This is a genomic window from Bacteroidales bacterium (assembly GCA_035353855.1).
Classification (GTDB): Bacteria; Bacteroidota; Bacteroidia; order Bacteroidales; family CG2-30-32-10; genus DAOQAK01.
The window spans coordinates 1-52,412 of record DAOQAK010000027.1 but is presented as its reverse complement, the minus strand read 5'-3'; the positions used below and the strand labels follow the sequence as shown (position 1 = coordinate 52,412).

Here is a 52,412-nt window from a genome sequence, read left to right as displayed (position 1 = left end):
TTATGTGTAAAAAAAATATTCCGAAATGTTTGTTTATATCTTAGAATTCGGGATTGCACGTTTGACAGGAAAGAAATAAATTTGACAAATTAATGCACATGGACACGAGCAGGTTGACAGCGGCTTGCAAGCAGCCACGAAAACGTTGAGCTTTATTTCATTAAAAAATAAATTATAATAACAGTCCTTTAGGAAAATTTTAAAGAATATATGCCATTAGGCATAACCGCTTGGTAAAAACATAAAACTTAAATGATAATGTGTGCCGTAGGTACACAACAATAATAACGCTGAATGGGTAGTACCTATGGTACATTAAAGTATTTTCGGTTCTTTTTCACCAAGCTGCTGTCCCTACGGGACAGAGAATAAAATCAAGCTATTTCAGTAAATTATATATTTGCGTGGTATCCGTTATTTCTCAAACATCTTATTTCAAATAAAATCAAAATCAATCACCCCGCATTACAAATTTTCATAAGCATTTCCTTATTTAAAAAACTGGTATAATATTATTTTTATAATCCCGCTTTTCTTTTTCTTTTCATGCGCAAATCAATCGCAGGATAAAAACCAAAAGCCGGAAAGCGACTCTAAAACAGAAGAAGTACAAAATAAAAACCTTCTGGCAAAAGGAAACATTATTGATATTGGTCTTGCTAAAATTCAAATTACCGATATTTCTGTTTCCAGCGAAACGCCCGTCAATAAAGTAAAACCTAAAAAGAATGAAAATCATTTTTTATTGTTAAACCTTAAGGTTAACGAAATTCAAAAAGAAAAAGATTTAAAAACTGTTTCATTCAAACTTACTGACGATAAAGGAACAACTTATACTTCACCCGGAGCATGGGGTAAAATTGATATAGGTGGCGGACTGTCCGACTTTGAAGCAACTGACGGCGCAACTATGAGTATTTCTAAAAAATATGAAGAAGTGAAAATATTTTTCGAAATACCAAAATCACTTTCAACAAATAATTTATCGTTAAGTTATGAAGATAAAAAATAATGTACTATCAGTTATACTAAATAAAAGTAATATTTTCATTTTGCTTTTATTTTTTATTTTTCAAAATAATTCACACAAACTTTTCGGGCAATCATCCGAAGAATGTACCGTGGGCGTGGCATCAGGAAGCGCTACAAAAGATGGGCGTCCGCTGCTATGGAAGACAAGAGATAACAGTTCTTCTCCCGATAACGAAGTAAAATATAACACGTCATTCAAATACAAATTTATTTATGTTGCCGATGCAGGAACATCAACGCTATCATGGATGGGAGTAAATGAACATGGTTTTGCAATTATCAATTCAGCATCAACTGATTTGGTTAGCAACCTTACCGGTCCCGGAAATGGAACACTGATGCGCGATGTATTAGGTGCTTGTAAAACCATTGATGAATTTCAGCATTATCTTGATTCAACAAATATAACAGGGCGCTCAACGCAAGCAAACTTCGGGGTTATTGATTCCACGGGTGCTGCAGCATTCTTCGAAACAGGCGGAAATGTTTATTACAAATTCGACACCGACAGTACAGCAAACGGATTCATTATTCGCACCAATTTTTCTGTCAATGGCGGAGGCAATTACGGAATAGAAAGATACAACCGTTCAAATGTTCTGATAAATAATTTTTTCAATGGTGATAGTTTGAATTACAAAAGCATTATCCGTTACCAGATGCGCGATTTCTCTGACAATAACAGTAACCCTGTCAGTATTCCATTTGCAGGCAACTGGTCAATTGGAATTCCTTATGGATATATTTATTGCGAAAAAAGTATTTGTCGCACATCATCCGTTTCAACTTCTGTAATTCACGGAGTATTACCATCAGAAAAACCAGTCTTAACCACAATGTGGACTATACTTGGTCAACCTGCTTCTACTGTAGCACTCCCCTACTGGCCTGTAGGCTACACACCTGCCGAGGCCGATGGCTCAACAACATCTGCATTATGCGATAAAGCCAATGAAATTCGCACTACGCTTTTCGATTATTCGTCCAATGATAATTATATCGACACTTATAAATTACGCGACAGTGTTGGCGGTGGATTATGGCATTGCATCTTTCCTTTGGAAGATAATATATTTTCAGAAACTGAAAACTTTTTAGACAGTCTGCGATTGCTTAGTTCTCTACCTGTAAACTTAATGCTTAATAAAGAATCAGCATTAGCTTCATACGCATTAAATGAACTGAATAATTGTTTCAGCTCATTATCTGCTGTAAATAATATTCGTAATGATATTGCTTCTATTCAGCTCTACCCTAATCCTGCAAAAGATTTTATTTTCATCGATATAAAAAATTCCGCTGAAATAAAAAATTATTCTGTGCGAATCATCAATAACATTGGGAGTTTGGTGTATGAAAATAAATTCTCACAAGCTGAAATAAAAATCAACACTGATCATTTTGGCAAAACCGGAATGTATTTGATACAGGTTTATGATGAGAAATCGGACTTGCTAAAAGCATCGAAAATACTGATAATTGAATAATCTTACTTCATTCATTCACTATTAATTTTTTTGTGAATATTTGATTTTTCGCTTCAACACGAATAAAATAAATCCCTTCATCAGTAATGGTAAAATCAAATTTTGTTTTTCGATTCGTTTTTAGTGAATAAACTTCTTGTCCAACTGCATTTATGATGCTAATATTTTCAGTCGCCTCAGGAACAATAATAACAACATTTCCTGCTGAAGGATTAGGGTAAATTTTAATATCAGAATTATTAACAGGTTCCAGAATATCAGTAATTACAGGTATTATAGAAATTTTAGCAATAGTTAAAATATTATTTGCAGAATTATTTGTCAATCCGGCAGTAATTAAAATTGAATCCGTTTCGAAAGCTATTGAATTACAATAATCAAAAGCAGAATCCCGATAATTCAACACCCAGGGCTCGCTGCCGGTGCTGTCAACCCAATCAATTGTGTAATCATAACCTGTTCCTTCGTTAAAATGCTTTATTGCACCAGCAATAACATAATTATCATCAGGAGCTCTGTATAATGACCATGCAAATGCACTTGAACCTCCCAGCAAATTCTGATAGTTCCAAATTACAGTACCTGCAGGATTAATTTTTCGGATATATGATTTATAGCTGCATGATAGTCCTGTATAATAAGCAATGATATAATTATTATCATTCATTTCAAGAACACTTGCAACCTGATTATAACCTGTTATTGTATATGTATGAGTCCATAATGAATCACCTGAAGCATCTGTCTTGATAATCAACATTGATTCGACCGATTTTGCATCATCAGAATATGTATTGGCACCAATTACAAAACCACCGTCTTTAGTAAGACTTATTGAATTTGACCTGGCATATTGCATACCCAGATAAATTTTCGACCATAAAACATCTCCTGATTTATTCATCTTCACAAGATGAATTGTATCGCTTTGCGAATATGTCAGTACAAAACCACTATCGCTTGTCTGTATAAAATTCTGATTGTTTCGGCTATAGTCGCATTTAAATTTTTTCCGCCACAAAGTATCACCTGTAGCATTCATTTTAATAAAATAATAATCCTGTGTTGTATCTGAAGGTCCATATATAACAAGATTTCCGTCAAATGTATTTTCAACCTGATTTATATTTCTCATGAATTGATAAGCTTTGCTCCACATTTCATTTCCCGCCGTATCAGTTTTCATTATGAACCCTTTATAGTCAAGCTGACCGCAGGATATATAATTATGGTCATTAGAAACAATTATACAATTGAAAGCACCTTCGGAAGTAGTGTAATATTTTTTTACCCATTTAAAACTTTGTGAAAATGCAGAGAATGTAAACAATATAAAAACAGTGAATAACGTAATTTTCGTTTTCATAATACCAGGGGTGTGTTTGTAAAATGTACACCTCTAAATTATGAAGAATATTGATATAAATGAAGAATCGCTTTAAATATTTTTCGTAAAATAAAAAACCCTTTGAGTACATATTCAAAGGGTTTTCACTGATTCAGGTGATCTCGGGGCGATTCGAACGCCCGACCCACAGCTTAGAAGGCTGTTGCTCTATCCAGCTGAGCTACGAGACCAATAATGTATTAATGAACATTTTTAAGAGTGCAAAAATAGTATTTTTTTTATTCACTACGAAGAAAAATAAGGATGAGTAATATTATTCTTTAAGAAGATGACAGACTTACATGGAATAATTACTTGTCAATGAAAATATAAAACACAAATTTTCGTATTCTTAATTAATATTTTGGAATGAATTTTCAATTTGTATTAAATCTTATTTTACCCTATCATAATTTTGATATTTTATTTTTCTTTTTAACTTTTCGAATATTGAAAACAGACTGTTATTAATATTGTATTTTATATAAAAATAATATTATTCAATTGAAAAATTTATATATTTGTAAAATATTAGTAACACTACACTTAAAAAGTGTAACACCTTGCGTAATTTCAACATTGATATGTATTTTTATAATCATTATAAAATGTAAATTTTATGGTATCAAAAACAACTAAATCAATCGCCTCAAGAATACCTCTTGATTTATATTTTCAACTCCAGAAAGAAGCGGAAGAACTTAACCTGAATATGAAGGATTATTTATTACGGTTAATTGAAAAAAGAAATCAAAAACAAGAAATGAAACCAACCCAAATCAACCCGGAAACAAATAATGAAAAATCAATTTTTCCGGTTAAACCGGCAAAAAAGAAATTACCAAAAGTTTCACAAGCTGAAGACGAAATAATATTCCCATTATTCTGAATCAATCTGAACCATTTTTATATTTTTATAAATTTAATCGGAATAGTAAATTCATTTGATCTTTAATACAGCCTCAAATAAAAGTTAATTATGCCAAAGATTGATTTTCCTGTAAATCCAATTCGTGAAAAAGTATATTCACGCGATGAATTATTCTCCACATTTAATATTAATGATGTTGACAGTTATATTACCACACTTGATTTTAAAGCTTATTCTGATTTTAAAGTTTCAGGCGGCTCCTTTCCATCTTCCTATTATGTAGGAATGATGCGCTCCTTGCATGATTTCTCGATATGGAATGATATCCAGGAAATAATGCAAAGAGAAAAAATAATTGGAATAATGGGTGGGCATGAGATGGAAAGAACACAGTATGGCATATATGCTAAAATTGCAAAGTTAGCTTATCAACTTACAAATAAGGGATTCCTGATAACAAGCGGTGGCGGTTCCGGCGCAATGGAAGCCACACATTTGGGAGCATACTTTTCCCGTTACAGTGAAGATGTTTTGGACGAAGCACTTAAATATATGTCAGCAAGACCAAAACTCCCTGAAAATTATTCAAAAATAATCGACGATAATGGGGTTTTAGATAAAAATATTGCTGATAAGTTACACGATTGGATAAAACCTGCATTTGAGTTGTTACAGAAATATCCTATTGGAGGAGAAAGTTTAGCCGTGCCTACATGGTTATATGGTCATGAACCTCCCTGTCCTTTTGCATCTCATATAGCTAAATATTACCAAAACAGCATAAGAGAAGATGGGCTACTGGCAATTGCCAAATACGGTGTAATATACTGCGAAGGGAAAGCCGGTACCATACAAGAAATATTTCAGGATGCCAATCAGAATTATTATAAAACTGTAGACTGGTTTAGTCCTATGGTGTTCCTTGATAAGGATTACTGGACAAAAAAGTTCCCGGTTAAAAACATTCTTGATAAATTGATCGCGAAAGATGATAATTCGAAATATATAAAATACACTGATGATATAAATGAAGTCGTTGATTTTTTATGCAAATTCAAACCTGTTTATAAAAAATAATATACTATTCATTTTAATTCATTTAAAATTCCATTAAAATAAAATTAAATATACTGAAATTTTCAAGCAGAAAAAGCCTGCCTGCAAGGTTAAGTTATTCAACTTAAAATTAATCTGTATGACCAATATTAAATCATTTATCAATATCATTCCATTAATTTTTTTATTAAACAGATCATTGTTCAATAATATTTTTTGATATTGATTTCCCTTTCATCACATATATTTCTTGTTCATGTTTTCTTAATGTGAAACTAATACAGTCTTAATGTCAGAGGTCTTACTATACCATATTTTTGATTGAACATACTTTCAATTTAAAATCTGTTACCATAAACTTAATTCATGTAAGGAGGTAAATATGGACAATTTTCTTATCAAATACTTGTCAGAAAGGCTTCAGGAAAAGGAAGAGTCTCCTGAATCACTGAATCCGGTCATTACCATCTCAAGAGAATTTGGATGTTGGGGTAATCGAATCGCCGAAATATTATGTCAAAAATTACTTGAAAGGAGTAAGGTTTCAGGATTAAATCAACCGTGGAAATGGATAACCCGGGAAATAATGGAAAAATCGGCATTGGATTTAAAAGTATCGCCTGAATATATTTCTGATATTTTTAATGCAAAACAAAAAGGAACACTAGCGGATATTATATTGTCATTTGGCAGTCAATATTTAAGTAATGAAAAGATTAAAGCTACCATAACAAATGTAGTTAAATCATATTGTAAGGATGGATATGTGATCATGGTTGGAAGAGCCAGCAATATTATTCTGAAAGATTACCCCAAAGCGCTTCATGTAAAACTTTTTGCTCCGTTTGAATGGCGAGCTGAATGTTACAGGGAACGGCAAAATTTAACAGTAACTCAATCGAGAATACAGGTTAAAGAAATGGAAAAGCGCAGAGCTGAATTTTTACAATTTTTCAGAGGCAGCCTTCATGAAGATGAAATTTTTGATTTATGTTTTAACCGTAAAACTATTAATGAAAATGAAATTGTTGATACGATCATCAGCATATTAGAATCGAAAAAATATATCTGATAGCGCTGCTGTATTGAGTTTATTGCCCCAATGTTTTCTTGATTTTAAAATTTTATATGATGAAGTATACTGACAGGATAAATAATTCAGTTGCCATTTCATCCAATATAGGGGAAATAGTGTCGGTACACGGAAGCGTAGTAGATATAAGGTTTGAAGTTAATATCCCACCAATTTATTCTATAATTTATACAGCCGAAAATGATAAAGTTGTGATGGAAGTTTTATCACAGCTCGATAACAATATTGTCCGATGTATGGCATTAACACCCACACAGGGCTTAACCCGTGGTATGATGGCAAGAAGTACCGATGAGCCTTTGAAAGTGCCTGTTGGAAAAGAAACGCTTGGCCGCGTGTTTAACGTGTTTGGCGAAACTATCGATCATAAACTTCCTTTAAGTGAAAATGTTGAAAAGCGCAGTATTCATCAACCTCCTCCTTCATTATCCAACCGCTCAACTAAATCACAGATTTTCGAAACAGGTATAAAAGCCATCGATGTTCTGGTACCTATTGAACGTGGCGGAAAGGCCGGCCTTTTTGGTGGAGCCGGTGTTGGCAAAACAGTTTTACTTACCGAGATGATACATAATGTTATTGAACATCAGAAAGGAGTGAGTATGTTTTGTGGTATTGGCGAACGATGCCGCGAAGGACATGAGATTTATCACGACATGAAAGATTCCGGTGTTCTTTCCAAAACCATCATGATGTTCGGTCAAATGAATGAGCCGCCGGGAGCACGTTTCCGTGTTGGGCATGCAGCGCTTACGATGGCTGAATATTTCAGGGATGATGAACATCGCGATGTGCTTTTGCTTATTGATAATATTTTCAGGTTTATCCAGGCAGGCATGGAAGTATCAGGATTAATGGGACAAATGCCATCACGCATGGGGTATCAGCCAACACTGGGAACAGATTTATCAAAACTGGAAGAACGCATCTCTAATACCGATGTTGCTGCCATTACTTCAATTCAGGCGGTGTTCGTGCCGGCTGATGATATGACCGACCCTTCGGCTGTTCATACTTTTTCGCATCAATCGGCTTCTATTGTTCTTTCTCGAAAGCGGGCAAGCGAAGGTTTGTTTCCTGCCATTGATTTGTTGCAGTCGAATTCAAAAATGGCAACAGCCGCTATTATTGGCGAAAGGCATTATTCAACTGCACAGAATATCCGGCAATGCCTGGCAAAATATGAAGAGATAAAGGACATCATATCGATGCTCGGGATAGAACAGCTATCAACCGACGACCGCAAACTGGTGAACAGGGCCAGGCGTTTGGAACGTTTCCTTACACAACCTTTTTATACAACCGAACAGTTTAGCGGAATGAAAGGAAAAGATGTAAGCCTTGATGATGCAATTACAGGTTGCGAGCGCATTCTGAATGATGAGTTTTCGGAACTTCCGGAAAGCGCATTCTATATGGTAGGCTCTATAGATGAAGTGTTGGAAAAAATAAAAAAAACATAAAATAAAAAATGAGATAAAACCGATAGTGTTATTGAACCATAAAATACCGACTGTCAGGCAGAGTTTATCGAAGCCATATTTCGACAGGCTCAATATGACATCGACAGGCTCAATATGACAAATGAAATCATAAAGTATGGAACCATCATTAATGAAATTAAAGATATTGTTGCCTTATAAAGTGTTTTCTGAAAACACGCAGGTCAGACGTATTGTTGCAGAAACAAAGAATGGCTCTTATGGATTTTTACCACAACGACTTGATTGTGTAGCTGCTTTGGTTCCGGGCATCTTCGAATACGAAACAGAAACACAGGGTGTGGTTTACATTGCTATTGATGAAGGAATATTGATCAAAACAGGAAATGATGTGCTGGTGTCGGTTCGCAATGCGATTGGTGGAACGGATCTTGGGAAACTACATGAGTTGGTGGAAAAAGAATTTTTGTACGTGGACGAGAAAGAAAAAAATATAAATAAAGTCATGGAGAAAATGAGCAATAGTTTAATTAATAGCCTTAAAAAGTTTTTAAAAGAATAAAATGAAAGCAGTGGATATAAAAGGTAGAGATGAGTTAAGCCAGAAGATTGCCAAGAAAGAAAAGCAAAAACTAAAATCGCTGCGTCAGGAGAAACGGAGTGTGTGGCTGGGTTTTGGATTATTCGGGATAGTGGGCTGGTCGGTTGTTGTTCCTACTTTGCTGGGTGTTGCATCAGGAGTATGGCTTGATAAAAATTATCCGCAGACATTCTCATGGACAATATCCCTGCTGTTCGTGGGCCTGGTGTTAGGATGTCTGCTGGCATGGCACTGGGTTGATAAAGAAAACAAAAAAATGCATAAAAATAATGGAAATGGTAAATGAAGATTTATATATGGTAGCTGCACTATTTGCAGGTATTATAATTGGCGCAATATTTTTTGGTGGCTTATGGCTTACCATAAAAAAAGGTGTAACATCAAAAAACCCGTTACTATGGGTGCTGGGAAGTTTTATTTTAAGAACAGGAATCGCCCTTGTTGGGTTTTATTATATATCGGAAGGAAACTGGAAAAAATTACTCATTTGTTTGTTCGGTTTTATTCTCGCACGATTACTGAGTAAACGATTTTTATCTAATAATGTAAACAAAAAAGTGGAGGTAAAAGATGAGGCTTAGCCCCGACGATACTATTTTCTGGCAGCAAGGCATCTTCTGCATTAACGGTACTATTGTTTGGACATGGGCAATTATGTTGGTATTGGTAAGTATTTCCATACTCATCACACGAAAACTTCGTACAGATATTCATATTTCGCGTTGGCAATGTATACTTGAAATGCTGGTAAAAGGCATTAATAAACAAATTGAAGAAATAGGGTTAAAAGAACCTGTAAAATATATAGGATTCCTGGGCACCTTGTTTTTATTCATTGGTACGTCTAACCTGTGTATCATTTTTCCGGGTTATGAACCTCCCACGGGCTCTCTGTCAACAACAGCGGCACTCTCGTTAAGTGTGTTTTTTGCCGTACCCTTTTTCGGTATTTGCCGATGTGGTTTATTGGGTTATCTCAAATCTTATTTACATCCCAATTTCATTATGCTGCCTTTTCATATCATCAGTGAATTTTCACGTACCATAGCTTTAGCAGTAAGACTTTTCGGGAATATCATGAGTGGCAGTATGATCGTGGCCATACTTTTAAGTATAGTGCCTTTTATATTTCCAATGGTCATAAGTATACTCGGTTTGCTTACGGGAATGGTTCAGGCATATATCTTCAGCATTCTGGCAACAGTATACATTGCTTCGGGAATCACTGTCGAAAGCAAAAAGAAAATAAAACAAAATAAAAAAATAAATAATAAGGAGGAATAAACTATGGACAGCAGTACTATAATTAGCGCAGCTACTATTATTACAGCAGGGCTGACAACAGGTATAGGATGCATGATGCCGGCATTGGCCGAAGGACGGGCCATTGCAAGTGCGTTGCAGTCACTGGCACAACAACCCGATGCTTCGTCCAAAATAACAAGCACGTTATTCATCGGACTGGCAATGATCGAATCATGTGCAATTTATTGTTTCGTGGTTTCGATGATATTAATTTTTGCGAATCCTTTCTGGAATCATTTTATTGCTCATTAAAAAAAGAAAAAAATGCTTATCAATTGGTTCACGGTTTTTGCTCAGGTCATCAACTTTTTAATTTTGGTTTGGTTGCTGAAACGCTTCCTGTATAAGCCAATATTAAAAGCTATTGCTGAAAGAGAAAATCAAATCACAGCTAAACTTAAAGATGCCGAAGCAAAAAAATCAGAAGCAGAAAATGAACGTGATGAATTCCTGAAAAAGAACAGGGAGTTTGCGCAACAACGTAACGACCAATGGAATCAGGCGGTTGATGAAATAAAAACAAAAAAACAACTTCTGCTCGAAGAAGCATTAAAAGAATCGGAGGCTTTAAGAGAAAAACTGAAAACTACGTTTAAAGAAGAACAGAAAAATTTAAGTCTTGCAATAATGCGGAAAACACAGGCAGAAGTTTTTTCTATAGCCGGGAAAATATTGAAAGAACTTGCTGACGACACGCTCGAGCAAAGAATAGTAAGTGTTTTCATCAAACGTTTGAATGATTTAGTTGATGAAGAAAAGAAAAAATTATCGTCAGCATTTTCAACATCAAAGCATGCGGTTATGGTAAGCAGCACCTTCCATTTGATTCCGTCGCAACAAAAAGAAATTGAAAAAACATTAAAAGAAATGTTGGGCAATTCCATTGAGCTTACATTTAAAACCAATCCTGAAATGATCAGTGGTATTGAATTACATGCCGATGGTTATAAGTTGTCGTGGAGTATTTCGGAGTATCTTTCTTCTATTGAAAAGAATATTTCAGAAACCATTTATTCCAAACTACAGGTATATAAAAAAGAGAACAATAAAGAAGACAAAGGATAAAAAGATAAAGAAAAAATATGGCTGAAGATTTTTTACATAGCTTTATTAACAGTGCTTTTGATGAGTTGAGTCAGAGCAGGGAACGTTATGTTCAAAAATTTGCAGCAAAAGAAGGGGGTACCGTATTAAGTGTAACTACCGGAATTGTCAGGGTTTCCGGCCTTCCCGGGGTTGGTTATGAAGAAATTTTAAAATTTCCCGGAAACACATATGGCATAGCATTCAATATTGATGCTGATGAAATAGGTGTTATCCTCCTGGGCGAAAATACAGCGATACATGCAGGAGACGAAGTGGAACGAACAGGTCGTGTAATGGATGTTCCTGTTGGCGATGGATTGATAGGTCGTGTTGTAAATCCATTAGGTGAACCACTCGATGGAAAAGAATTGGTTTCATTCACTGAACGTTTACCTATCGAACGTCCTGCTCCTGAGATCATGAATCGTGCACCGGTGAAGGTTCCTCTGCAAACCGGTTTAAAAGTTATTGATGCCATGATTGCCATTGGCCGTGGTCAGCGCGAACTGATATTAGGCGACCGCCAGACAGGCAAGACCGCCATTGCTATAGATACAATATTAAATCAAAAAGGGAAAAATGTGATTTGTGTTTATTGCGCCATTGGTCAGCGGTCATCTTCTGTTGCGAAAGTAATTGCACGACTTGCCGAGAATGGTGCCATGGAATACACTATTGTTGTTGTAACCGAAGGAAATAATTCTCCCGGTTTAAAATACATAGCTCCATATGCGGCAACCAGCATGGCCGAATATTTTATGGAGCAGGGACGTGATGTGTTGATAGTTTATGATGACCTCACCAATCACGCACGCGCTTATCGTGAGCTTTCGCTTTTATTAAGAAGACCACCGGGACGCGAAGCATTTCCGGGTGATATTTTTTATATCCATTCAAGATTATTGGAACGGGCAACACATCTGAACGATGAACTGAAAGGCGGTTCACTTACTGCCTTGCCTATCATTGAAACAGAAGCCCAGATTATTTCCGCGTATATACCTACAAATCTTATTTCAATTACCGATGGACAATTGTATGTTTCGCCAAAGCTTTTCGATTTGGGCGTATTGCCTGCAATTGATGTAGGCAAATCGGTTTCACGTGTTGGTGGCAAAGCGCAATTACCGGTATATCGTTCGGTTGCCGGAAGCCTTAAGCTGGAATATGCACAGTTTGAAGAATTGGAAACATTCGCAAGATTCGGAACACGATTGGATGAAAACACCAGCAGAATAATTGAACATGGTAAACGAATTCGTGCATGCCTGATACAGGCCGAATCAGACCCTATGTCAGTTCCGGAACAAATCATATTATTGCTTGCATTAAAGCACCGTTTGTTTGATGATGTTCCTTTAGAGAAGATGCGAAATGCGGAAGAAGCGGTTCGGGAATCAGTAAAAGAAATACCATCGGAAATTATCGAACGCTTGTTCTCCAATGATAAATTCAGCAGTGAAGATGAGCAAGTCATTTTGAAAATCGCAGAGAACAAACTCCGTTCGGAGCATTTCATTCTGTAGAAAAAAGATAACAGCGATGAGTGATACGATAGAAAGCTTACGCAGGAAAATTGAAAGTGCCGGCAAAATAGGAGCGGTTGTAAAAACCATGAAAGCAATTGCAGCTTCCAATATCAATCAGTTCGAAATGGCTGTTCATTCTCTTGGCGACTATTACCGAACCATTACTTTAGGCTTTATCGCTTATTTCAGCCAGATGAGAATAAATATCATAAACGCAAAACAAAATAAAAACAGGAATAAAACTATTAGAGTGTTGGTCGTTGGTTCCGACATTGGCCTGGTTGGACAATTTAATGAAAAGCTTGTTGATTTTGTAATGCAATCATTGAATGATATAAAAGGAAAAAAAGAAATTTGGTGTGTTGGTGAACGTATTCAATCACGATTGAATGATAACGGTTTGAATACAACAAAACTTTTTACTGTACCGGGTTCTGTGAACTACATCACTCCGCTTGTAGGCGATATTTTAATTCAGAATGAAAAGGATTATTTTAAAAATGATGAGAATAATGAATTTTATATTTTTCATAATTCTCCGAAACATGGAAGGGGTTATGAACAGATAAGTCAGCGTCTGTTACCCTTTGATGACAAATGGCTTAAAGAAATAGAAGAACACAAATGGCCAACAAATAACATTCCGCAGGTTGCAGGCGAAATACAATCAACGTTATCGGCATTGATCAGGGAATATCTTTTTGTATCATTGTTCAGGGTTTGTGCGGAATCATTGGCAGCCGAAAATGCAAGCCGACTGGAAGCCATGCAACGTGCCGAAAAAAACATTGACGAATTACTTGAAGACCTTAAGTGTAAATTCAACCGCATGCGTCAGGATTCTATTGATGAAGAAATATTTGATGTGATAGCCGGTTTTGAAGCATTGAAAAAAGATAACCAGAAATAAATATATATAAAACCCGGTAAACTACGAACTGCATTTTACGTGAAGATAGTATTCTTCAATATATTCACTTCATCTTATCATCTTTTATGAACAGATAAAGTGTTCATTCTATTTTAATTTCATTTTAACCATCTCTTAATTAGTTCACTGTTTTTATAAACTATTTTTATGTAAGGAGGAAAAATGAAAACAGCTTTTAAAAATATTGATGAAGTTGTTTTTGAAGGAAGAAACAAAAGCTATGGCGCTTTCTTCTTAAGGGCGAATAATAATAAATTTGTATCGATTGCATTAAGCATTGCTGTTATTGCAATATCCGCAGCAACGATTATTCCTTTTCTCCTTTTTAAAGAAGCTAGTTCTAATAATGTTGAAAAAAGTGTAGGTGCTGAATTCGCAAATATGGAAGCTCCAAAAACTGATGAGGAAGCACCGCCACCACCACCTCCTCCACCTCCACCCGAAGTTATGGAGCAAAAAGTGAAATTTACTGCCCCAATCATTACAGCTGATACGGTAGAAGATACGGGACTTTTAAACCAGGATGAACTGAACCAGCAATCAACAAATACCAGCATTGATATTAATCCCGTTGAAACAAATGAGATAGTTGTTGAAGAAGTGGAGAACAAAGTTATTGAACAAGCACCGCCTCCTCCATTTACATTTGTTGAAGTCATGCCAAGGTTCGAAGGTGGCGATGAAGCAATGTATGCATATATATATTCAAATATCGTATACCCTCAGATCGCTAAAGAAACAGGCATTTCAGGTACTGTTGTTGTTACTTTTGTTGTTGAAAAAGATGGGTCAATTACAGAAGTTACTTTATTGAAAGATATTGGCGGTGGTTGCGGTGATGAAGCCATAAGGTTAATAAAAGCTATGCCTAAGTGGATACCCGGCAAACAAAATGGCATACCTGTTCGTGTTCAGTTTTGTTTACCAATCAAGTTTGAACTTTTATAATTGACAGACACCTCTATGTTGCAATATTTATTTTGAAAAGATTTTTAAGCATGAGCATTCGGGATAAATATTTATGTATGATTTCATTTTTCCAATTGTTTCAATGCTTTTCATCAAAAACACTGTATTGATTTCCATAGTATTGATTTCCTGGAGTTTTAAAAATATTAAAGGTGAAGTGATAACTTATTCAATATTATTATAAATTAATACAAACCCGATTCTATATGGTTCATATAAAACAAAAACCCTTGTAAATACAAGGGTTTTGAAGGAAAATTTGTCGGGGTGGCAGGATTCGAACCTGCGACCTCCTGCTCCCAAAGCAGGCGCGATGAACCGGGCTACGCTACACCCCGAAATTTTTAATAAGAACTTTATTATACTCTAAAATGATGAATTATACATTTAGAGTGTGCAAAAATATAAAAAAAAGATTAGCAAAAGACAAAAAGTTTATTTTTTTTCATAAAGAATCTTTATATTTGCAAACCAAAATTCGGCAATTCAATAGAATTCACCAGGATATAAATATATTACGGAGAGGTGAGTGAGTGGCTGAAACTAGCAGTTTGCTAAACTGCCGTACTCGAAAGGGTACCGGGGGTTCGAATCCCCCCTTCTCCGCAAATCAATAAAAACAGCTCCGTCAGGAGCTTTTTTTATTTTCGGAAAGAGCAGCAAAATTCATTTTGATGCAATTGAAGAAAATAAAAAAATAATACGAACGTAGTGAGTATGTTTTTATTAATTTTTAGCATCCCCCACAGGGATCATGAGCGCAGCGAATAATCCCGTTTCTTGTTTTCCGCCACTGGCGGAGTTTTTTGTTGATGGCAACTGGTTTGGTTGAGAATATAAGGTTAGTGGAGTTTATTTCTAATAACTATTCTCCTTTTACTTAACAAGCCGCTCAGCACAACAAACATTGACTCATTTATGTAAAATTGATGATTGAAAACATAAAATGTAAAAATTGATTTTAAAAAATAAAATTCACTTCGCTGATATTTGTAGTCAGAAATAGTCATTGATGGTTATTCACCGACGGATTGTTTTTTGTTGATAAGAGTTGTATTAATTTTTTTATCGGTCAATATTGAATAAAAAATATCCAAATCATGAATGAATAATTACCTTAATGCAATTTTAATGTCTCATTAATCCCTTTTTAATTGCAGCTTTTTATTACAACAATATATTTGTATATAAATCATTATAATAAAATTATATAAGAAACATAAGTAATAAAAAAAAGAAAAGCATAAATATGTTTGAATACTATAACTATTTAAAATGTCTACTGATTTTTTCAAAGAAAAAAAATTTAACAATGTTATAATATTTATTGTTGAAGACAATGAGGTATATGCAAAATCATTGAAAACATTTATACAAAACCGTTTTTCTGACATAAAAGAGATAAAAGTTTTTCGTATAGGCGAAATGTGTTTGTTGGAATTGCATCGTAACCCGATGATTGTTATTATGGATTATTTTCTGAACTCAAAATATGAAGAAGCATATAACGGACTCGAAATAATAAAAAGAATAAAATCATTAAAACCACAAACACATATTATCGTATTGAGTATTCAGAAAAATATTGATGTTATTTTAGAATCGATTAAACAATATGATTGCATATATATACAAAAAGACAAGGAGGCTTTTGCGAAAATAGAACAAGCTATAAAAGACATTTTCAAAAATAAAACTGAGAAATGGAATTAAATTTAATAATTATCGATTCAATAAAACTATATCATTATAACGATTTTAAAAACATACAATCATGAAAAAGAAGAAAACACATGTTATATTTTTGGTTGAGGACGACCAGGTATTTTCGAAAACTTTAGAACTTCATCTTAAAGAACATCTAAAGCATAAAATTGAAATCCTTACTTTTTCAAGTGGTGAAGACTGCCTTAAAGATTTACATCTTGGGCCTATAGTCATTGTTCTTGATTATTATTTAAACAGCAAGAATCCCAAAGCAGCAAATGGCATGGATATCCTGAAAAAAATCAAAAATATCGATCCCATAACCGAAGTAATTGTATTAACCCGCGAGGATAATATGAATATCGCCCTAGAAATAATGAATAACGGGGCATTTAATTATATTATAAAAAATGATATTGTATTTAAACGCTTCCAAAATATTATAAATACTGTAATACATCAAAAAAAGGTTGATGATATTTTTAAAGATTTTGAAGAAGAAAAAGAACTGAGTACAGAATAATTACAGCATACATTATTCATTGAATACATATAAAAATAACGAATAAAATATTAATATTTTATTCGTTATTTTTTATTCATTTCTAAAAAAACTTTTAATGTAGCATCTTCAGAAGGATCAACCTGTGTACCTGCTTTATATTCGGTTTTTGAAACAGGATGAGTAATAACTATATTAATATATTCTTCCAACCCACTATCAGGATTCACACGTTTAATTGCATTTATCTTAGCTGTTTGCCATACCGATTTAAAAGTTTTTGCATCTTCAAGAGGCATTTCCAGCGAATAGCTTTTATTACTTATTGTAACCCGGTATTGCTTTAAGTCGGCATTATATGCGCTTAACGCATCAATTTTAAGCATCGCAAATGAATAGGATTGCCTGGCAAGTTCCGATTTTTTATTTTCTTCATCTTTAATGCAATCGTCTTTAACATGTGCTTTCCGCTCAATAAATTGTTTCAAACGGTCGTTGTATTGTTCAGTAGTTTCAAATTCATCTTTGGCTTTTAAAAGGTAAGCATATGATGCCAGTTTCTCTTTAATGCACTTTTCATACTTTATTACTGTAATGTCCCATATTCTTACTGAACCATCATCTGATGCACTAATCATATATGCTCCGTCTTTGCTGAAGGTAACAGATTTTATTCCTTTAGCATGTCCTTTTAAAGTTTGAATCAATTTTCCTGTTGTATTATTCATTAAACGGATTTTGTTGCTTTCACCGGCTAAAACAAGATAGTTTCCATCAGGACTATAACACACTGAATTTACAGCATTCGTATCATTCCAGATGGTTTTTATAAGTTTTGCAGTAGATACATCCCATAATTTTACAGAAAAATCTTCACTGCCGCTGGCAATTGTTTTCCCATCAACGCTGAAAGCAATACTATTCACTGCATTCATATGTCCTGTCAATGTATTTTGCAACACGCCCGTTTCAACATCCCAAATTTTAACAGAATTATCCCAGCTGCCGCTTGCTAATAATTTCCCCGATGGCGAAAAACAAATGGATGTTACTTCACTGGTGTGACCTGTAATGGATTTTAATTTTTCTCCTGATATTACATCATATATTTTAATGGTATTATCTCCGCTACATGAAGCCAGCATCTTTGAATCGGGACTAAATGCAACAGCATTCACCCTTTCAAAATTTTCGCTTATTAATTTATATATTTGTTTTGTATAAGCATCCCAGATAATAATTTTCCCATCCCATCCGCAACTGGCGATATACTTTCCATCGGGACTGTATGCGACAAAAAGAACGGTTCCTGTATGCCCTGTCAGTGTGTCGCTACAAGAATAGGAAATTGCATCCCATATCTTTACTTTCATATTCCAGCCCGATGTTACAAATCTTTTCCCATCGGGACTAAATACAGCATGAGTAACTTTCAGCGAATCGGCATTTACAGTTTTAATACACTCCTGGGCACTCGCATTAAGTGCATGCAGAAAAAAAAGAAAAATAAAAACACGCAAATGTTTTATCATAAAGTTGGATATTATTTGTAAGATGTCAAATTTATAAATATTTTAATAGTACAGATCTTATCATATGGCATTTATATAAACATAACCGCTGATGTTATAAACAATCAAATACCGAGGGAATATCAGTAACATTAATTTTGCTTACTTTTGTTCCCACAATTACAACATGGCAAACCAGGTAAACATAAAAAACAAAAAAGCATCATTTGAATTTTTCCTGTTGGAAAAATTCAGTGCAGGAATTGTATTGACCGGTACCGAAATAAAATCAGTCCGCGAAAGCAAGGCTAGCATTGCCGAAGCATATTGCCTGTTTGTAAACGAAGAACTTTTTGCAAGGAACATGCATATCACGGAATACACATATGGCACTTACAATAACCATGAACCTCGACGTGACCGCAAACTTTTACTTACAAAAAGAGAATTAAAAAAAATCAAGAACCGTTTAAAAGAACAAGGGACAACGGTTATACCTACTTTACTTTTCATAAACGATAAAGGTCTAGCAAAACTTGAAATAGCGCTAGCCAAGGGAAAAAAATTATATGATAAACGCGAAACCCTTAAAGGAAAAGATATGCAACGGGAAATAGACAGAGGAAGATAAAAAATTCTGGATTAAAAAATCCCGGCAGCAAAACTTTACGTATCCGAAAGTGTATCTTTTGATTCATCATTATCATCAGGGGTATCCTGTTCAAGTTCCCATGAATATTTTTTTTGCGGAGGTCCTGAATCCCTGAAATAAACTGCGAATAATCCTCCAACTGCTAAACCCCAGAAATGAGCTTCAAATGATATATTTTGTCCCGGAAAAAATTCCGGAAATATTCCCCATACCATGCTGCCATACATAAAAACAATAACCAATGCAATAGCTGCCAGCCGTGAATCCCTGCGAATCATACCGCTAAAAAAAAGAAATGCGGCCAGACCATATACTACTCCGCTTGCACCAATATGATATGCTTCGCGCCCTGATAGCCATACGCATAATCCGGTCATAAAATAAATAAGAAAAAATACTTTTGCCGCAATACCTTTATAAAAATAAAACAAGGTCAACGAAAGCAAAAAAAAAGGAACGGAGTTAGATATTAAATGGGAAAAATTCTCATGAATAAATGGAGATGTTATTATTCCTATAAGCCCTGAAAATTTTTTAGGCATTATTCCTAAAAAAGCAAAATCATAGCCACCAAAATATTCAATAGTTTTTACACCCCACATAATGCTCAGCATCAAAACAGGGAATAATAAACTTTTATAAAAATGGGACTTCTCAGTATTCATCATTATTTACGATTATTAGAATAATCAGCGCAAACAATAACTATGCAAATGGTATTCGCATGACGAAATGGCAAAAAGTAAAAAGCGCATTGAATTATTTCACAAACCCATATTTATCTATCAGGTACGTAAGTGCTGCAATTGAAGCGCTTCCTAACTGCATTTCACGTTTATTTACTTTATCAAAAGTATCATTTCCGGCATGCTGGTAATCAAAGTATCGCTGTGAATCTGTCATCAATTCAATTAAAGGAATCCCACGGTTTATCATAAAACCAATATCTACTCCACCCCAACCTTTTTCAAATTGATATATGCCGTAAGGCAAAAATAAATCTTTCCATTTTGCAATTATATTAACCGTATCGATAGATGTTTTCATTTCAAAACCTACAGGTGTAAAACCACCGGCATCACTTTCAATGGCAGCAATATGTTTTTCATTTTTTTCTTTTGCCAGGACAGCGTATTTCCTTCCCCCACGCTGCGCACATTCTTCGTCCATGAACATCACAAAACGTATCGTGTGTTTTGGTTTTATCTGCAGGTCCCTGAAAAGTCTTGCTACTTCCAATGTTTGAACACATCCAACACCGTCATCATGCGCACCTTGTCCTAAATCCCATGAGTCAATATGACCTCCTATAGTTATAATTTCATCTGGTTTTTCACTTCCTTTAATTTCACCGATTAAATTATAGGATTCTGTTTCAGGATAAAATTTACAATTTGTCTTAAAATGGAATATCAGTTCATAATCTGTCTTCAGCCACGAGCTTAATACATCAGCATCCCTGGTACTTATGGCCACAGCGGGAATCTTGGTTATTGACGTATCATAATCCATAATTCCTGTATGGGGATAATCATCTGTCAGCAAAGTCAGCGACCGGATAATCATTCCTACTGCACCATATTTAGCCGCTTCCGATGCGCCATTAAAACGAATATCAGCCACATCGCCATATGCTTCGAACGTATTGTAATATTCAGGATTCATCGGTTTATTAAAGAAAACGATTTTACCGGTAATTTGTTTTTTACCAAGTTTTTTCAATTGTTCCAGGCTAAATACTTCAATAACTTCAGCGTTGACTCCTTCCATTGGTGTTCCCACCGATTCACCAAGAGCGCAAATATTTACATCCTTAGAACCAAAAACTTTTGAAGCAATACTTGCTTTTTCTTTTTCTCCTCTGTCCCAATGATGAACAAATATTTTTTGAGTATAAACAGTATCCATTCCTATAGAGTTCATCACTTGTTTTGCCCATTCAAGCCCAGCAGCAGCCTGTGGTGACCCGCATAATCTTCCACCTATTTTCGTACAGAGGAATTCCAGGTTTTTATATGCCGTTTCATCCGATAATGCTTCTGCATATAATGATTTTATAATACTTGTATCGGCATTTTGAGCATTAGCGATAGTCGAAACAGATAAGAATAAAATAAAAATTATTTTTTTCATGCTAAAAATTTTCAGTAAATGTAATATTTATATAAATCAATTAAATATTTTCCGGTATCTTTTTGTTATCAAACGTAGTAATTTTTAGGTTAATATTTCGTAATTTTACACTTTAATTTCCTTTTCATTTACTACTACTATTATGAAACATATCACATCGTATTTTATTTTATTATTACTGTCTGTAAATATTGCTACTGCACAGCAAAATACCTTAATGGAAAAACGTGCAGCCGCACTTGAGAATCTGGATATTTTCAGAGGCACTATAAGCGACTCCACCAAAGATGTTTTAAAAGAGCTTGTTTCGAAACAAAATGAACTTATCGAAGCCGATAAAATTGTTGTTGAACAATATCTCGATTCAGTAAAATTAAAATCCGACAGTCTTAGCCGTTTAAATATCAACCTGGCTTCCGAAAACGAAATGCTGAAAAAAGAAGGTGCTACTCAGAAAAGTCAAATGCTTTATGTTATCATCGGCGGAGGAATACTTTTATTATCATGTATCGTTTTCATTATATTATATATTATTGCTTCAAAGCAAAAGGGAAAATACAGGAAAGCTAAAGACGGACTTGAAAAGATAAAACAAGATAACCTTAAAGAAATTGAGTTGGCAAAAAAAGAAGTTGGCATCATGAAAGCCTCGGCACAAAAGGAAATTTCTGCTGCCAAGGATGAAATTCAAAATGAAGTAAAAAACTTAAAAGCAAAAATAGATTCTCTTTCTGCTGAAAAATCGAGCCTCGAGAAAAAAGCTATCGACAAATCTTTCGAAAGTTCCCAGCTACAGCTTCAAATAAAAACTATTAAAGAGGATTATGAAAGAAGCCTTTCTGATTTAAAATCGGCAAACGCTGATTTAATGCAAAAAAAACAAATCATTGAAGGACAAATATCTGATAAAGAAAATAAAATTAAAGTTTTAGAAAAAGATTATGAAACCCTGCGTTTAGATTTATCAGATTTCAAGAACCTTTGTGAGCGGGAATCGTATGAAAGGAAGCAATTGGAGAAAAAGCTTCATGAAAAAGAAAATGAAATTTACAATATCGATATACATAAAACAGATGAACTGAAAAATGAAAACGATAAACTGCATGAAGAGATCAAACAATTAAATCAACGTATTGAAAAAGAAATTACCTCAAAAAAAATGATAGAAGAGGAGCTTATAAAATTCATTGAAGAATTAAAAAGCATGCATTAAAAAATAAATTTTTGTATAAAATAAATTTACTTTAAAATATGGAAGAAAACCTAACACCCAATGAAAATGATAGCCTGGAAGTTGCAAAGAAGCTTATTAATGCAGTAAAGCAACAGTTCGAAGAAGAAAATAAGGAATTACGAAAATTTCGTAATCAATATTATCGCACCAATGATTTTTCGGTCCGAAAATTTTTCGCATATAACGGTCCAAATTTTTATTTGGATAAAAAAGCCCTGGTCTTTAATATCTATATTGCCCCAAATGGCGACAGTGTTGAGTTTTTCAAAAAGGAAATTGTAAAACAGTTTCCTGCCATAGCAGAAAAAGTGACGCCTTTTGTTATCGATCTTTATTGCGAAGTGTTACTAATGGCTATGAAGATGGACATTGATTTATATATTAACAAATATACAATTAGCACCGATGGTGATGAGTATGTTGTTGCCATCGAATACTTCGATGAATTTGTTGCTGAAGATGTGGCCAACCTTGTAAGTGAATGGTTTCATGCCATAAGCAACAACCGTGAATTTGATTTTAACACCCAATATGTAAAACTTCAGGCTGCATTTGATAAAACATTATTTGGCGGACCAACTATTTATTCGCTTATTGAAGCCGGAATGAAATTGAATATTCCTGTATTTTATCTTTTCGAAGAAAATGAATTCCAGTGGGGTTATGGCAAAAAACAATTAAGGGGACGTTCCACTACTTTCCATACTGATGGAATAAAAGATACGGAATTCACTATGTACAAAGATATGGTAGCTGATTTCCTTATGATGTGTGGCTTCCCTACTCCTATTGGTAAAAATTGTTTTAAAGAAGATGAAATTGTAAAAGAAGCCTTGAAGCTCGGTTTCCCTGTAGTTGTTAAACCTGTTGCCGGTCATAAAGGACAAGGTGTAACCACCGGTATTGAAAGCGAAGAAGAAGTAAAAAAAGCTTTCCAGAAAATCATAAAAGCAGCACAGGAAGAAGGGGCAACATTTGAAGGAGCTATTGTACAGCAACAGATATATGGCACCGACCATCGTTTACTTGCCGTAGGCGGAAAATTTGTAGCTGCTCTTGAACGTGTACCTGCTTTTGTTGATGGCGACGGCACTCATAATATTGAACAGCTTATCGGAATTGAAAATGATAAACTGATTCGTCTTGATAATGCACGTTCACCTCTTTGCAAAATAAAAATTGATGACAACCTTAAAGAATTTTTAAAACTTCAAAATCTCAATTTGCAATATACTCCAAAAGAAGGAGAAAAAATTACATTGCGACGTGTTGCTAATATTTCAGCCGGCGGTGTATCGATAAATGTTACACCAAAAATCCATCCTGAGAATATTCAGTTGGTTGAAGATATTGCGACATACTTCAACGTAAAATGCCTGGGGATCGATGTGCTGTCACAGGATATTTCAAAATCATGGCGTGAAGGAAATTTCGGAATTATTGAAATCAATGCTGGACCCGGAGTATTCATGCACCTTGCTCCTGCTTATGGCGGCTCTATTAATGTTCCAGAGTTTATCATGAAAACTCATTTCCCAAAAGAAGGTTCCGGAAGAATTCCAATCATCGCATGTAATAAAATATCAGATAATGTTGCAAACTGGCTTAACAAAAGATTACACGAAATTAAAAATGATATATTCTTTGCATACCTTAATGAACACGGTGTATTCTTTAACGGACGCTGGTTCTATAAAAATGAAAGTCATGAACAGAATGTAAAAATGATATTGCGTCATCCGAAAGCAGGTTTTGCATTATTTGCTCATACTAAAGATGACATTTATGATTATGGCACTTTGCATGCAGGTGCAGACATTGTTATTCTTGATGATGCCGATGTTGCTGAAGAATGTACACTTAAAGCACAAGTGCTTCAAGGAGGAACCATGATTGAAATTGTAGGAAATGAAATATGCATCATTGAAAATAATGAAGTGAAAGATAAAATGCATTTCGACAACCCGGAAAATAAAGACAATAAAATAATCCAAGCCATAGAAAGCAGGTTGAACGGATTAGTAAGCAAATACGAATAACAAAAAAATCTTCCGGGTTAAAAAGAAGATTTAAAAAATTAATATTAAAAAGTAAGGGCGGCGCGTTTCACGCGCCGCCCTTACTTTTTCTACATTAAACAAACTCCAGCTTCCGTCAGTTTTCTTTTTTCATCTTCAGGCCATATGCTCACTTGCACTTCACCTATGTGTGATTTTTTCAGCATGAACATACACACCCTCGATTGCCCGATTCCCCCTCCAATACTCTGAGGCAGCGTATCGTCCAACAACATCTTATGAAACGGTAACCTTGCTCTTTCAGTACATTTTCTTTCTTTCAGCTGACATACAAGAGCATGTTTGTCAACCCTGATTCCCATGGAAGATAATTCAAATGCACATTGTAAAACAGGATGCCACACAATGATATCACCATTTAACCCAACAAATTCTTCTTCGTTCATTGTACTCCAGTCATCATAGTCTGGCGCACGTCCATCATGCGGTTCACCATTCGAAAGTTCACTGCCAATACCAATAATAAATACAGCTCCATATTCTTTTGCTACTTCGGTTTCTCTTTCTTTCACACTCAGCGTTGGATAAAGCTGCAATAATTCTTCTGCATGCAAAAATTTAATTTTCTCAGGCAGTAAAACAGGAATCTTTGTATCATAATGATGAACAATTTTTTCCGTTTCTTTCAACGCTTCATAAATTTTACATACTGTTTTTTTCAGGAACGACAATGTACGTTGCTGCTGACCGATATGTAATTCCCAATCCCACTGGTCAACATAAATAGAATGCAACGAGGAACAAACTTCATCAGGACGCAATGCCCGCATATCTGTTAAAATCCCTTCATTCACATCAATCTCGAGTTGCTTTAATCGCAAGCGTTTCCATTTAGCCAACGACTGAACCACAACTGCTTTTTGTTTCGATATATTCTTTATATCAAACATAACCGGTTTTTCCACTCCGTTCAGATCATCGTTAATACCGGTGCCATCAAGCACTACAAGCGGTGATGAAATTTTTATCAGGTTTAATTGTTTCGACAATTCTCTGGCGAATGTCTCTTTTACCAACGCAATGGCTTCTTCTGTTTTTAAGATTTCCTTGTACTTCATAATTTTATTTTTATTTGGTTTATAGTTTTTGCAGTAATAAAAAAAGCCCGTTGTTTCCGATGGGCTTCATAACAATAAGAATGCGACCGTCGCAGTTGGTGGTTTAATATTATTGTTATTATTAATGTTCAGTAAATGCATTATAAAATTTTTATCAAAAAAAAGCCTCCACGAAATCGGGAGGCTTGAATATTTTTATTTTTTATTAGTATCTACAATAGCCTCCCGTTCCGAATATTATTATTCGAATTATTATTTAAGAAGTTATTGATTAAATTTTTCATTATGATCTTTGTATTTATCGGGAACAAAAGTACAACCTATTTTTATGACAGCACTAATATTTTTAAAAATTATTTTCCAATATCCTCATTCCAAAGTTCAGGTTTATCATGAATAAAGCGTTCCATCAAATCTTTACATTCCTGATTATCTTCAACAATTACTTCCACTCCTCGTGATTTTAAATGTTCTTCTTCACCCATAAATGTTTTATTCTCACCTATCACAATTCTCGGAATCCCATAAAGCAATATTGCGCCACTGCACATTGAACAAGGTGATAAAGTTGTGTACAACGTACATTTTTTATAAACCGAAGCCGTCTGACGACCAGCATTTTCAAGCGCATCCATTTCACCATGCAAAACAACACTATCACGCTGTATTCGTTTATTATGACCTCTTCCAATTATTTTATTTTCATAAACTATCACAGAGCCAATAGGAATGCCGCCTTCAGCAAGACCTTTTTTGGCTTCATTTATCGCTTCAGCTAAAAACTTGTCCATAATTTATATTTTATTTCTTCAAATTTAATAAAATACTTCAAACATTAAAATTCATAAATCAGATTTTCTGATAACTTTGCATTACTATGATTTGGGCTATATTAATTTTTGTTTTATTTATCGCAATAATCGAATTCTTTTCATTTATTGCAATTAAGCATGCATTCCGGATGAAAGCAAAACCTGTTTTAAAAAGAAGGTTCAGCAGAATTTATTTTTTCACAATAATTTTAATAGCTCTGTTATCATTAATTTATTTTGTAACACTTCGCTTTTCCAACAAACCTGATTATATTATTTACAGAAATTATTTCTTCCTAACCGGAATATTCTCATTATTCTTTTTACCAAAATTTATTTTACTTTCATTTGCATTGATTGAATACATCATCAGGATCCCTGCATTAATTCTAAAGAAATTAAAATTTGAAAATAAAATTTTACAATACATTTCTTCTTTCAGAATATTCAGTTTTATTGGAGTTATATTTACAATTATAATGATGTTCGTAGTATTGAACGGAATTATTTTCGGCAAAACAAATTTTAAAGTCGAACATGTCAGTATTGAATTTCCTAATCTTCCCCAAACATTCGATGGGATTAAAATTGCACAAATATCGGATATGCATCTTGGCAGTTTTTCCGATTCGCTTGACGTTCGCAAAGGAATTGATTTGATGATGAGCGAAAAACCTGATATCATTTTCTTCACCGGCGATTTAATCAATAACCTTTCTGATGAAGCAAAAATGATGTTGCCCGAATTAAAAAGAATTCACGCACCATTTAACGTTTTCTCCATTTTAGGAAATCATGATGTAGGTGATTACCGTCGTTGGAAAACCATTAAAGAAAAAACGGAAGACTTCAACAACCTTGTAAAAATTGAACAGGAAGCAGGGTTCAAACTTCTAATAAATCAAAATTATGTTCTTAAAAAAAATAATGACTCCATAGCAATCATAGGGGTGAACAGCTGGGGAACACCGCCATTCAAGCAATACGGCAAATTAGAAGTTGCGATCAAAGGAGTTGAAAATGCTGTGTTTAAAATTCTGCTTACACATATTCCTTCACACTGGGATGCCGAAGTAGCAGGGAAAAATAATGCCGACCTCACCTTATCGGGACATACACATGCTATGCAATTTGGAATTGACTGCTGCGGGTTTTACTGGTGCCCGCTCGAATACATGTATCCTCACTGGGCGGGATTATATAACGAGGGCAACCAATACCTTTATGTAAATCGCGGTTTCGGATTTCTTGGATTCCCCGGAAGAATAGGAATGACGCCGGAAATCACAATCATTGAATTAAAAAGAAAATAAAATTTAATTCAGAGTTTAGAATTCTGAATTATTTATATCCCACCACAGCGTAGCCAACCCAGTGATGCAGATTTGCAATTGCAGTTGCTCCCATTTTGATATCATCTAATTTAAATGGTTTGTGGGCAATGCTTGTAGAGTAGTCGCTAATCATCAGCTTTAACGGTTGTGTTCCTGATAATTTTTGAAGTTTATTTGCTGTCAACATTCCAAATGGAACAGAATATCTTCCGCACCATGTCCATTTATATTCACGCCAATCATTGTTTTGTACGGTATATTCAAAAAATTTCTTTGCACTATTAGAATCAGGAATTGCAAGACATTCATTCATTATCTGGTGTTCAAAATTAACAGCATCGGTAAATCCTTTTTCATCACATCCATACAGTGCATAATTTTTTCCGCCCCAGTCTTCATCACCGTAATGCACTGCATCGGTTGATGCTATTAATGCTATATCTTTTCCCCATTGCAGATTATTTTTTTTCATCACTTCATTCAATGCTTTCGCCATATCATCAGAATATTTCTGCATATCAGCAAAAGGCATATAAGGAACAAGAATGGAAATGATCTCAACATTTTTATTGTAATACTGAAGGAACGGAACAAAAGCTTCCACTGAATGTTCAACAATCTGCAAGCTGTCATGAACAATATAATCATTCCGAGGTAATGCATTCATCAACTGTTGACGCAAAGGTGAAACGGCAATGTTTCCGTACGGCTCCTGCCATTCGTCAAACGAATCAAAAACCAGTTTCCGTTCAATCCCGAATTTCTTTGCTTTATGCGCAACGCCAAATATTATAACTGTCTTTGCTTTTATATGACTAAAAGTTACATCATATAAAAAACCTGCATAAGTGTAATCATCATGCGGAGAAATTGCAAACCTGAATGCAATATCATTCGTTAAATTATTTTTCTGATAAACAGAATCATAATATAAATCATATTGTTTATGCAATCGTTTCACTATTGAATCCATCTGCCATGCTTTAGTTGCAAATCCAACAGAATCGACAGGTTTACGGGTTTTATTTTGTGCATTCAAATGAAAACAACACAAAATAATTAGTGAAAATATAAACAGTTTTTTCATAATAAATATTATATTAGCATTTCAAAGATATAATACTTTTTATGAATTTAACAGATTTGATTGGTACTGTTGGTGTTTTTATACTACTGCTTGCATATTCACTAAACCTTATTTTCAAATTTTCAAAAAAAAATAATTGGTATCTTATCATGAATATTTTTGGAGCTGCACTTGCTTGCGTGGCTTCAGTTATGTTGAATTATATTCCGTTTGTTATACTGGAAGGCTCGTGGACTCTGGTTTCCACTGTTGCTTTATTTAGAAAGATTATTTAAACAAAAAATTATGCTTCCAAAAATTATTATTCACAACACGATTACGCTTGATGGCGCATATACCGATTTTGCTGCCGACCTGGACCTGCATTACACGATAGCCGCATCATTCGAAGCCCAGGCATATGTTGTCGGCTCAAATACTTTAAAAAGCGCGGTCATAAAAATTCCGACAGAAAAAAAATCGGATTTCAGAAAACCTTTATTTAACATGGATGACCCAAGACCATATTGGGTTATTGCCGATAGTCGCGGACAATTAAACGGTATTTTGCATTCATACAGGCGTATGTCATTTATGAAAGATATTATTGTTATGGTTTCGGAAAAAACACCTAAAAAATATTTGCAATATCTTGAAGAAAGAGATTATGATATTATTTATGCAGGCAAGGATCATGTTGACCTCAGCGATGCTTTTCAGGCTTTACGAAAAAATTATGGAGTTAAAAAACTGATAACTGATACCGGAGGTATGCTCGACTGTGTGCTTCTAAACCAGGGACTTGCTGATGAAATAAACCTGCTTATTGCACCTGAAATAAATGGTTCAAATAAAATAAAACTTTTTGATTTTATTGCCGAAAACAGCCGAATTGAATTAAAACTACTGAATGTTTACAGGCATAAGAACGGGTTTTCGCAATTGCATTATAAAATTATTAAAAAATAAATAAAAATGCCCGAAAAATTTCCGGGCATTTTTTATTTTTATACTATAATGTTTTTTGTCATTCAGTGCGAAGCGATGAATCTATTCTTCTTTCGGTTTCCTTTTCAAAGGCAACACTCCGGCCATTTCGCCAATAACATTAACAAGTTCAGTGTCGGTCGGGACAACAATCTTCGCATTTTCAGAAAGTGATTTTTCTACAGCTTCCAATTTTCTCAGCAGTTGCGCATTACCCACGAAATATTTATCAGCAGCTTCATTTACCAGTCGTATTGCTTCGGCTTCTCCTTCAGCATGTAAAATCTTTGCCTGCTTTATACCTTCAGCTTCTTTTATCTTGGCGCGCTTTTCGCCATCGGCAACTGTTTCGCGTGCAGTGGCAAAATCAATAGCAGCAATTTTTTCGTTCTCAGCTTTTACTACTTTATTCATGGTTTCCTGAACATCCTTGGGTGGGTCGATCTCTTTTAATTCGGTACGAACAATTTCAATTCCCCAGTTGCTGGTTTCTGTATGAAGCGTTTTATACAGATCCGCATTTATTTTTCCTCTTTCACTATTTGCCGATTTTAAAGTTAATGTACCTATGATATTCCTTAATGTAGTACGTGCTAAGTTCACAATCTGCCATTGGTAGTTGTTTACATTGTATACTGAACTTTTTACACTTACTTCGTCATCTTTTACTTTAAAATAAACCTGTGCATCGACTTTAGCATTTAAATTATCATTGGTGATAATTTCCTGCGATTCGGCATTTACCATTTGTTCGGTAATATTTATCTGGTACATTTTTTCAATACCGGGTATTATCCAATGAAATCCGGCACTTGCGAAACGATTGTATTTACCCAAACGTTCAATCAACCCTTTGTGTGTGGGTCGTACTATCCTGATTCCAATCAGGAAAATAAAAATTATTGCACCAATAATGTAAACATATGTTATTCCATTCATAAAAACCTCCTTTTAATTTATAATGACCAAAGATAGTTAAATTTTGATGTAAGAAAGAATTAAGTAGTAAGTATCAAGACATAAGTCGTAAGTAGAAAGATAAAAAGTTAAATGTCACAATGCTTATGTTTTGTTTTATACAAGGTTTTTATGTTTCCTATTTATTTCAATTGGGTTGGGGTTACATGTTTTACTTTGTAAGGAAAATTCTTTTCAAATGCTTCCAATTCCTCAGATTCAATTATGAATACATCGTCTTCATAAAATTTTCCCTGTATTCCTTCAAATCCTTTTTCCTGAATTTCTAAAGCCATGAATGGCTCAAAGTTCTGACAGTCTTTTGTTGATATTTTATATTCCAACGCATTTTTGAATCCAAAGCGGTGATAATAATTGGGGTTTCCAAAAAGTATCATTCCCGGAAAACCTAATTCTTTTGCAATTGAAATACTACTTCTCATTAGTTTTGAGCCTATCCCTTTTCCCTGGTATTCCGGTATAACAGAAATAGGTCCTACACATACAACTTTATGATTTTTTTCATTTGTATCAACAACCTTGGCTACAGTGCTTATTATATGACCAACAATATTATTATTTACTGTTGCAACCAAATCAAGCTCGCCAATAAAACATTTACTATTTCTTATGTTATGCAAAATCAAATGTTCATCGCAACCCGGTTTGTAAACATCCCAAAATGCTTCGCGAGTTAAATTCTCAGTTTGAGGATAATCTTTTTTATTTGTTCTGGTAATTATTACTTCCATGTTTTTTATAATTATAATGGAACAAACGTGCCCGCACTTGCTGTTTGGTGGCGGTTTTAACCGATAAACTTTATAGAAAACACTAAAGGCTGCCTTCCCACTTACCGGTCTAACAAGCCGCAAAACCGCCACTGACAGCAAATGCGTGTTATACACAGGGCTTTTTTATTTGGTCATTGTACTTGTCTGTTAGGGTGCGGTTGAGAAGTCAAGCTCTTTGGCAGGTTTAGGTTTTAGCGTTGGTCTGTGCTATCTGACAATGTACTTGGCGGTTGTGGGCTGCTTTCAATAATATTCAATTTCTCTTTCGTAGTAATCTATTGGTTTACCATTTTCAAATGAAATCTTTTTTGTGTAATTATTATTTTTATCATATTCGATTTTAAAAGTATTTTTTTCATTAACAGAATTATCAGAATTATAAACAGTTTCTTCTGTTAGATTATTTTCATTGTCATATTTAGATATTTCTTTAGTAGAAATACTTCCATCTGCATTATACTTAATTTCCTCAATTTTATTACCATTATCATCATATTCAAAAGTCCTTTTACTTGAAAAACTGCCATTTAATTTAAATTCGCATTCTTCAATTTCATTACCATTATCATCGTACTTATATGTGTACTTATACTTACCATCCCTTATCACATCATTATTGAATGATGCTTCAATTTTATTACCATTATCATCATATTTAAATGTTACTTTATTAGATCCTAAAGATGAATTATAATTATATTCTATTTCATTTCCATTTTCATCGTATTTATATGTAATTAACGTTATAGTTGCAGTATCTGAAGTATAACTTCTTTCCTCAATTCTATTATTTTTATTGTCATATTTATATGTATCCTTACTATAAAAACTGCTGTAATTAATAATATAATTTTTAGAATTATGGCGAAAATCACGCAAAGTTATATCAACTGAATTTTTGTTTTTAAGATGTTCATTTTCTACTTCCTCTATTAAATTATTATTTATATCATATTTATATTTAATAGTATTAAATAATATATCATTAGAATCGTAACGATTTTCTTCTGTTTTTTTTCCTTGCGTATTATACTTGTATATATATTTGTCAAATAAGCTTCCGTCTCTATTATATTCATACTTTTCAACAATGTTACCCTGCTTATTGAAAATTAAAAGGTCACTATAAATCATATCATTTTTCTGACATTCGTTAAAGTTTCCATTTGCTGCGTAACTTGAAATTTTCAATGATTTAACTTTTCCATTTAAGTCGTAATCCTCTAAATCATTAAGACTTGTATGTTTTTCTTTTTTATTGACTTTTTTATTATTTTTATTAAAAACAAAAAAAGCTGACGCAAGAAGAATTAAACAAAAAACAGAAATAATTGTTATTTTATATTTTAAAATCCATTTTGAGAAAACATTTTTCTTATTCATGTCAACTGGCGGCGGCGGTGGTACTTTCTTTAGATTCAATAATTCAGGAATATCTTTTAACTTTTTCCAGTTATCCATATCATCCGACCAAATAAGAGTTTCACTTGTTAGATTTTTGGTTTTAAGTTCTTCAATTGAGAACGGACCATTTTGGTCTTTACCAGTTAAAAAGTAATATTCTTTCATTGTTCAATTATTTGCTAAATTAAATTTGTGATTTTTTTATATTAAAATAGTGGTCATATATAGCTTGATTTTCCGTCAAATGATCTTTATGAATTTCGTATGAATCCGTTTGCTTTGAAACAAAAAGAGTATCTAGATTTTTATTAAAATTAAGCAATATACCAGGAAATTTATTTCCAAATAAATTAAACTCATCCTTTGGAATAGAATCCTCAAATATTGGAAAAAAAGCCAAATAAAAATAAAAAGAATTAATAGCTACAACCCTAATTGTAAGCCAATCGTAGTTAAAATAGGTTGTCTTAATTTTACCACATCGCATTGATTTTGGATATATTTTAGTATTTGAGTCATCAAAAGCAGGAGGAATCAAATCTATAAATATAGCAACATCCTCTGGATAATCACCTCCATATAATATGTAGTTTTTATACTTAGATAATAAATCTATATCTTGATTTGTAGTTCTTCCTGAATTATACGATATTTTCAATAACCACCTCAAAAGTTTGTTATAATCATACTTGAAAACTACTTTATCATTTGCGTCCACAAATAACGAAAAATATTCATCATAAAGTTTACAAATATATTCATCTAACTTTCCCAAAAAATCATTATTGCAAATCGCACAAACATCCTTAACTATTAGTTCTGCTCCAAAAACCTTTTTTGCTTTTAATGAATATTTCGCAGTATAATTTGGCACCTTTTTAATTAAACATATAGGAAAAATATGTTCTCTTGTAAATTTCCCAAATCTATTACAGTATGCACAAGTGCTTATATCTTTATTAGACTTACTCAAAATTTATAGTTCAGAAATTAAAATTCTTAAAAATTAAAATGTAATATGTGTTGGCAAGATTGCACTCTTTATTTTTAAATTTTAAAATTACAAAATCTGTTGCAAATAAAAAATAATTTTCAAGATGAAAAAGAATTTGGTTTAAATAAATCTACGGAATTGTTTTTCTTAAGAGCTTGTTTTACGCAGGTTTCACCTACGGTTACTGATATTTAATCCTTACGGGATAAAGAAATAAGTGCTTATTTTAATTTCATTTTTTCGCAAACAATTTATTAAAAAAGGCGAAGCCTCTGCCCCACCTTTTAGTTCGTAGTTATGAGTTATTTAGTTATTAGTTGTGAGAATGGAGTATATTATTATTTTATTTGTATTTAATTAATAAATTATACTGCAAAGACAAAAGTTTCAGCATCAGTACGAAAAATCGGAAATTTAATTTTTTCTTCTTTCATTCCCTGAAGATGAAAACGAATAGCAGATAATATATTTTTCTCTGCAATTGCTTTTGTTTTGCCAGTTGAAATACAACCGGGTAAATCTGGGACATAAGCACTATAGCCAGTTCCAGTTTTCTCGAATATTATTAAATATTTTACCATTAGTCTTTCTCCTCTTTTAATTGTGCCTGTTTTAAAATACTGTTTAAGGTTCCTTTTGCTATTTCATCACTCATTTTATGTAAAGCTACAGTAACAAGTCCTTTTTTTGTTTTGTGTTTGTATTGCCTGTGGCTTCCTTTCATTCGGACACAAAACCATCCATCGCTTTCAATCAATTTTATTACTTCACTAACTTTCATAAAACTTGTTCGAAAATTGTATAACAAAAATAAACAAATATTCTTTAATTTACAAATAAAAAAACCATAAGATGGCAGATTGCCAAACAAAACATTTCACGCTCCGAATATCGAGTGATGAGAATTGAGTAAAGATAACTAATAAGATTCTTTTCACTTCGCCTCAGCGATTCACTTTTGCCTTTTGCCTTTTTCCTTATGCCTTGTCAACTTGTTAACTTGTCAACCTATTTCACATTCTTCACATAGTTCACCAAACCTTTTGCATCAAATATTGCCATCAGTTTTTCGGGTAATGGAGCGAACTTAAATATTTTTCCGGCAATGGTAATTTCCCCTTTTGCAAAATCAACATTCACTTTATCACCCTGCTTGTATGCGCTCACAGCTTCAGGAACTACAAGTATAGGCAAGCCCTGGTTAACCGATGAACGATAAAAAATTCGGTTCACCGATTTACAGATAACGGCTTTAACACCGGCAAACGCAAGCCCTACAGAAGGATGCTCGCGCGAACTGCCACAACCAAAGTTTGCTCCGGCAATCAACACATCGCCCGGTTTTACTCGTTCTGAGAACGTATCATCAAAACCTTTGAATAAGTGAGGCATTATTTTTTCTGCTTCGGAACTATTTACGTTGTAAGTGAGATTTCCGGCAAACATCTGGTCGGTGTTGAGGTTGTCAACATCGGCATAGTTCCAGGTAAGTTCACTGTAGCGGTCTTCGCCTTGTTTAATGGAAACAGTTTTGCTTTGCGGAATTTCAAACGGAAATTTATCATTTGCCTTCTTCCCTCTCGGATCGCTGATACAGCCATTGATTGCCGACCATGCAACAGTTGCAGGAGAAGCCAGATAAATATTTGCTTTTTCATTTCCCATACGACCAAGGAAATTTCTATTTGCTGTAGAAATTACATTGTAACCATCGGCCGGAATTCCTTGTCCTGTGCCTAAACAAGGTCCACACGAAGGTGCAAGGATGCTTGCATTAGCTTTCAAGAAAATTGTTATCAATCCTTCTTCCATTGCTTTCATATATATTTCCTTCGAAGCAGGAATAATAAGCAACTGAACATTTTTAGCAACCTGTTTGCCTTCGAGAATTTTTGCAGCTATACGCAAATCCTCGAAACGCCCGTTGGTACAGGTTCCTATCAGTGCCTGCTGAATGGCAAGTCCCTGAACTTCGGAAACTGATTTTACATTATCCACATTATGCGGAGCAGAAACAACGGGGAAAATATCACCTAAATTAATTTCAATTTCTTTAAAATATTTTGCATCGGCATCAGCCCATGTACCTTTTACTTTTTCGCCAAGGAATTTTTCCAATACTTCATCGGCAGGAAATACGGCATTCTTGGCACCCATTTCAGATGCAAGATTAGCAATGGTCATTCTATCAGAAATCGATAATGTTTTCACACCATCGCCATGATATTCTATCGACATGTAATCAGCGCCGCTTGAGCCTATCATTCCAATAATCCACAGTGCAAGGTCTTTCGCGTAAACGCCATCCTGCATTTTTCCTTTTAACGTAATCTTCACTGATCCGGGAACGCGGAACCATGTTTCACCTTGTTTCCACAAACCGGCAGTTTCAGTCCTGTCAATACCGGCAGCAAATGCATTAAAAGCACCTGCAGTACAAGAGTGACTGTCGCTTCCAACAATAATCATATTAGGCTTTGCATAATAAGAAACAATTTGATGACAGATACCTTTACCCACATCATGAAATTTCGTGATGCCTTGCTTTGCAACAATGTCGCGGGTTTTCTGGTAATCGTTTGCGAGCTTGGCATTTGTTGGAGGTGCATTATGGTCGAGTACAATCAAAATCTGATCGGGGTACTTTACCTTGTCACCGCCCATTTTCGCGAAGGTTGCATTAATACTCGCTGTATTATCGTGCGATAAAACAATATCCGGTTTTTTAAATACTATAGCGCCTGTTTCAGCACCTAGTATTTTTTCTGCATACGTTTTTCCCATATTATTAGTGATTTAGTTTTTAGTGATTAAAAGCAAAAATATAAAAAAAGTTTATTTCACCACGGCATACAATCATTTTCACAGATAAAAAATTATCAACGTTATTTGACTGTTATAATAAATTGTCATTACGCTTCCCGACCTTAGTTACGGAACGGGTCGCTGACTTTCATAGTCATTAATTGTAATTCATGTTTATTAGGAGCACACATTGTATTCATTATCATTTTTATTGAGAACTGTGAATTGAAAACTGCCAAATGTATTTTCCAATTTTAAAAATTTCATTCTACATTCTCACTTCTGAATTCTGACTTCTGAATTCTGAATTACTCATTCCCCATTTGTTCTTTAAGTTTCACCTGGTCATTAATACGAACGTTCAGAATATTCATATACATACGTGCCGGTTTATTTCCGTATACTTCAAAAGCTTTCTTTGCGTTGGCATATGCGGTTTCCAGGTCACCATCAACTTCTGAAGCTACTGCAAGGTTATAATATGCGCGACCAACATTTTTTGAATTTTCCGTTTTTGTGATGTTAGTCCATATATTTTTTGCATCATCCCACTTTTGAATTTTCACAAATTTCTTTGCTTGTTTAAAACCATCCTGTTTTTTTCCTTTTGTAAAATAACTTCTATGAACATTAACCCATGTTGGAGAAATACGCACACCATACTGCGCACCGGCATACAAGCCAGCTCCATTAATCGCATCACGTTTTGCAGGAAGTTTCTTCATGGCCTCATCAGGTGTGTTGCCTTTTGTACTCCAACCTTTTTCATCCATAAAAGAATTTTGGTCAACTTCTGTTTTATTCAGATTATCATATATACGCCAGCCTGCATTAACATTGACTTTTAAGTCAGTAAAAAATTCAATGACTGTTGTGTCTTTATCATTTATTTTTGTCTTTACCTGGTTTTTACCTGTATTAAATTTTATATCCGAATCAAATGTTTCCAATGCTATCAATGCATCCGAACCAGTTGCTTTGCATATTGAATCTACAGTCGTCCACGCAAAGGCAACAGGCCATTCACGAGTTCCTGTTCCTTTTAATTTAGTTCCGGTAACCAGAACTGCAGTTAACAGAGGGCTGCTGTTCAACTGGTTTACCAAACTCTGAACACAATTATTCGAAGCATCTTTATCAGCTTTTATTGATTCGCCTGAAATAAATCCTTCAAGAACATTCGATACCCACTCACCTTTAGCAGGAAGTGAACGATTGATTACTGCAACCTTTTTAATATGCTTTGGAAGGTTTATCTGCGCAGGTATTAACACTTCCATTGATATTCCTGAAGTTGAGCTGCATGAAGAAGATAAAACAACAACCACAGCCAAAATGAAAGAAAGAATTAAATAGTTTTTTGTTCTCATTTAACAGATTTTTATTTAGGGTTGTAAAGTTACCTATTTTAATTGAATCTGCATAAGATGCACCAAACACAGGTAGTTTATAAGAAGTTAATAAGAATATGTAAATCTTATATAGAGAATTCTGAAATTCTTTATAGTTTTGCAGTCGGAAAACATTAAAATTATATATTGTGGATATTTTTGAAAAAGTAGCGCAAAAACCTGGCCCATTGGGAATGTGGTCAGAACAAGCTGATGGATATTTCATGTTTCCCAAGCTGGAAGGTGAAATCGGTCCTCACATGAAATTTATGGGTAAGGAACGACTCGTTTGGAGTTTGAATAATTACCTGGGATTGGCTAATCATCCTGATGTAAGAAAAGCTGATGCTGATGCAGCAAAAGAATGGGGACTCGCAGCTCCTATGGGTGCACGCATAATGTCGGGACAAACCAAATATCATGAACAACTTGAAAAAGAACTCGCAGCATTTGTAAGCAAAGAAGACTCATACCTTCTGAACTACGGCTACCCGGGTATGGTTTCAATAATTGACAGCCTGGTAGACAGGAAAGACGTTATTGTTTACGATTCAGATGCTCATGCATGTATCATTGATGGTATGCGTTTGCACATCGGAAAACGTTTTGTTTACAAGCATAACGATATTGAAAGTTGTGAAAAACAATTACAGCATGCTACCAACGTAGTTAAAGAAACCGGTGGTGGCATTCTTGTAATAACAGAAGGTGTTTACGGAATGGTAGGCGACCTTGGAAAAATTGATGAAATCGTTCAACTGAAAAAGAAATATCAATTCCGTTTATTGGTTGATGATGCTCATGGTTTCGGCACTATGGGAAAAACAGGCGGTGGAACCGGTCAACATTTCGGATGCCAGGATGAGATAGATATTTACTTTGCAACTTTTGCTAAATCGATGGCAGGTATAGGTGGATTTGTTGCAAGTAGAAAAGAAATCGTAAAATATTTACGTTTCAATTTACGCTCGCAGATTTATGCAAAATCATTGCCAATGCCTATGGTTATGGGTTCACTGAAACGTCTCGATATGATTCGCACTATGCCTGAACTCAGAGCAGATCTTTGGAAAATTGTAAATGCACTTCAAAATGGATATAAGGAAAGAGGCTTCGATATTGGGAAAACACAATCGCCTGTTACTCCTGTAAATCTTAAAGGTGGCGTTTCTGAAGCTACGCAGTTAGCATTCGACCTTCGTGAAAATTTCAACATTTTCTGTTCTGTAGTAATTTATCCTGTAATTCCAAAAGGCATGATCATACTTCGTATTATTCCTACAGCCGTTCATACTATGGATGATGTTAATTATACCCTTAACGCTTTCTCGGAAATCAAGAAAAAACTGGACTCAGGTATTTACTCATCACAAGGAATGATAAACATTTCAAAAGTATTTGCAGATCTTCAGAAAAAATAACAACTAAAAAAACCCGCAGATGATGCGGGTTTTTTTATGATATACTTTTTTCAATAAATCTTAAAGAAAACTATTGATTTGAGATGATAAACTTTTTATATGATACATTTTCATTATCCGATATTCTCAGAAAATATAATCCATCCTTTACATCAGATAAATTCAGTTGAACTGACTTTTCGTTTGAAATATTTATTTTAAAAATTTGTTCACCAATATTATTTATCACTTCTATATTTCCTGTAAAACTATTATCGCCAAAAGTTAAATTTAACACGCCATTACCTGGATTTGGAAATACTTTAAATGAGTTCAATTCAGAAACTTCATTTATTCCGACAGTAGTTATAGTTACCTGTTTTGAAGTTGTATTTGATCCGCCACACCCATTGTATGCTGTTAACTGAACAGTATATGTACCTGTTGAAGAATAAGTATGCGAGGGGCTTACTGTTGTGCTTGTACCACCATCACCAAAATTCCACGAATAGGTTAACGCATTTGTTGATGAATTAGTAAAATTAACGGTATTGGTAGTTACAGCATATGTATACCCGGCAACTGGACTTAGAGGAGAAGATGGCATTAATTTCACATTTTTTATTACAGCATGTCCATCAGTTGCAGTAACACTAATTGTTCTCGATTGATAGCCTGTAGCTGAAAAAGTAAGACTCCATGTTCCTGCTTTAATAGGCCTGTAATAATTTCCAAACAATGCACCTGAATAAACCCATGAACTGTCTACATCATGACTGTTCACAAAAACCTTTGCTGCTATTGGCTTTCCGGTACATGAGTCCGAAACAATCCCTCTAATACCGTATAAGCATTCTTCGGTATAATGCATTATCGGACGATAAAGAGTATTCCAGTAATTTGGTAATAAATCACTACTCGGTGTTTTATCAACTGATATTTCGAGGGTAACTTCCCTGCAATGCTGAAAATAATTCATATAATCCTGGCGGCCGCCTGTAATCACGTACCAATCGCCTCCCTCGGTATAACCAATGGAATATGTATCTTTAAAATAATTAGAAATAGAATTTATCGGACCCAAATATATGCAAGTATCCGCAAACTCTTTTCCTACAACTCGCCACCAGGCATCATCAGCATGTGTACGAGATGATGAAGCCCATGTATCCCAGGGGAAATTAACCACACTGGCGCCTCCGTGAAAATTACCCCCCATAACAAAATTCATGGTGTCGGCAAAATTCATCATGGTCTGGGTTTCTGTCTGAACAGGATAATTCAAATTGTCGCCGCTGTTAGAAGGGTTGCCTATTCGCGGATCAAGATAATTCCTGTTCAAATCTTTCCCGTTTGCATTGTATCTTCGGGCATTTGCAACAGTGGTGCCTGTTGATGAATTATAATAAGTGCCATCAGGATTTGCATCTGGTAATATCCAGAGTTCTATATTATCAACAATATTAGTAACCCTTGCATTAGTACCATAGTTCGTCAATAAATAATTAATAAATCTTAACAGGGAAACATAGCCCGTTATTTCATCGCCATGAATTGATGATACCCATAAAAACTGCGGCTTAGCTGCTTTTACATTTACGTTGCTTGTTAATTTTCCAATAATTAATTTTCTGCCACTGGATAATGTTACCAAATTATAACGTTTAAAAAAATTCGGGTAATCAGTTTGGAATTTTGTCATCATTGAATCATAAACACTATACGTTGGATACCTGTTCCAGCTTGCCATTTGAGCAATAGTGGTAGCCATAGTAATTGCTTTTTCATTATTATTTTTTGGAATAACCGAATAAGGAATATTTAGTTTTAAAAAGGTTTTAAATTCTTCCTTACCTGCGTATGCAATCACTTCATTGGTTGATGGTTTATAATAATCTATTGACATAATATTTGTCAAATAAGTATCAACCTGTTCTTTGGATTCAGCAATAAATTTAAAATTCAATTCCGTGTTATCCTGAAAAACAGAATCAATAATATCATCTATTTTATCGGAAGAATTTTGTGTAAAAGAATTTGCAATTTGTGCTGATGAAATAATTGAAGTAGTTATAAGAACAAGAACTACCATTAATTTCAATATATTTTTCATCTGAATAAGAATTAAAATTCGTAATTATTTTCTTGTTTGAATTTGTTCATAATATCTAATGCATGTTATATTTGCAGGGCAACGCCTTTTAACATAAGGTTTTTACAAGGCATTAAAATTAGTGTTCAAAACATTAAAAGTCAATGAAAATCGTCATTTTCAGGTCGTAATAAAAACTATTTTCATCGCTATATTAAAATAGCAGGTAATAAAAATGTAAGAAACAGGAAAAAAATAAAAAAACGTAAAGAATAAAACACAAGCAATTCTAATCGTATTTTATAGAATTTTAACAAACACAAATAAAAGTATCTCTTTAGTTTTTTGAAGGAATTGAATTCGGAAAATTTTATATGCAGGAGTATACTAATCCTGTTTTTTATTAATGATACTTAGATAATGTTTGCATTCTTTTATAAAATCTTCCAGTTTGATATTCGCATTCACATCAAGCATAAAATCATAAATGCCTGCATTTTTATCATCATATCTTCCTACTTTGAATTTGGCATGTGATAGCCCGGCAATATATTGAAGAGGAAAACAATCTTTCATTGAAAGGTCAATAACTATATCGTATTCTTCGTTAATGAAATCCTGAACTCTTTGTGTACCCGGCTTAAAATACCAGTTCAAATCTTTACGTGTAAAATAGTCAAATGAAAGCTTAGGAAAACAATAATGAGGTAAACGCGGGAAATTCAAGTAGCCAATAGCTTTTACAATTTTCATATTCTCCTGGAAATATTTTACAAAATCACAAACAATGTCATGATTTTTTTCATCCGTAGCATCATAAATAATTCCAATGGTTTTGGAATCCTTTAAACTCTGTATGCTCCGGTTCCGCCTTACCTTTGCAATATCGTTTTTAAAAAAATAATTGCCCGTACTTTTTCTTATTTTATCAATAACATTCACTGCTGCATAATTAAATTTCAACAAATGTAATAATAAATTTATTTTAATCGGCGAATTATATCACAGTTTAAAACAATGCATGATTTGTCCTATATACATTTTATGGTAATCCTTTAAGGGATAATTTTTATCAATACTTTTATCAATAAATTTTTCGGGAAAAATAAAATCGGTATATATTTTCTTACATTCCATTACAAGCCGGGCCTGTTTAAAATAGATATTCCCGTTTTTCGTTTCCATTGGAATAAGACCTGTTTCCTTGATTTTATCAGTATCCCTGCCTGATTTGACACCGCATACATTAAGAGCATCCTTATATTGCTCTTCAAAGAATGACAAAGTAAAATCATTATTTTTCTCCATAAAATCAAAAGTAAAACGTGTAGGACGCACATAACACAAAGCTACCGGCCTATTCCACAAAAAGCCTATGCTTCCCCAGGCAGCGGTCATTGTATTAAATGATTTGATATTTCCGGCAGTTATCAGCATCCAATCCCTGCCAATAAGCTTAATAAAATTTTCGTTTAAGTTTTCGGGATCAATTTGTATCATCGCATCTTTTATTTAATTTATTTTTTTATTCTGAAGTTTTATCAAAATTATTATAATTATTGAATATGAAATTTTAATTTTGATGAAAATTATCATCTGATGAAATATCCATGCAAACGCAAATTTGCACTAACCGTAATGAATAAAATCAAACAGGAGTTTGATCAGGGATTTACTTTAGCATGGATATTCACGAGCGAGATAGTGTTGCGCCCCGATGAATATCGGGAGTGGGGCGAGCCAGCCCGACTGTCAAGGCGGGTAACAAAAAATATCATTTCTTATGACATCCATATTTTACAAACATTATCATTTTTATATAGATGAAAATTACATTTTTAGGAACCGGGACATCGCAGGGAGTTCCTGTAATTACATGCAAATGCAATGTATGCCAGTCGGACAATCCGAAAGACAAGCGTCTGCGGTCATCAATCATGATAGAAACGGAAAAGAATGTATTGGTTATTGATGCCGGTCCCGATTTTCGTCAGCAAATGTTAAGAGCGAATGTTCAAAAACTTGATGGCTTACTCATTACTCACGGTCATAAAGATCATATTGGCGGGCTTGACGATGTGCGCGCTTTTAATTTTTTCATGAAAAAGCCCGTAGATGTTTACGCAAAAAAAGATGTACATAAAATTTTAAGATCCGATTTTTTTTATGCTTTTGAAGATGATAAATATCCGGGCGTTCCTGAAATTGAACTTCATTATATTTCCAATTTGCCATTTCAAATCAATGGCGACGAGATAATCCCCATTGAAGTGATGCATTACAAACTCCCGGTATTAGGTTTCAGGATAAAGGATTTCACATATATTACCGATGCAAATTTTATTTCAGAAAGCGAACTCGAAAAAATCAAAGGTTCCAAAATACTTGTAATAAATGCATTACGCCGGCGCAAACATATTTCGCATTATACTTTGGATGAAGCCCTTGAATTAATTGCGCACATACAACCGGAAAAAGCTTACCTCACTCACATCAGTCACCAGATGGGATTGCATAATGATATTGAAAATGAGCTCCCCGTGCATATCAAACCGGCTTTTGACGGGCTTAGTATAATTTGTTAATTTTAACAATCCCGGATTTGCAAGATATTTAAATTTTAATATCTTTGCAATGCAGACACACGTTTACGATTAGCATGAAGTTATTAAAAAATTATATGAACCTAAAAAAGTTCTGTTGTATTTTTGTCCTTCTTATAACAGGATCTCAATTTTTTACGTCATGTAAAAACACTTCCAGCCCGGAACAAAATGCTTTCGATTCTATCTGCTCAAGTCTTAAATTCAAATCATATAAAACGCTTTCTGAAAATACAATTCCCCCAATTATACTAGTTTATAATTCTACTTTACACCAGGACGAGATTAAAATATCAGAAGGTATTGTGCGACTACTTATTGGCTATTCTTGGGCGGTAAATGATAAACCCGAATATGCCATAGCTGAAAGTATTATTATAAAAGATCTTGCAAAAAATGATAAAGATGTAAAAATTCTTCTGCATTCATTATCTGCCATAGCTTTATACGAAAAAAAGCTGAACACTTTAGCTGATGAAGAGTCAAAGAATGCTATTGATTTCATTAATAAAACACCTGATGATAATAGCACAGAAATAAAAAAAGTATGTTACCATTTGTTGCTGGGAACATTATGTGTTTATGAACAGAATATACAGGGTGCTCGTTTTCATTTTGCTGCTTTTAATACCATTACAAAAATTGAATGGCCTTATCTACTTGCTGATGCCCTGGCTGATATTCATGAAAACAATGCTACCAAAGGACTAAAGAAAATAAAATTATTATCTAAGGATAAGAGCATCCCAAAAGATGTAAGGAATTCATTAACTGAATCGCTTAAAAAGAATGAAGGAAAAACCAAGGATATAGATATCACACTTTTCTGGACAAAAACAATTTCACAATCAGTATATAATTCTATTAAAACTTCCAATATAAAAAGTATTGAAAAAGTTTCGGAATTAATTGAAAATATTAAAAATAAATTAAGTCTTCCTTAAACCTGATTAATATTAATGAAGAATACTAAAAACATATCATATCATAATTATATTTTCTGTTTTTTTGTGTTTATACTCTCTTTCACAAATACATTTACCACTTTTGCTCAATATATCAATGATGATTCTTTAAACATATACGAAAGTCCGAATGATAGTATTGATCTTACTTCAGAATATTTTACCGACTCAACCGGTATTTATTTCTTTTTCGACAACGATTCCATAACCGACAATATAGCATTGTCATACGACTCCATTTCAAAAGCATACGGTGGTTCCTGGAGTAATAATGATGCATTGTTTTTATACGATAAAGACTTTAATCCTGCAATCATGAATGATTCTATAAAAGTGATATTACAGGATAATGAAGGACATTGTTATTACGAACCTGTTCCGGGTTTTATCACCTCCAATTTCGGATGGAGAAGGTGGCAATATCATTATGGTGTTGATTTAAGCCTTCATACCGGGGATACCGTACGATGCGCCTTCGATGGTGTTGTTAGGATTTCGAAATGGGGAGGCGGATATGGTAATTGTGTAGTTATTAGGCATAACAATGGACTTGAAACATTATACGGGCATTTGTACAAATCCAAAGTAGTTCCCAACCAGGTTTTAAAAGCAGGAGATATTATTGGATTAGGCGGAAGCACGGGTCGTTCCACCGGACCTCATCTTCATTTTGAAATACGTTACCTCGGAATTGCAATAAATCCAAACAGTCTTATTGATTTTAAAAATCAAACGTTATGGAACGATACTGCTTTTCTCACAAAAAAAAGTTTCCAGTATATCAGTACGTATAAAAAAGGTTCATACGCTTCTAAATACACAGGACCGGGAGTTTATTATTCAATTAAAAGTGGCGATAGTTTATCAAGGATCGCTGTAAGGTATGGCACTTCAGTAAATGCTATTTGTAAATTAAATGGAATAAAATCAACAACATTATTAAAAATTGGAAGAACGATCCGTGTTAAATAATTTTCCGGTTATTCATATAATTAATTTGTATCCGTTTTATTTTTTTGAATTATCTTTACATTGAATTCAATTTTTGAAAAAAAATTTGTGTTAAAAAAAATAATATTCATATTCCTTTTTTGTTGTTACTCTTTTCTAGGCATAGGGCAGGAAAACGAAACCGCTCAAAAGCCTAAATACGCGCCAAGAGGAGAAAAACACGTGAATGTTTCTGACGCCAAAGGCAAGCAGGGAACATGGAAATTATTTTCCCGCGACAGGATATTATTATCGGAAACCACTTATAAAAATGATATTAAACATGGGCCCTGCTCAAAATATTATTCTTCTAATGGTCTTATTCGCGAAGAAGTGAATTATTATTACGGCAAAAAAGACGGTGATTATAAAAGCTATTATATTAACGGACAGCTTAACGCTGAAGGAACATACAAAGATGGAAAGAAATCAGGTAGCTGGATAACCTATTTCAAAACATCAGGTGAAAAAAAGTCGGAAGGGAACTATGTCAATAATAAAAAAGATGGTGTTTGGTCATATTATAATTCCAAAGCTGTAAAAATTTCATCAGGTAAATATGTGAATGGCGAAAAAGATGGAGCATGGGATATATATGATGCTGATGGAAAAATTACAGGGACAGAAAATTATATAAAAGGAGTACTTCAACTCAAAGAAACTAAAGCTGCTGCTCCGACAAAAACAAATAAAACCAGCACAAAGACTAATAAAACCACCCCCACAAAAACAAACAGTACCGATACCAAAACCCCTGCAAATAATACCGGAACAAAGCCTGACAATAAATAACTGTATTTATCATTAACCGGCATATTAACAACCCGTTAATATGTTTTCAAAAAAAAATACTTAGCATATTCCAAAATATCTATTTTTGCAGCATGGTGTGCGTGTTTCATAATCGTTGAAACCTGCCTTAAAAGGGAACCGGGTGTAAATCCCGGACAGTACCCGCTGCTGTAAGTTCTTTATTATTTTTCGGAAATCTTTTTGTCACTGTTCGCCTACCGGCGAATGGGAAGGCATCCGGAAAATGAACAAGTCAGAAGACCTGCCATAAAACATATTAAATAGCTTTCGGGTAAAAAGCGAGAAAAAACGACATCCTTTCACGTTTTCTTCTTTCTTTTTATTCCTTTTTTCAAACATTAAAAAAAATTAAAATGAAAAAGGAGAAAAAAAATCAGGGCGCAAAAAAAATATTTTGTGCTATTTGTGTCCTTCTATGTAGCAATTCATTCGCACAGCAAAATGACAGCATTAAATCAAAAGAGCTGAAACCTTTGGTTGTTTCGGCCACCAGGACCGAAAAGAACGCCGACAGTATTGGGAGAAGCATTACTGTTATTTCATCCAAAGAACTTATGAACGGCATTTACAACAACGTAGCTGAAGTGCTTCAAACCAAAGAAGGAATTTCTATTGTTGGTGCCGGACAAAACCCGGGTATGGCTCAGAGTATTTTTATGCGTGGTGCAAACAGCAATCAAACAGTAATTATGATTGATGGTATCAGAATTACCGACCCTTCATCAACTAATAATGCTTTAAACTTAGCAGAATTATCTTTGTCAAACATCGACAGGATAGAAATCATCAGGGGAGCGCACAGCACCATGTATGGCTCATCAGCTATAGGAGGTGTTATTAATATCATTACAAAGAAAAACCAGGAAACCGGTTTCTCGGGAAATACCGAATTCAAAGCCGGAACGTTCGGCAAACAAACATTTTCAATGAGCGAAAATATTTTCGGGGCATATTCCTTTAAAAATGGTTTTTATTGCAATCTTGAATACCTTGGCACAAACGCCGACGGATTAGATGCAACCATTGATACGGTAACTTCGCAAACTGTTTATAAAAACAGAGATAAAGATGATTTCAGCATTTCTGAAATCAATGGAAAAATCGGTTACTCGAAAAATAAGATCAACGCATATACTTCTTTTAAAAATTTAAACCAGCTATCCGACCTTGATAAATCAGCATATACTGATGATGATAATTATTACCTTAATTTTAAAAGACAATTGATCAATTACGGGGTATCATACAAAATAAATAAACACCTGGAACTTAGCTTTGATGGTGGCTTTTCGGAAATGAAACGTTATGCAGAAGATGATTCTTCTGTTGTTGATACAATGTTCATTGATTCACTGGGAACAAGCATTGATATTTTCGATCACACCTATTATGATGATTTATATAAAGGATCTTCGTTAACCAATGAAGCCCAGTTAAATTATTCTGTAAAAGGTTTTGATATTGTTGCCGGTGGTAGCCTCTTTAATGAAAAGATGACATCGGAAAATTATTATTACAGCAAAAGTATGTGGGGCGTTTATGAAACATCAAGCAATCTTGACTCCCTTAATATTGACGTTATTACAAGCGGAGCCTTTATGCATGCAGATATAGAAGGCTCATTGTTTTCAGGAAAATTAAATAAACTTGCTTTGGCTGTTGGCGCAAGATATTCAAAGCATGAATTGTTTGGTGTTAATAAAACATTTGAGATCAATCCCATTTATCGCGTAACAAATAATGCTATGCTGTACCTCTCCTATTCCACCAGCTTTAATGCACCTTCGATGTACCAGCTTTATGCACCGTTTGTAAATACAACATCAGGTATCATTCGCGGAAATAAAAACCTGAAACCCGAAACAGGTAAAAGTTTTGAAGGCGGAATAAAATATTTCCCCGCAAAAAATGTCAGCGTTTTTGCTTCGTATTTTCATACCGAAGTTGACAATTCCATTGAATACGTGTACCTGTGGAACAAACAAACACCGGTTGATTCTCTTTCCTTCATGGATTATATAGGCGATACGTATCTTAATATAGGAACATTTTATACACAAGGAATAGAACTAGGAATTACTTCCGATATCAGCGAAAAATTCTCTTTATCAGGAAACATAACTCTTTTAGGAGGCAAACTTAAATACACTCCTTCATCAATAGATACAGTGAAGACAGAAGGAAATTATGTTCAACTATACAACAATGGTGAATTTATAAAAAATAAAGACATCACAATTTTAGGTCTTACCAGGCGTCCAAACTGCGCAAACCTTATGCTATCATATAATATTTTTAAATCTATTTCATTAAGTACAAATATCCGGTATGTGGGTTCACAAAATGATGTATACTACAATTCCGAATTAGGTCCGTTTGGAGCGCTTGGTACTGTTGGTCTTGAAGATTATGCATTAATGGATTTATCTTTAAAATATAAGTACAACGATTTAATTTTTATTGCAAAAGCTGAAAATATTTTCGATAAGAAATATACTGAAATAAACGGGTTCACCACTCGCGGACGCGGGCTGTACCTTAGTTTGAAATACGCGTTCTGATATAAGTTACGATATAAATCAAAATCCTGAATTATTTTTGATTCAGGATTTTTTATTTTTCCAATATAAATAAAAAGGAATACCGGTTAGTATTAATCCAATACCGATAAAACTTTCGGCTGGTCGTTCCACGAAACTGCTAACGACAAGCACCAAGCAGAAAATAATAAATAAAGCAGGAACAACAGGATATCCGAATATTTTTTCACTATACTTCATTTTCTTTTTAAGGATAAATAATCCGAATGCGCCGGAACCATAAAAGATAAATGCAGCAAAAATAAGCATATCGGTAAGCTGATCGAAAGTGCCCGATATCACAAGAGTGCATGCCCACACACACTGAAATATTAGCGATCTGTGAGGAGTACGGTACTTCTTATGCACTTCGGCAACACTTTTAAAGAACAAACCTTCGCGTGCCATGGCGTAATAAATACGCGATGATGCAAGTACACTGCTGTTCGTTGTCCCAAATGTGGAAATTAATATCAGAACAGAAATAATTATAAAACCCGAAGGGCCAATTATATTTTTTGTAATTTCTGCGGCCGCAATAGTATTTTGTCCTTTCGCAAGCTCTACATATCCATCAACAGGCATTACATACAGGTAAGCATAATTAACGATCATATAAAAAACCGTTACAATTAAAACACCGCCAATAATAGCAACAGGAAGGTCGCGTTTCGGGTTCTTTACTTCACCTGCAAGAAATGTAATATTCACCCATCCGTCGAAAGCCCAGAAAGCGCTGAGCATTGCTGCAAACACGATGCTCGTCAGTCCCCAGAAATTCAAATTGCCTATACTCCCGTAATGTTGCGATGGCTGATGGAAATTTTCGCTGCTGCCCGCACCGGAACCAAAACAAATCCCCAGTAAAAAAAGTATTCCAATAATTTTGGCAATGGTAAAAAAGTTTACTGTCCAGCCGCCATACTGTACCCCGAAATAATTTATAACAGTAATGATAATTATGGAAAGAATGGTAATTCCTTTAACGCCAAAATTACTGAATGGCATAATACCTAAAACACTAATATTTGCAATGCTTGCATTAAATTCGGGTAAAGCAAAAATATTGTTTACCGACTGTCCGAATACATAAGCTATAGATGCAATAGATGCTGACTGAATAACTGTGAAAGCAGTCCAGCCATAAAGGAATGAAAAGAATTTCCCGAAAATTATTTTCAGGTATTGATACTCCCCTCCTGCTTCGCTGTTGATACGCGATAATCCCGAATAACTTATTGCGCCCAGCAAAGTAATAACACCGGCCAAGAACCAGCAGAAAATTATAAGTTCCGAAGAATACAAGGATGCAGCCATAGGAGATATTTTTTTAAATATCCCCGAACCGATCATGGAACACACCACCACCATTAATGCAGTGAACAGTCCCAGTTTTCTTGATAATCCCGGTTTATCTGATTGGTTTTCCATTTTTATAAACAAGTAATTTATGAATTCGTATTATTTAAAATTAATTTTTAGATTTATAACGGTTGGCGGTATGAAATCGTTGGGGATTGCGGGCTACTATCCTGTCCAGTTACACTGAACTTGATGCGGGGCAGAACGCTTGCATAACCACTTAAACCCCAATGTTTTATACCGCTTGTTAGGGGCTGGTGTTCTTTGTTTCCTGTCAGTTTATCAGTCATTTAGCTCTCTTTTTAATCTGTGTCAACCTGCACCAACCTATCCACGAAGCACAAATTTATTTTGTTTTTTTGAGCGTTGGACAAAATGGCTTTGCCAAGTTGCGTTGTAAAGGCGGAAGCTCTTTTGCAAGCCTTTGGTTGGAGCGTTGGTTCGTGCGGGCTTGCAAATGTGCTTACGACTGTGCGTTGGCAAATTTATTCGTTGTCTTTACCACTTACTAAATCTTCTGCAAGCATTTTTGCCTGTGTTAAAACTGTTTCGACTGCTTTTTCTTGTAAGTCGGGCGGATAACCGTGTAATCGTAAAATTCTTCGAATATTACGCCTTAAAGCCGATTGAACACTTTCTTTAATAGTCCAGTCTATTGTTGTGCTGCTACGAACGGTTTTTAAAAGTTCTTGAGCAATATGTTTTAGAATTTCATCGCCTAAAATTGAAACGGCACTATTGTTCACTTCTAATGCTGTGTAAAACGCATATTCTCTGTAATCTAATCCCAAATTCTCGCCACGCTTGTCGGCTTCTTTCATTTGCTCGGCAAATGGGATCAACACTTTTTCCAAAAATTCTACGGTGTCAATCATTCCGTTGTGATAGCGTTTTATGGCATCTTCCAACATTTCAGAAAACTTCTTGCTTTCTACTAAATTGATTTTAGTCCGTTTTTTGATTTCGTCTTTGAGTAATTTTTTTAATAACTCAACGGCTAAATTCTTTTGTGGTAAGTCTTTTAATTCCTGTAAAAATCTTTCGTCTAAAATTTCAATGTTGGGTTTTTTCAACCCTGCTGCATCAAAAATATCAATCACATTATCAGCTGTAATGGCTTCGGAAATGATTTGCTTGATTGCCGTGTCCATTTCATCATTTGTTTTGCCGCTTTCGTTCCTGTCAGATATTTTTACTAATCTTGTTTTTATAGCTTGAAACAATGCAACATCATCACGAATTGACATTGCTTTATCGTGTGGAACTGAAATAGCAAAAGCTTTTAATAGATTTTTGGTATTGTCGGTAAAATTTTGTTCTCCGTTTTCTTGACTGAAAATATAATCTACTATTACTGGAATAAATTTCAATTTTTCAACTGGTGAAAGTGTAAAGAATTT

General features: G+C 34.3%; 50 protein-coding genes, 3 tRNA genes and 1 riboswitch. Of the genes, 31 read left to right on the top strand and 22 right to left on the bottom strand.

All coding sequences use genetic code 11. The annotated features are described in order from the left end of the window. The first annotated feature begins 745 nt into the window (after window positions 1–745). Together PKK00_08490 and PKK00_08485 are read left to right on the top strand one after the other, a co-directional pair. A complete protein-coding gene (locus PKK00_08490) occupies window positions 746–1,012 on the top strand; it encodes a hypothetical protein (protein HNW98430.1) in 267 nt (88 codons plus the stop codon). A gap of 40 nt (window positions 1,013–1,052) precedes the next feature. Next, window positions 1,053–2,519 carry a T9SS type A sorting domain-containing protein gene (locus PKK00_08485; protein ID HNW98429.1) on the top strand — a complete coding sequence of 489 codons (1,467 nt, stop codon included), beginning with the start codon at window positions 1,053–1,055 and terminating at the stop codon, window positions 2,517–2,519. Between the two features lie 7 nt (window positions 2,520–2,526). Here the strand turns inward: PKK00_08485 and PKK00_08480 are convergent, their stop codons facing one another. Together PKK00_08480 and PKK00_08475 are read right to left on the bottom strand one after the other, a co-directional pair. Further along, window positions 2,527–3,885, bottom strand: a complete 1,359-nt coding sequence (locus PKK00_08480; protein HNW98428.1) for a T9SS type A sorting domain-containing protein — start codon at window positions 3,883–3,885, stop codon at window positions 2,527–2,529. Window positions 3,886–4,023: 138 nt separating this feature from the next. Further along, a tRNA-Arg gene (locus PKK00_08475) sits at window positions 4,024–4,097 on the bottom strand. 428 nt (window positions 4,098–4,525) lie between these two features. Here PKK00_08475 and PKK00_08470 point away from each other — a divergent pair. The 13 genes from PKK00_08470 (at window position 4,526) to PKK00_08410 (ending at window position 14,768) form a co-directional block, all read left to right on the top strand. After that, a complete protein-coding gene (locus PKK00_08470) occupies window positions 4,526–4,795 on the top strand; it encodes a hypothetical protein (GenBank protein HNW98427.1) in 270 nt (89 codons plus the stop codon). A gap of 90 nt (window positions 4,796–4,885) precedes the next feature. Continuing rightward, the gene (locus PKK00_08465) at window positions 4,886–5,854 is read left to right on the top strand and encodes a hypothetical protein (GenBank protein HNW98426.1); all 969 of its coding nucleotides are present in this window, start codon (window positions 4,886–4,888) and stop codon (window positions 5,852–5,854) included. Window positions 5,855–6,215: 361 nt separating this feature from the next. Continuing rightward, window positions 6,216–6,905, top strand: coding sequence for a cytidylate kinase-like family protein (locus PKK00_08460; GenBank protein ID HNW98425.1), 690 nt, complete (start codon window positions 6,216–6,218; stop codon window positions 6,903–6,905). 56 nt (window positions 6,906–6,961) lie between these two features. Beyond that, the gene (gene atpD, locus PKK00_08455) at window positions 6,962–8,389 is read left to right on the top strand and encodes a F0F1 ATP synthase subunit beta (GenBank protein ID HNW98424.1); all 1,428 of its coding nucleotides are present in this window, start codon (window positions 6,962–6,964) and stop codon (window positions 8,387–8,389) included. Between the two features lie 136 nt (window positions 8,390–8,525). Continuing rightward, a complete protein-coding gene (locus tag PKK00_08450) occupies window positions 8,526–8,930 on the top strand; it encodes a F0F1 ATP synthase subunit epsilon (GenBank protein HNW98423.1) in 405 nt (134 codons plus the stop codon). 1 nt (window position 8,931) lies between these two features. Further along, on the top strand, window positions 8,932–9,255 hold the full coding sequence (locus PKK00_08445; GenBank protein ID HNW98422.1) for an AtpZ/AtpI family protein: 324 nt from the start codon (window positions 8,932–8,934) through the stop codon (window positions 9,253–9,255). Next, a complete protein-coding gene (locus tag PKK00_08440) occupies window positions 9,245–9,550 on the top strand; it encodes an ATP synthase subunit I (protein ID HNW98421.1) in 306 nt (101 codons plus the stop codon). Before PKK00_08445 ends, PKK00_08440 begins: the two co-directional genes overlap by 11 nt. Then, window positions 9,540–10,253, top strand: coding sequence for a F0F1 ATP synthase subunit A (locus tag PKK00_08435; GenBank protein HNW98420.1), 714 nt, complete (start codon window positions 9,540–9,542; stop codon window positions 10,251–10,253). The genes PKK00_08440 and PKK00_08435 overlap by 11 nt, the downstream gene beginning before the upstream one ends. Before the next feature lie 3 nt (window positions 10,254–10,256). After that, complete coding sequence (locus tag PKK00_08430) at window positions 10,257–10,526, top strand: F0F1 ATP synthase subunit C (protein HNW98419.1); 270 nt, start codon at window positions 10,257–10,259, stop codon at window positions 10,524–10,526. A 12-nt stretch (window positions 10,527–10,538) separates the two neighbouring features. After that, window positions 10,539–11,339 (top strand): F0F1 ATP synthase subunit delta, encoded by an 801-nt coding sequence (locus PKK00_08425; protein HNW98418.1) that lies wholly within the window; start codon window positions 10,539–10,541, stop codon window positions 11,337–11,339. 17 nt (window positions 11,340–11,356) lie between these two features. Continuing rightward, the gene (locus tag PKK00_08420) at window positions 11,357–12,886 is read left to right on the top strand and encodes an alternate F1F0 ATPase, F1 subunit alpha (GenBank protein ID HNW98417.1); all 1,530 of its coding nucleotides are present in this window, start codon (window positions 11,357–11,359) and stop codon (window positions 12,884–12,886) included. Window positions 12,887–12,902: 16 nt separating this feature from the next. Next, a complete protein-coding gene (locus PKK00_08415; protein ID HNW98416.1) occupies window positions 12,903–13,799 on the top strand; it encodes a F0F1 ATP synthase subunit gamma in 897 nt (298 codons plus the stop codon). 183 nt (window positions 13,800–13,982) lie between these two features. Next, complete coding sequence (locus PKK00_08410; GenBank protein HNW98415.1) at window positions 13,983–14,768, top strand: energy transducer TonB; 786 nt, start codon at window positions 13,983–13,985, stop codon at window positions 14,766–14,768. Window positions 14,769–15,051: 283 nt separating this feature from the next. Here PKK00_08410 and PKK00_08405 read toward each other — a convergent pair. Beyond that, window positions 15,052–15,127, bottom strand: a tRNA-Pro gene (locus PKK00_08405). A gap of 181 nt (window positions 15,128–15,308) precedes the next feature. On the opposite strand from PKK00_08405, the gene PKK00_08400 reads away from it, so the two are divergent. The 3 genes from PKK00_08400 (at window position 15,309) to PKK00_08390 (ending at window position 17,019) form a co-directional block, all read left to right on the top strand. After that, a tRNA-Ser gene (locus tag PKK00_08400) sits at window positions 15,309–15,395 on the top strand. A gap of 669 nt (window positions 15,396–16,064) precedes the next feature. Next, entirely contained in the window at window positions 16,065–16,502 is a 438-nt protein-coding gene (locus PKK00_08395; GenBank protein ID HNW98414.1) for a response regulator, read from the top strand. 61 nt (window positions 16,503–16,563) lie between these two features. Beyond that, a complete protein-coding gene (locus PKK00_08390) occupies window positions 16,564–17,019 on the top strand; it encodes a response regulator (GenBank protein HNW98413.1) in 456 nt (151 codons plus the stop codon). A 65-nt stretch (window positions 17,020–17,084) separates the two neighbouring features. On the opposite strand, the gene PKK00_08385 is transcribed toward PKK00_08390, so the two are convergent. After that, window positions 17,085–18,530: a WD40 repeat domain-containing protein gene (locus PKK00_08385; GenBank protein ID HNW98412.1), complete on the bottom strand. Its 1,446-nt coding sequence runs from the start codon at window positions 18,528–18,530 to the stop codon at window positions 17,085–17,087. A gap of 166 nt (window positions 18,531–18,696) precedes the next feature. Here PKK00_08385 and smpB point away from each other — a divergent pair, with 166 nt between their 5' ends. After that, window positions 18,697–19,140 (top strand): SsrA-binding protein SmpB, encoded by a 444-nt coding sequence (smpB, locus tag PKK00_08380; GenBank protein ID HNW98411.1) that lies wholly within the window; start codon window positions 18,697–18,699, stop codon window positions 19,138–19,140. 35 nt (window positions 19,141–19,175) lie between these two features. Here the strand turns inward: smpB and PKK00_08375 are convergent, their stop codons facing one another. Both PKK00_08375 and PKK00_08370 read right to left on the bottom strand, forming a co-directional pair. Beyond that, window positions 19,176–19,829, bottom strand: a complete 654-nt coding sequence (locus PKK00_08375; GenBank protein ID HNW98410.1) for a rhomboid family intramembrane serine protease — start codon at window positions 19,827–19,829, stop codon at window positions 19,176–19,178. A 91-nt stretch (window positions 19,830–19,920) separates the two neighbouring features. Beyond that, a complete protein-coding gene (locus tag PKK00_08370) occupies window positions 19,921–21,294 on the bottom strand; it encodes a M20/M25/M40 family metallo-hydrolase (GenBank protein HNW98409.1) in 1,374 nt (457 codons plus the stop codon). A gap of 142 nt (window positions 21,295–21,436) precedes the next feature. On the opposite strand from PKK00_08370, the gene PKK00_08365 reads away from it, so the two are divergent. Together PKK00_08365 and PKK00_08360 are read left to right on the top strand one after the other, a co-directional pair. Next, complete coding sequence (locus PKK00_08365; protein ID HNW98408.1) at window positions 21,437–22,507, top strand: hypothetical protein; 1,071 nt, start codon at window positions 21,437–21,439, stop codon at window positions 22,505–22,507. A 38-nt stretch (window positions 22,508–22,545) separates the two neighbouring features. Further along, window positions 22,546–24,567: an acetate--CoA ligase family protein gene (locus PKK00_08360; protein ID HNW98407.1), complete on the top strand. Its 2,022-nt coding sequence runs from the start codon at window positions 22,546–22,548 to the stop codon at window positions 24,565–24,567. A gap of 89 nt (window positions 24,568–24,656) precedes the next feature. Here PKK00_08360 and asnA read toward each other — a convergent pair whose 3' ends face one another. Continuing rightward, window positions 24,657–25,664: an aspartate--ammonia ligase gene (gene asnA / locus PKK00_08355; protein ID HNW98406.1), complete on the bottom strand. Its 1,008-nt coding sequence runs from the start codon at window positions 25,662–25,664 to the stop codon at window positions 24,657–24,659. 353 nt (window positions 25,665–26,017) lie between these two features. After that, window positions 26,018–26,455 (bottom strand): nucleoside deaminase, encoded by a 438-nt coding sequence (locus PKK00_08350; GenBank protein HNW98405.1) that lies wholly within the window; start codon window positions 26,453–26,455, stop codon window positions 26,018–26,020. An 86-nt stretch (window positions 26,456–26,541) separates the two neighbouring features. Between PKK00_08350 and PKK00_08345 the strand changes: the two genes are divergently transcribed. Beyond that, window positions 26,542–27,789 carry a metallophosphoesterase gene (locus PKK00_08345; GenBank protein ID HNW98404.1) on the top strand — a complete coding sequence of 416 codons (1,248 nt, stop codon included), beginning with the start codon at window positions 26,542–26,544 and terminating at the stop codon, window positions 27,787–27,789. A 28-nt stretch (window positions 27,790–27,817) separates the two neighbouring features. On the opposite strand, the gene amrB is transcribed toward PKK00_08345, so the two are convergent. Beyond that, entirely contained in the window at window positions 27,818–28,897 is a 1,080-nt protein-coding gene (amrB, locus tag PKK00_08340) for an AmmeMemoRadiSam system protein B (protein HNW98403.1), read from the bottom strand. Window positions 28,898–28,938: 41 nt separating this feature from the next. Here amrB and PKK00_08335 point away from each other — a divergent pair, with 41 nt between their 5' ends. Beyond that, window positions 28,939–29,172 carry a hypothetical protein gene (locus PKK00_08335; protein HNW98402.1) on the top strand — a complete coding sequence of 78 codons (234 nt, stop codon included), beginning with the start codon at window positions 28,939–28,941 and terminating at the stop codon, window positions 29,170–29,172. A gap of 10 nt (window positions 29,173–29,182) precedes the next feature. Continuing rightward, complete coding sequence (locus PKK00_08330; GenBank protein HNW98401.1) at window positions 29,183–29,845, top strand: dihydrofolate reductase family protein; 663 nt, start codon at window positions 29,183–29,185, stop codon at window positions 29,843–29,845. A gap of 81 nt (window positions 29,846–29,926) precedes the next feature. Here the strand turns inward: PKK00_08330 and PKK00_08325 are convergent, their stop codons facing one another. From PKK00_08325 to PKK00_08290, 8 genes are all read right to left on the bottom strand, one after another. Beyond that, window positions 29,927–30,802, bottom strand: coding sequence for an SPFH domain-containing protein (locus tag PKK00_08325; GenBank protein ID HNW98400.1), 876 nt, complete (start codon window positions 30,800–30,802; stop codon window positions 29,927–29,929). Between the two features lie 161 nt (window positions 30,803–30,963). Continuing rightward, window positions 30,964–31,572 (bottom strand): N-acetyltransferase, encoded by a 609-nt coding sequence (locus tag PKK00_08320; protein HNW98399.1) that lies wholly within the window; start codon window positions 31,570–31,572, stop codon window positions 30,964–30,966. 285 nt (window positions 31,573–31,857) lie between these two features. Then, window positions 31,858–33,183: a GYF domain-containing protein gene (locus PKK00_08315; protein HNW98398.1), complete on the bottom strand. Its 1,326-nt coding sequence runs from the start codon at window positions 33,181–33,183 to the stop codon at window positions 31,858–31,860. A gap of 19 nt (window positions 33,184–33,202) precedes the next feature. Next, window positions 33,203–33,991 carry a hypothetical protein gene (locus PKK00_08310; protein HNW98397.1) on the bottom strand — a complete coding sequence of 263 codons (789 nt, stop codon included), beginning with the start codon at window positions 33,989–33,991 and terminating at the stop codon, window positions 33,203–33,205. A 386-nt stretch (window positions 33,992–34,377) separates the two neighbouring features. Beyond that, on the bottom strand, window positions 34,378–34,593 hold the full coding sequence (locus PKK00_08305) for a type II toxin-antitoxin system HicB family antitoxin (protein HNW98396.1): 216 nt from the start codon (window positions 34,591–34,593) through the stop codon (window positions 34,378–34,380). Next, window positions 34,593–34,793, bottom strand: a complete 201-nt coding sequence (locus PKK00_08300) for a type II toxin-antitoxin system HicA family toxin (GenBank protein ID HNW98395.1) — start codon at window positions 34,791–34,793, stop codon at window positions 34,593–34,595. The genes PKK00_08305 and PKK00_08300 overlap by 1 nt, the downstream gene beginning before the upstream one ends. A gap of 227 nt (window positions 34,794–35,020) precedes the next feature. Then, window positions 35,021–36,796, bottom strand: coding sequence for an aconitase/3-isopropylmalate dehydratase large subunit family protein (locus PKK00_08295; protein ID HNW98394.1), 1,776 nt, complete (start codon window positions 36,794–36,796; stop codon window positions 35,021–35,023). Between the two features lie 329 nt (window positions 36,797–37,125). Then, window positions 37,126–38,187, bottom strand: coding sequence for a DUF6340 family protein (locus PKK00_08290; GenBank protein HNW98393.1), 1,062 nt, complete (start codon window positions 38,185–38,187; stop codon window positions 37,126–37,128). A gap of 167 nt (window positions 38,188–38,354) precedes the next feature. Between PKK00_08290 and PKK00_08285 the strand changes: the two genes are divergently transcribed. Next, window positions 38,355–39,629 (top strand): aminotransferase class I/II-fold pyridoxal phosphate-dependent enzyme, encoded by a 1,275-nt coding sequence (locus PKK00_08285; GenBank protein ID HNW98392.1) that lies wholly within the window; start codon window positions 38,355–38,357, stop codon window positions 39,627–39,629. Window positions 39,630–39,699: 70 nt separating this feature from the next. On the opposite strand, the gene PKK00_08280 is transcribed toward PKK00_08285, so the two are convergent. The 3 genes from PKK00_08280 to PKK00_08270 form a co-directional block, all read right to left on the bottom strand. Further along, window positions 39,700–41,721, bottom strand: a complete 2,022-nt coding sequence (locus PKK00_08280; protein HNW98391.1) for a M14 family zinc carboxypeptidase — start codon at window positions 41,719–41,721, stop codon at window positions 39,700–39,702. A 366-nt stretch (window positions 41,722–42,087) separates the two neighbouring features. Next, the gene (locus tag PKK00_08275; protein HNW98390.1) at window positions 42,088–42,666 is read right to left on the bottom strand and encodes a hypothetical protein; all 579 of its coding nucleotides are present in this window, start codon (window positions 42,664–42,666) and stop codon (window positions 42,088–42,090) included. 36 nt (window positions 42,667–42,702) lie between these two features. After that, a complete protein-coding gene (locus PKK00_08270; GenBank protein HNW98389.1) occupies window positions 42,703–43,200 on the bottom strand; it encodes a flavin reductase in 498 nt (165 codons plus the stop codon). Window positions 43,201–43,299: 99 nt separating this feature from the next. On the opposite strand from PKK00_08270, the gene PKK00_08265 reads away from it, so the two are divergent. From PKK00_08265 to PKK00_08240, 6 genes are all read left to right on the top strand, one after another. Then, a complete protein-coding gene (locus tag PKK00_08265; GenBank protein HNW98388.1) occupies window positions 43,300–43,527 on the top strand; it encodes a hypothetical protein in 228 nt (75 codons plus the stop codon). Further along, a complete protein-coding gene (locus PKK00_08260) occupies window positions 43,524–44,285 on the top strand; it encodes an MBL fold metallo-hydrolase (protein HNW98387.1) in 762 nt (253 codons plus the stop codon). The genes PKK00_08265 and PKK00_08260 overlap by 4 nt, the downstream gene beginning before the upstream one ends. Before the next feature lie 95 nt (window positions 44,286–44,380). Next, entirely contained in the window at window positions 44,381–45,247 is an 867-nt protein-coding gene (locus tag PKK00_08255; protein HNW98386.1) for a hypothetical protein, read from the top strand. Between the two features lie 15 nt (window positions 45,248–45,262). After that, window positions 45,263–46,240 (top strand): peptidoglycan DD-metalloendopeptidase family protein, encoded by a 978-nt coding sequence (locus PKK00_08250; GenBank protein HNW98385.1) that lies wholly within the window; start codon window positions 45,263–45,265, stop codon window positions 46,238–46,240. A gap of 87 nt (window positions 46,241–46,327) precedes the next feature. After that, window positions 46,328–47,050: a toxin-antitoxin system YwqK family antitoxin gene (locus PKK00_08245; protein ID HNW98384.1), complete on the top strand. Its 723-nt coding sequence runs from the start codon at window positions 46,328–46,330 to the stop codon at window positions 47,048–47,050. A gap of 76 nt (window positions 47,051–47,126) precedes the next feature. Further along, window positions 47,127–47,335, top strand: a riboswitch (cobalamin riboswitch). A gap of 89 nt (window positions 47,336–47,424) precedes the next feature. After that, window positions 47,425–49,632, top strand: coding sequence for a TonB-dependent receptor (locus PKK00_08240; GenBank protein ID HNW98383.1), 2,208 nt, complete (start codon window positions 47,425–47,427; stop codon window positions 49,630–49,632). Between the two features lie 42 nt (window positions 49,633–49,674). On the opposite strand, the gene PKK00_08235 is transcribed toward PKK00_08240, so the two are convergent. After that, window positions 49,675–51,081 (bottom strand): amino acid permease, encoded by a 1,407-nt coding sequence (locus PKK00_08235; GenBank protein HNW98382.1) that lies wholly within the window; start codon window positions 51,079–51,081, stop codon window positions 49,675–49,677. Window positions 51,082–51,497: 416 nt separating this feature from the next. Next, window positions 51,498–52,412: DUF3387 domain-containing protein (locus tag PKK00_08230; protein ID HNW98381.1), on the bottom strand; the 915-nt coding region annotated here is incomplete at its 5' end.

Bases quoted from the DNA above. Each gene is read 5' to 3' on its own strand.
- PKK00_08480 (HNW98428.1), bottom strand. From the start codon at position 3,885: ATGAAAACGAAAATTACGTTATTCACTGTTTTTATATTGTTTACATTC.
- PKK00_08470 (HNW98427.1), top strand. From the start codon at position 4,526: ATGGTATCAAAAACAACTAAATCAATCGCCTCAAGAATACCTCTTGAT.
- PKK00_08465 (HNW98426.1), top strand. From the start codon at position 4,886: ATGCCAAAGATTGATTTTCCTGTAAATCCAATTCGTGAAAAAGTATAT.
- PKK00_08460 (HNW98425.1), top strand. From the start codon at position 6,216: ATGGACAATTTTCTTATCAAATACTTGTCAGAAAGGCTTCAGGAAAAG.
- atpD (HNW98424.1), top strand. From the start codon at position 6,962: ATGATGAAGTATACTGACAGGATAAATAATTCAGTTGCCATTTCATCC.
- PKK00_08450 (HNW98423.1), top strand. From the start codon at position 8,526: ATGGAACCATCATTAATGAAATTAAAGATATTGTTGCCTTATAAAGTG.
- PKK00_08445 (HNW98422.1), top strand. From the start codon at position 8,932: ATGAAAGCAGTGGATATAAAAGGTAGAGATGAGTTAAGCCAGAAGATT.
- PKK00_08440 (HNW98421.1), top strand. From the start codon at position 9,245: ATGGTAAATGAAGATTTATATATGGTAGCTGCACTATTTGCAGGTATT.
- PKK00_08435 (HNW98420.1), top strand. From the start codon at position 9,540: ATGAGGCTTAGCCCCGACGATACTATTTTCTGGCAGCAAGGCATCTTC.
- PKK00_08430 (HNW98419.1), top strand. From the start codon at position 10,257: ATGGACAGCAGTACTATAATTAGCGCAGCTACTATTATTACAGCAGGG.
- PKK00_08425 (HNW98418.1), top strand. From the start codon at position 10,539: ATGCTTATCAATTGGTTCACGGTTTTTGCTCAGGTCATCAACTTTTTA.
- PKK00_08420 (HNW98417.1), top strand. From the start codon at position 11,357: ATGGCTGAAGATTTTTTACATAGCTTTATTAACAGTGCTTTTGATGAG.
- PKK00_08415 (HNW98416.1), top strand. From the start codon at position 12,903: ATGAGTGATACGATAGAAAGCTTACGCAGGAAAATTGAAAGTGCCGGC.
- PKK00_08410 (HNW98415.1), top strand. From the start codon at position 13,983: ATGAAAACAGCTTTTAAAAATATTGATGAAGTTGTTTTTGAAGGAAGA.
- PKK00_08395 (HNW98414.1), top strand. From the start codon at position 16,065: ATGTCTACTGATTTTTTCAAAGAAAAAAAATTTAACAATGTTATAATA.
- PKK00_08390 (HNW98413.1), top strand. From the start codon at position 16,564: ATGAAAAAGAAGAAAACACATGTTATATTTTTGGTTGAGGACGACCAG.
- PKK00_08385 (HNW98412.1), bottom strand. From the start codon at position 18,530: ATGATAAAACATTTGCGTGTTTTTATTTTTCTTTTTTTTCTGCATGCA.
- smpB (HNW98411.1), top strand. From the start codon at position 18,697: ATGGCAAACCAGGTAAACATAAAAAACAAAAAAGCATCATTTGAATTT.
- PKK00_08375 (HNW98410.1), bottom strand. From the start codon at position 19,829: ATGATGAATACTGAGAAGTCCCATTTTTATAAAAGTTTATTATTCCCT.
- PKK00_08370 (HNW98409.1), bottom strand. From the start codon at position 21,294: ATGAAAAAAATAATTTTTATTTTATTCTTATCTGTTTCGACTATCGCT.
- PKK00_08365 (HNW98408.1), top strand. From the start codon at position 21,437: ATGAAACATATCACATCGTATTTTATTTTATTATTACTGTCTGTAAAT.
- PKK00_08360 (HNW98407.1), top strand. From the start codon at position 22,546: ATGGAAGAAAACCTAACACCCAATGAAAATGATAGCCTGGAAGTTGCA.
- asnA (HNW98406.1), bottom strand. From the start codon at position 25,664: ATGAAGTACAAGGAAATCTTAAAAACAGAAGAAGCCATTGCGTTGGTA.
- PKK00_08350 (HNW98405.1), bottom strand. From the start codon at position 26,455: ATGGACAAGTTTTTAGCTGAAGCGATAAATGAAGCCAAAAAAGGTCTT.
- PKK00_08345 (HNW98404.1), top strand. From the start codon at position 26,542: ATGATTTGGGCTATATTAATTTTTGTTTTATTTATCGCAATAATCGAA.
- amrB (HNW98403.1), bottom strand. From the start codon at position 28,897: ATGAAAAAACTGTTTATATTTTCACTAATTATTTTGTGTTGTTTTCAT.
- PKK00_08335 (HNW98402.1), top strand. From the start codon at position 28,939: ATGAATTTAACAGATTTGATTGGTACTGTTGGTGTTTTTATACTACTG.
- PKK00_08330 (HNW98401.1), top strand. From the start codon at position 29,183: ATGCTTCCAAAAATTATTATTCACAACACGATTACGCTTGATGGCGCA.
- PKK00_08325 (HNW98400.1), bottom strand. From the start codon at position 30,802: ATGAATGGAATAACATATGTTTACATTATTGGTGCAATAATTTTTATT.
- PKK00_08320 (HNW98399.1), bottom strand. From the start codon at position 31,572: ATGGAAGTAATAATTACCAGAACAAATAAAAAAGATTATCCTCAAACT.
- PKK00_08315 (HNW98398.1), bottom strand. From the start codon at position 33,183: ATGAAAGAATATTACTTTTTAACTGGTAAAGACCAAAATGGTCCGTTC.
- PKK00_08305 (HNW98396.1), bottom strand. From the start codon at position 34,593: ATGGTAAAATATTTAATAATATTCGAGAAAACTGGAACTGGCTATAGT.
- PKK00_08300 (HNW98395.1), bottom strand. From the start codon at position 34,793: ATGAAAGTTAGTGAAGTAATAAAATTGATTGAAAGCGATGGATGGTTT.
- PKK00_08295 (HNW98394.1), bottom strand. From the start codon at position 36,796: ATGGGAAAAACGTATGCAGAAAAAATACTAGGTGCTGAAACAGGCGCT.
- PKK00_08290 (HNW98393.1), bottom strand. From the start codon at position 38,187: ATGAGAACAAAAAACTATTTAATTCTTTCTTTCATTTTGGCTGTGGTT.
- PKK00_08280 (HNW98391.1), bottom strand. From the start codon at position 41,721: ATGAAAAATATATTGAAATTAATGGTAGTTCTTGTTCTTATAACTACT.
- PKK00_08270 (HNW98389.1), bottom strand. From the start codon at position 43,200: ATGATACAAATTGATCCCGAAAACTTAAACGAAAATTTTATTAAGCTT.
- PKK00_08265 (HNW98388.1), top strand. From the start codon at position 43,300: ATGAAATATCCATGCAAACGCAAATTTGCACTAACCGTAATGAATAAA.
- PKK00_08260 (HNW98387.1), top strand. From the start codon at position 43,524: ATGAAAATTACATTTTTAGGAACCGGGACATCGCAGGGAGTTCCTGTA.
- PKK00_08255 (HNW98386.1), top strand. From the start codon at position 44,381: ATGAACCTAAAAAAGTTCTGTTGTATTTTTGTCCTTCTTATAACAGGA.
- PKK00_08250 (HNW98385.1), top strand. From the start codon at position 45,263: ATGAAGAATACTAAAAACATATCATATCATAATTATATTTTCTGTTTT.
- PKK00_08240 (HNW98383.1), top strand. From the start codon at position 47,425: ATGAAAAAGGAGAAAAAAAATCAGGGCGCAAAAAAAATATTTTGTGCT.
- PKK00_08235 (HNW98382.1), bottom strand. From the start codon at position 51,081: ATGGAAAACCAATCAGATAAACCGGGATTATCAAGAAAACTGGGACTG.